This is a genomic window from Pseudomonas sp. TE3895 (assembly GCF_056278855.1).
The window spans coordinates 2,961,176-3,017,849 of the sequence record NZ_JBWBQE010000001.1; the positions used below are offsets into that span (position 1 = coordinate 2,961,176).

The 56,674-nt window shown below is 60.3% G+C and carries 50 protein-coding genes and 5 pseudogenes (2 of these 55 cut by a window edge); 32 read left to right on the forward strand and 23 right to left on the reverse strand.

Annotation, left to right across the window (positions count from 1 at the left end; all coding sequences use genetic code 11):
• The 8 genes from ACZ889_RS13205 to ACZ889_RS13240 all read left to right on the forward strand — a co-directional run.
• A protein-coding gene (locus tag ACZ889_RS13205) for an amidase (protein ID WP_476257440.1) crosses the window boundary here: on the forward strand, nt 1-837 show its 3' portion. Its footprint begins 522 nt before the window's first position; 837 of the gene's 1,359 nt are visible here — the last part of the coding sequence; its start codon lies beyond the left edge, outside the window; it ends in the stop codon at nt 835-837.
• Nucleotides 838-901: 64 nt separating this feature from the next.
• Entirely contained in the window at nt 902-1,783 is an 882-nt protein-coding gene (locus ACZ889_RS13210; RefSeq protein WP_003251175.1) for a polysaccharide deacetylase family protein, read from the forward strand.
• Nucleotides 1,784-1,839: 56 nt separating this feature from the next.
• A complete protein-coding gene (locus tag ACZ889_RS13215; protein ID WP_004576120.1) occupies nt 1,840-3,198 on the forward strand; it encodes an MFS transporter in 1,359 nt (452 codons plus the stop codon).
• A 15-nt stretch (nt 3,199-3,213) separates the two neighbouring features.
• Nucleotides 3,214-3,975 carry an SDR family NAD(P)-dependent oxidoreductase gene (locus ACZ889_RS13220; RefSeq protein ID WP_180688392.1) on the forward strand — a complete coding sequence of 254 codons (762 nt, stop codon included), beginning with the start codon at nt 3,214-3,216 and terminating at the stop codon, nt 3,973-3,975.
• 49 nt (nt 3,976-4,024) lie between these two features.
• Complete coding sequence (locus ACZ889_RS13225) at nt 4,025-4,774, forward strand: SDR family NAD(P)-dependent oxidoreductase (protein WP_003251169.1); 750 nt, start codon at nt 4,025-4,027, stop codon at nt 4,772-4,774.
• A gap of 8 nt (nt 4,775-4,782) precedes the next feature.
• Nucleotides 4,783-5,082 (forward strand): hypothetical protein, encoded by a 300-nt coding sequence (locus ACZ889_RS13230; protein ID WP_003251167.1) that lies wholly within the window; start codon nt 4,783-4,785, stop codon nt 5,080-5,082.
• Nucleotides 5,079-6,068, forward strand: a complete 990-nt coding sequence (locus ACZ889_RS13235) for a CobW family GTP-binding protein (RefSeq protein WP_003251165.1) — start codon at nt 5,079-5,081, stop codon at nt 6,066-6,068. Before ACZ889_RS13230 ends, ACZ889_RS13235 begins: the two co-directional genes overlap by 4 nt.
• Nucleotides 6,065-7,288, forward strand: a complete 1,224-nt coding sequence (locus tag ACZ889_RS13240; protein WP_003251164.1) for an ABC transporter substrate-binding protein — start codon at nt 6,065-6,067, stop codon at nt 7,286-7,288. Before ACZ889_RS13235 ends, ACZ889_RS13240 begins: the two co-directional genes overlap by 4 nt.
• Nucleotides 7,289-7,406: 118 nt before the next feature.
• Here the strand turns inward: ACZ889_RS13240 and ACZ889_RS13245 are convergent, their stop codons facing one another.
• From ACZ889_RS13245 to ACZ889_RS13280, 8 genes are all read right to left on the reverse strand, one after another.
• Nucleotides 7,407-8,186 (reverse strand): IclR family transcriptional regulator, encoded by a 780-nt coding sequence (locus tag ACZ889_RS13245; protein ID WP_053867980.1) that lies wholly within the window; start codon nt 8,184-8,186, stop codon nt 7,407-7,409.
• A gap of 109 nt (nt 8,187-8,295) precedes the next feature.
• On the reverse strand, nt 8,296-8,877 hold the full coding sequence (locus ACZ889_RS13250) for a sarcosine oxidase subunit gamma (RefSeq protein ID WP_003251160.1): 582 nt from the start codon (nt 8,875-8,877) through the stop codon (nt 8,296-8,298).
• Between the two features lies 1 nt (nt 8,878).
• A complete protein-coding gene (locus tag ACZ889_RS13255) occupies nt 8,879-11,776 on the reverse strand; it encodes a 2Fe-2S iron-sulfur cluster-binding protein (protein ID WP_180688390.1) in 2,898 nt (965 codons plus the stop codon).
• Entirely contained in the window at nt 11,773-12,072 is a 300-nt protein-coding gene (locus tag ACZ889_RS13260; protein WP_003251157.1) for a sarcosine oxidase subunit delta, read from the reverse strand. Before ACZ889_RS13260 ends, ACZ889_RS13255 begins: the two co-directional genes overlap by 4 nt.
• A gap of 10 nt (nt 12,073-12,082) precedes the next feature.
• Nucleotides 12,083-13,324 carry an FAD-dependent oxidoreductase gene (locus tag ACZ889_RS13265; protein WP_003251155.1) on the reverse strand — a complete coding sequence of 414 codons (1,242 nt, stop codon included), beginning with the start codon at nt 13,322-13,324 and terminating at the stop codon, nt 12,083-12,085.
• The gene (gene folD, locus ACZ889_RS13270; protein WP_476257441.1) at nt 13,306-14,211 is read right to left on the reverse strand and encodes a bifunctional methylenetetrahydrofolate dehydrogenase/methenyltetrahydrofolate cyclohydrolase FolD; all 906 of its coding nucleotides are present in this window, start codon (nt 14,209-14,211) and stop codon (nt 13,306-13,308) included. Before folD ends, ACZ889_RS13265 begins: the two co-directional genes overlap by 19 nt.
• On the reverse strand, nt 14,208-15,074 hold the full coding sequence (gene purU, locus ACZ889_RS13275; RefSeq protein ID WP_003251152.1) for a formyltetrahydrofolate deformylase: 867 nt from the start codon (nt 15,072-15,074) through the stop codon (nt 14,208-14,210). Before purU ends, folD begins: the two co-directional genes overlap by 4 nt.
• 247 nt (nt 15,075-15,321) lie before the next feature.
• Nucleotides 15,322-15,924 carry a helix-turn-helix domain-containing protein gene (locus ACZ889_RS13280; protein ID WP_003251150.1) on the reverse strand — a complete coding sequence of 201 codons (603 nt, stop codon included), beginning with the start codon at nt 15,922-15,924 and terminating at the stop codon, nt 15,322-15,324.
• Between the two features lie 279 nt (nt 15,925-16,203).
• On the opposite strand from ACZ889_RS13280, the gene glnT reads away from it, so the two are divergent.
• The 6 genes from glnT to ACZ889_RS13310 all read left to right on the forward strand — a co-directional run bounded on the left by glnT (nt 16,204) and on the right by ACZ889_RS13310 (nt 22,510).
• Nucleotides 16,204-17,538, forward strand: a complete 1,335-nt coding sequence (gene glnT, locus ACZ889_RS13285) for a type III glutamate--ammonia ligase (RefSeq protein WP_003251148.1) — start codon at nt 16,204-16,206, stop codon at nt 17,536-17,538.
• A gap of 73 nt (nt 17,539-17,611) precedes the next feature.
• Nucleotides 17,612-18,517, forward strand: a complete 906-nt coding sequence (locus tag ACZ889_RS13290; RefSeq protein ID WP_180688389.1) for a class II glutamine amidotransferase — start codon at nt 17,612-17,614, stop codon at nt 18,515-18,517.
• An 11-nt stretch (nt 18,518-18,528) separates the two neighbouring features.
• Nucleotides 18,529-19,212: a GltB/FmdC/FwdC-like GXGXG domain-containing protein gene (locus ACZ889_RS13295; RefSeq protein WP_003251145.1), complete on the forward strand. Its 684-nt coding sequence runs from the start codon at nt 18,529-18,531 to the stop codon at nt 19,210-19,212.
• A 15-nt stretch (nt 19,213-19,227) separates the two neighbouring features.
• Nucleotides 19,228-20,550 carry an FMN-binding glutamate synthase family protein gene (locus ACZ889_RS13300; protein ID WP_003251143.1) on the forward strand — a complete coding sequence of 441 codons (1,323 nt, stop codon included), beginning with the start codon at nt 19,228-19,230 and terminating at the stop codon, nt 20,548-20,550.
• 206 nt (nt 20,551-20,756) lie between these two features.
• The gene (locus tag ACZ889_RS13305; protein WP_274094431.1) at nt 20,757-22,082 is read left to right on the forward strand and encodes an ammonium transporter; all 1,326 of its coding nucleotides are present in this window, start codon (nt 20,757-20,759) and stop codon (nt 22,080-22,082) included.
• A 71-nt stretch (nt 22,083-22,153) separates the two neighbouring features.
• Complete coding sequence (locus ACZ889_RS13310; RefSeq protein ID WP_476257442.1) at nt 22,154-22,510, forward strand: hypothetical protein; 357 nt, start codon at nt 22,154-22,156, stop codon at nt 22,508-22,510.
• Nucleotides 22,511-22,736: 226 nt separating this feature from the next.
• Here ACZ889_RS13310 and nhaA read toward each other — a convergent pair whose 3' ends face one another.
• A complete protein-coding gene (gene nhaA / locus ACZ889_RS13315; RefSeq protein ID WP_003251136.1) occupies nt 22,737-24,098 on the reverse strand; it encodes a Na+/H+ antiporter NhaA in 1,362 nt (453 codons plus the stop codon).
• A 109-nt stretch (nt 24,099-24,207) separates the two neighbouring features.
• Between nhaA and ACZ889_RS13320 the strand changes: the two genes are divergently transcribed.
• Together ACZ889_RS13320 and ACZ889_RS13325 are read left to right on the forward strand one after the other, a co-directional pair.
• Nucleotides 24,208-24,357 (forward strand): hypothetical protein, encoded by a 150-nt coding sequence (locus tag ACZ889_RS13320; protein WP_014756020.1) that lies wholly within the window; start codon nt 24,208-24,210, stop codon nt 24,355-24,357.
• A pseudogene (locus ACZ889_RS13325) lies at nt 24,356-24,449 on the forward strand (hypothetical protein); the annotation flags it as partial. The gene ACZ889_RS13320 and the pseudogene ACZ889_RS13325, both read left to right, overlap by 2 nt.
• A gap of 55 nt (nt 24,450-24,504) precedes the next feature.
• Here the strand turns inward: ACZ889_RS13325 and ACZ889_RS13330 are convergent.
• The 4 genes and pseudogenes from ACZ889_RS13330 to ACZ889_RS13345 all read right to left on the reverse strand — a co-directional run.
• A pseudogene (locus ACZ889_RS13330) lies at nt 24,505-24,597 on the reverse strand (DUF1850 domain-containing protein); the annotation flags it as partial.
• A 48-nt stretch (nt 24,598-24,645) separates the two neighbouring features.
• The gene (locus tag ACZ889_RS13335; RefSeq protein WP_476257443.1) at nt 24,646-26,100 is read right to left on the reverse strand and encodes a TrkH family potassium uptake protein; all 1,455 of its coding nucleotides are present in this window, start codon (nt 26,098-26,100) and stop codon (nt 24,646-24,648) included.
• Nucleotides 26,101-26,367: 267 nt separating this feature from the next.
• A complete protein-coding gene (locus ACZ889_RS13340; protein WP_003251131.1) occupies nt 26,368-27,009 on the reverse strand; it encodes a 3-oxoacid CoA-transferase subunit B in 642 nt (213 codons plus the stop codon).
• 8 nt (nt 27,010-27,017) lie between these two features.
• Entirely contained in the window at nt 27,018-27,713 is a 696-nt protein-coding gene (locus ACZ889_RS13345) for a 3-oxoacid CoA-transferase subunit A (protein WP_003251128.1), read from the reverse strand.
• A gap of 1,905 nt (nt 27,714-29,618) precedes the next feature.
• Between ACZ889_RS13345 and ACZ889_RS13350 the strand changes: the two genes are divergently transcribed.
• Nucleotides 29,619-30,269: a methyl-accepting chemotaxis protein gene (locus ACZ889_RS13350; protein ID WP_370626975.1), complete on the forward strand. Its 651-nt coding sequence runs from the start codon at nt 29,619-29,621 to the stop codon at nt 30,267-30,269.
• Between the two features lie 214 nt (nt 30,270-30,483).
• Here ACZ889_RS13350 and ACZ889_RS13355 read toward each other — a convergent pair whose 3' ends face one another.
• From ACZ889_RS13355 to ACZ889_RS13365, 3 genes are all read right to left on the reverse strand, one after another.
• Complete coding sequence (locus tag ACZ889_RS13355) at nt 30,484-31,377, reverse strand: SMP-30/gluconolactonase/LRE family protein (RefSeq protein WP_180688384.1); 894 nt, start codon at nt 31,375-31,377, stop codon at nt 30,484-30,486.
• A 26-nt stretch (nt 31,378-31,403) separates the two neighbouring features.
• A complete protein-coding gene (locus ACZ889_RS13360; protein WP_180688383.1) occupies nt 31,404-32,222 on the reverse strand; it encodes an NAD-dependent epimerase/dehydratase family protein in 819 nt (272 codons plus the stop codon).
• Between the two features lie 75 nt (nt 32,223-32,297).
• Entirely contained in the window at nt 32,298-33,023 is a 726-nt protein-coding gene (locus ACZ889_RS13365; protein WP_012051859.1) for an oligogalacturonate-specific porin KdgM family protein, read from the reverse strand.
• A gap of 341 nt (nt 33,024-33,364) precedes the next feature.
• Between ACZ889_RS13365 and ACZ889_RS13370 the strand changes: the two genes are divergently transcribed.
• From ACZ889_RS13370 to ACZ889_RS13405, 8 genes are all read left to right on the forward strand, one after another.
• Nucleotides 33,365-34,519, forward strand: a complete 1,155-nt coding sequence (locus ACZ889_RS13370; RefSeq protein ID WP_014590404.1) for a mandelate racemase family protein — start codon at nt 33,365-33,367, stop codon at nt 34,517-34,519.
• A 69-nt stretch (nt 34,520-34,588) separates the two neighbouring features.
• Complete coding sequence (locus ACZ889_RS13375) at nt 34,589-36,199, forward strand: ABC transporter substrate-binding protein (protein ID WP_014590405.1); 1,611 nt, start codon at nt 34,589-34,591, stop codon at nt 36,197-36,199.
• Nucleotides 36,200-36,267: 68 nt separating this feature from the next.
• A complete protein-coding gene (locus tag ACZ889_RS13380; RefSeq protein WP_017148229.1) occupies nt 36,268-37,281 on the forward strand; it encodes an ABC transporter permease in 1,014 nt (337 codons plus the stop codon).
• Between the two features lie 48 nt (nt 37,282-37,329).
• Nucleotides 37,330-38,940 carry an ABC transporter substrate-binding protein gene (locus ACZ889_RS13385; RefSeq protein ID WP_180688382.1) on the forward strand — a complete coding sequence of 537 codons (1,611 nt, stop codon included), beginning with the start codon at nt 37,330-37,332 and terminating at the stop codon, nt 38,938-38,940.
• A gap of 61 nt (nt 38,941-39,001) precedes the next feature.
• Complete coding sequence (locus ACZ889_RS13390) at nt 39,002-39,916, forward strand: ABC transporter permease (RefSeq protein WP_180688381.1); 915 nt, start codon at nt 39,002-39,004, stop codon at nt 39,914-39,916.
• 11 nt (nt 39,917-39,927) lie between these two features.
• Nucleotides 39,928-40,767, forward strand: coding sequence for an ABC transporter ATP-binding protein (locus tag ACZ889_RS13395; protein ID WP_012051865.1), 840 nt, complete (start codon nt 39,928-39,930; stop codon nt 40,765-40,767).
• 11 nt (nt 40,768-40,778) lie between these two features.
• Nucleotides 40,779-41,555, forward strand: a complete 777-nt coding sequence (locus ACZ889_RS13400; protein WP_180688380.1) for an ABC transporter ATP-binding protein — start codon at nt 40,779-40,781, stop codon at nt 41,553-41,555.
• A 28-nt stretch (nt 41,556-41,583) separates the two neighbouring features.
• Entirely contained in the window at nt 41,584-43,404 is a 1,821-nt protein-coding gene (locus ACZ889_RS13405) for a glycosyl hydrolase family 28 protein (protein WP_476257444.1), read from the forward strand.
• On the opposite strand, the gene ACZ889_RS13410 is transcribed toward ACZ889_RS13405, so the two are convergent.
• Nucleotides 43,389-44,135, reverse strand: a complete 747-nt coding sequence (locus tag ACZ889_RS13410) for a FadR/GntR family transcriptional regulator (protein ID WP_012051868.1) — start codon at nt 44,133-44,135, stop codon at nt 43,389-43,391. The genes ACZ889_RS13405 and ACZ889_RS13410 overlap by 16 nt on opposite strands.
• Before the next feature lie 96 nt (nt 44,136-44,231).
• Here ACZ889_RS13410 and ACZ889_RS13415 point away from each other — a divergent pair, with 96 nt between their 5' ends.
• Nucleotides 44,232-44,960 (forward strand): FadR/GntR family transcriptional regulator, encoded by a 729-nt coding sequence (locus ACZ889_RS13415; RefSeq protein WP_144000304.1) that lies wholly within the window; start codon nt 44,232-44,234, stop codon nt 44,958-44,960.
• Here the strand turns inward: ACZ889_RS13415 and ACZ889_RS13420 are convergent.
• Nucleotides 44,920-45,045, reverse strand: a pseudogene (locus ACZ889_RS13420) (LysR family transcriptional regulator); the annotation flags it as partial. The gene ACZ889_RS13415 and the pseudogene ACZ889_RS13420 sit on opposite strands and share 41 nt — an antisense overlap.
• A 90-nt stretch (nt 45,046-45,135) precedes the next feature.
• Nucleotides 45,136-45,543 (reverse strand): annotated as a pseudogene (locus ACZ889_RS13425) (XdhC family protein); the annotation flags it as partial.
• A gap of 71 nt (nt 45,544-45,614) precedes the next feature.
• Between ACZ889_RS13425 and ACZ889_RS13430 the strand changes: the two are divergent.
• Complete coding sequence (locus ACZ889_RS13430; protein WP_180688378.1) at nt 45,615-46,253, forward strand: TetR/AcrR family transcriptional regulator; 639 nt, start codon at nt 45,615-45,617, stop codon at nt 46,251-46,253.
• A gap of 3 nt (nt 46,254-46,256) precedes the next feature.
• Here the strand turns inward: ACZ889_RS13430 and ACZ889_RS13435 are convergent, their stop codons facing one another.
• The 4 genes from ACZ889_RS13435 to ACZ889_RS13450 all read right to left on the reverse strand — a co-directional run bounded on the left by ACZ889_RS13435 (nt 46,257) and on the right by ACZ889_RS13450 (nt 52,609).
• Entirely contained in the window at nt 46,257-49,820 is a 3,564-nt protein-coding gene (locus ACZ889_RS13435) for a molybdopterin cofactor-binding domain-containing protein (protein ID WP_180688377.1), read from the reverse strand.
• Complete coding sequence (locus tag ACZ889_RS13440; protein ID WP_004577303.1) at nt 49,817-50,290, reverse strand: (2Fe-2S)-binding protein; 474 nt, start codon at nt 50,288-50,290, stop codon at nt 49,817-49,819. Before ACZ889_RS13440 ends, ACZ889_RS13435 begins: the two co-directional genes overlap by 4 nt.
• Before the next feature lie 719 nt (nt 50,291-51,009).
• On the reverse strand, nt 51,010-51,486 hold the full coding sequence (locus ACZ889_RS13445; protein ID WP_180688376.1) for a MarR family winged helix-turn-helix transcriptional regulator: 477 nt from the start codon (nt 51,484-51,486) through the stop codon (nt 51,010-51,012).
• Nucleotides 51,487-51,556: 70 nt separating this feature from the next.
• On the reverse strand, nt 51,557-52,609 hold the full coding sequence (locus tag ACZ889_RS13450; protein ID WP_028699472.1) for a 2,5-dihydroxypyridine 5,6-dioxygenase: 1,053 nt from the start codon (nt 52,607-52,609) through the stop codon (nt 51,557-51,559).
• Between the two features lie 321 nt (nt 52,610-52,930).
• Between ACZ889_RS13450 and nicC the strand changes: the two genes are divergently transcribed.
• The 5 genes and pseudogenes from nicC to ACZ889_RS13475 form a co-directional block, all read left to right on the forward strand.
• Nucleotides 52,931-54,079 (forward strand): 6-hydroxynicotinate 3-monooxygenase, encoded by a 1,149-nt coding sequence (gene nicC / locus ACZ889_RS13455; protein ID WP_476257445.1) that lies wholly within the window; start codon nt 52,931-52,933, stop codon nt 54,077-54,079.
• The gene (gene nicD / locus ACZ889_RS13460) at nt 54,076-54,882 is read left to right on the forward strand and encodes an N-formylmaleamate deformylase (RefSeq protein WP_180688374.1); all 807 of its coding nucleotides are present in this window, start codon (nt 54,076-54,078) and stop codon (nt 54,880-54,882) included. Before nicC ends, nicD begins: the two co-directional genes overlap by 4 nt.
• Nucleotides 54,883-54,895: 13 nt before the next feature.
• Nucleotides 54,896-55,648 carry a maleate isomerase gene (locus ACZ889_RS13465; protein ID WP_003251112.1) on the forward strand — a complete coding sequence of 251 codons (753 nt, stop codon included), beginning with the start codon at nt 54,896-54,898 and terminating at the stop codon, nt 55,646-55,648.
• 15 nt (nt 55,649-55,663) lie between these two features.
• Nucleotides 55,664-56,307 (forward strand): annotated as a pseudogene (locus tag ACZ889_RS13470) (N-carbamoylsarcosine amidohydrolase).
• 208 nt (nt 56,308-56,515) lie between these two features.
• Nucleotides 56,516-56,674 carry the start of an MFS transporter gene (locus ACZ889_RS13475; RefSeq protein ID WP_003251108.1) on the forward strand. The gene runs 1,155 nt beyond the window's last position, so 159 of the gene's 1,314 nt are visible here — the first part of the coding sequence; it begins with the start codon at nt 56,516-56,518; the stop codon falls past the right edge of the window.

Sequence of the window (56,674 nt, forward strand, 5' to 3'; positions counted from 1 at the left end):
TCCATTCGAGTGCCAGCAGCTTTCAATGGACTTGTGGGTTACCGCAGCAGTGCAAAGCGTTACTCGTTCGAAGGTGTCACGCCCCTTGCAAGTTCTCTTGATTCGCTTGGGCCGATCACCCATAGCGTTCGTGATGCCATCGTTGTCGATAACCTCCTGTTAGGTGATCAGAATGGCATGCCGCTGGACACCTCAGGCCTTCCCGCTGCAGGGCTAAAGCTGTGCGTAGATATTGATCTGCTTGATGACTCGCGCATTCAGCCTGAAGTACGCGCAAACCTTCTCGCGGCGCTTGATCGATTGGCTGCGGCGGGAGCAGTGGTCGAGCGAAAAAAAGTTAAAGCATTTGAACAAGCGCTGGACGTCATCGAGCAGATCGGATGGCTCGGGAGTGCGGAGGCTTTTGCCTACTACCAAGCGCTTCTCGATAGCACGGATGCTGAGCAGCTAGACCCGCGTGTTCGCAAGCGGCTTGAGGCCGCGCGAGCGTTTCCAGCCAGTAAGCAGGTTCGCTTGTACCAAGCTGCCGACGCACTGAAAGCACAGATTGCGCGTGAGTTAGATGGCGCATTCCTGGTGACCCCGACAGTAGGTCACGTAGCTCCGCTTCTGGCACCGCTTGAAGAAGACGCCAACCTTTTCGTTGCTACTAACCTGGCAACACTGAGGCTGACAATGCCCGGCAGCATGCTGGACATGCCTGGCATTGCGTTGCCAAGTGGAACTGGGGAGGCAGGGCTTCCCACGAGTCTCCTTCTTTCAAGTGTGAGTGGAAATGATAAGGAACTGCTCCGAGCAGGCCTGGCAATCGAGCCTTATGTTCGAGGCGTGAATTAACAGGTCAACCGGAGTGCGGGCAATGTTTGCCTGTGAATAGTTGAATAACAAAGAGGTATTGACCATGAAGAAAGAAATTTTTGTATCAATTGGCGTTGATGTCGATGCGGTAGCCGGTTGGCTCGGTTCCTATGGGGGGGAGGATTCGCCTGACGATATCTCTCGCGGTCTTTTTGCTGGCGAAGTTGGCGCCCCCCGCCTTCTGAAACTCTTTGAAAAATATGACCTGCGCACAACGTGGTTCATCCCTGGCCACTCGGTAGAGACCTTTCCCGAGCAAATGAAAGCTGTGGTTCAGGCAGGCCATGAAATTGGCATTCATGGTTACAGCCATGAGAACCCGATCGCGATGACGCCTGAGCAAGAAGAAATCGTCCTGGACAAATCGATTGAAGTCATCACCCAGCTTTCAGGCAAACGGCCGACCGGCTACGTGGCACCTTGGTGGGAATTCAGCAATGTCACCAATGAGCTGCTTCTGAAGAAGGGTATCAAGTACGACCACAGCTTGATGCACAACGACTTCCACCCTTACTACGTTCGGGTGAAGGACAGCTGGAGCAAGATTGACTACAGCCAACATCCCGATACATGGATGAAACCGTTAGTTCGTGGCGAAGAAACCGATTTGGTTGAGATTCCAGCCAACTGGTACCTTGATGATCTTCCGCCGATGATGTTTATCAAGAAGTCGCCTAATAGCCACGGCTTTGTCAATCCTCGCCACTTGGAAGAAATGTGGCGCGATCAATTTGACTGGGTTTACCGCGAACATGACTACGCAGTGTTCCCAATCACGATTCACCCTGATGTGTCCGGTCGACCTCAAGTACTACTTATGCTTGAGCGCTTTATCGAGCATATGAAGAGTCATGAAGGTGTGAACTTCGTCACGATGGACGAAATCGCTGACGACTTTATCCGGCGTCAACCGCGTAAGGGTTGATTAAATACTTCGGTTCGCACGTTTATAAGCGGATCAACAACAAGAGAAATGCCGATATGACCACTACGCCAGCCACCACCACGACGCCAGTTACCGAGTCTGGTACATGGAAGCCGGTACAACTGGAATCCAAAGATGTCAAATATGCGACTTGGATTGCCTTCTTTGCTTGGGTTTTTGCAGTTTACGACTTCATCTTGTTTGGCACCCTGCTGCCGGTCATGGGCGGGCATTTCACTTGGAGCGAAACTGAACAGGCGGAAATCGCCACGTGGGTAGCGGTTGGCGGTGCTGTCGTTGCGTTCGTCGTCGGCCCTCTCGTAGATAAGATCGGTCGACGTGGCGGGATCATCTTCACAATCGGCGGTACAGCGCTCTGCTCGGCGCTCACCGCTGTGTGTGCCGGTATGGGGAAGGGGCCGTTGATAGCTGTTCGCTCGGTCGCAGGCCTCGGTTATGCCGAGGAAGGGGTCAACGCGACGTACCTTACCGAGGTGTATGCAGCCTCGACCGATCCAAAGCTGATCAAGCGCCGGGGGTTTGTCTACAGCTTGGTGCAAAGTGGTTGGCCGGTAGGGGCTTTGATTGCTGCAGGCCTTACTGCACTGCTGCTGCCCCACATTGGTTGGCAGGGTTGTTTCATTTTTGCTGCGGTGCCTGCGCTGGTTGTGGCGATTCTGGCTCGAAAACTCAAAGAAAGCCCTCAGTTCCAGGTGCATCAGCGGATCAACCAATTGCGCAAGGCGGGAGATGATTCCGCCGCACGCAGCCTGGCTCGTGAATACCACGTTGACTATGACGAGCATGCCAAGGCAGGCGTTGCAGCAGCATTTCGTGGTGCAGCACTGCGGCCTACATTGGTTCTGAGCTTGGCGATTCTCCTCAACTGGTCGGCCATTCAAGTCTTCAGCGTTCTGGGCACGTCAGTCATCGTGAGCGTTCACAAGTTGTCGTTCGAGAACTCGTTGTGGATCCTTGTTCTCTCCAACCTGGTTGGGTTCATCGGTTACCTGGTTCACGGTTGGCTGGGCGATCGGATTGGACGCCGCAACACAGTGGCTCTCGGTTGGATGTGTGGTGGATTGGCATTCTTCGCCATGATTCAAGCGCCAAGTGATCTGATCACGGTTGTTGCCTTGTACAGTTTGGGCCTGTTCTTCCTGACCGGCCCGTATTCCGCGATGTTGTTCTTCATGGGCGAAAGCTTCCCCACCAGTATCCGTGCAACAGGGGGCGCAATTGTCCATGCCATGGGCCCTATCGGCGCCATTGTTGCTGGGCTGGGAATCACCAGCGTGCTGTCCACCGGTGGTGAATGGCACAGTGCTGCCCTTTGGTTTGGAGCGCTGCCTTGCTTCCTTTCGGGCTTGATTATGTTCGCCGCCCGGCACGTCGAACCCCATTCAGTCAAATAATAGGGATTTGTAACTATGTCTCAACCCGTAGCGTTGGTTACCGGGGCTGCCAGTGGCATTGGTCAGGCGGTTGCAATTGCGTACGCGAAGAAAGGTGTGCGCGTGATTGGTGGCTATTTGGCAGGTGACCCACATGACCCCTCTCAGACTCAGCGACTCGTAGAGGAGGCAGGTGGCGAGTGTTTAATGGTGGCGATGGACGTGACCAGCAGCGCCTCGATGGACGCCATCGCCGCAGTGGCAGTCGAACACTTCGGTCGGCTCGACTATGCCGTCGCGAACGCTGGGCTTTTGCGCAAAGCTCCGCTACTTGAGATGTCGGATGAGCAGTGGAATGAAATGCTCAACGTCGACCTTACGGGCGTGATGCGCACTTTCCGAAGCGCGAGCCGTTACATCAATGAAGGCGGAGCCATGGTTGCCATTTCGTCGATTGCTGGTGGTGTATACGGATGGCAAGACCATTCTCATTACGCAGCTGCCAAGGCCGGCCTTCCAGGGCTCTGCCGTTCTCTTGCGGTGGAATTTGCGCCTAAAGGAATTCGCTGCAACACCATCATTCCCGGTTTGATTGAGACGCCTCAATCGCTGGACAGCAAGAATTCGCTAGGGGCTGACGGTCTGGCCAAGGCGGGCAAAGCGATTCCTCTGGGACGGGTAGGGCGAGCAAGTGAAGTGGCTGACCTGGTTTGCTACTTGACCGGTCGTGAGTCGAGCTACATCACGGGACAGAGCATCATCATCGATGGCGGTCTGACCGTACGCTGGCCTGAGTAAAAAATCACAACACCGCAAGGTTTCCTTGCGGCTGCGAGGAGAAATGACAATGAAGCCATTGCAAAACCGACGTGCCGTCATTACCGGTGCAGCTAGCGGTATCGGTGCGGCGATCGCCTATGCGTATGCCGATGCAGGCGCCAAGCTTGTGTTGTGTGATCGAGACGCCGAGCGCTTGGCTGTCGTTGCCAACCACTGTCGTGACCGTGGCGTCTTGGTGATTGAGTGTGTTGCTGATGTCGGTAGCAGGGAAGGGGCTCAAGCTGGCGTAGATGCCTGCGTAGATGCGCTCGGTGGCATCGATGTTCTGGTGAATAATGCCGGTATGCTGACTCAGGCTTCCTGTGTGGATCTCACTCAGGAAATGTGGGATGAGATGCTGCGGGTCGATCTGACCAGCGTATTCGTCGCAAGCCAGCGTGCTCTACCTCATATGCTGGAACAGAAATGGGGCCGCATCATAAACATCGCCTCTCAGCTCGGCATCAAAGGTGGCGCTCAACTGACTCACTATGCTGCCGCGAAAGCAGGCGTAATCGGATTCACCAAGTCCCTGGCTTTGGAGGTGAGCAAGGACAACGTCTTGGTCAATTCTGTTGCTCCTGGGCCGATTGAAACCCCGCTCGTTGAAGGGATCAGTCAGGAGTGGAAGGCTGCGAAGGCCAGAGAGTTGCCATTGGGTCGGTTCGGTAAGGTTGAAGAGGTGGCACCGATCGCGGTGCTGCTTGCCTCTGAGCCTGGCGGAAACTTGTTCGTCGGCCAAACCCTTAACCCGAATGCCGGCGACGTAATGCCTTGAGGTGAGCTATGTGTGGACTTTGTGGCCTGATCGGTGAGGATGTTCACTGGAGCGATCCTATAGACACAAGCCTTCCCGGTCGCCGCGAGCGCTTACGTCGAATTGCCTCAATTAACCAGGTGATAGCCCCCTTCAGGCTCAAAGTCAGTGACGTCCAGGGCGCTTCTTATCTGGTCCAGGGCCCCACGGGAAAGCAAGGTATTGCCTCCGGTTTGGAGCAGCTCTGGCAGACAGCCGAGGAGATTCTGGGGCGCAAGCTTGACCCCCTAGATCCAAGAATTCTCGATCACTTGGAGATGCAGGCATGAGCCTTCAGATCAATGTCCTGACCGGTTTTCTGGGCAGTGGGAAAACTACTTTGTTGCAGCGGGTGCTGACCAATGAAGAGATGGGCGAGACGGCTCTGCTCATCAATGAATTCGGCGAGGTTGGCATCGATAATCTTCTCGTGCAGGAAATCGCGCCCAACACGGTGCTGCTGCCAAGTGGGTGCGTCTGTTGTTCGGTGCGTGGGGATCTGAAACAAGCGCTCATCGATCTGCATGACAAGCGAAATCGTGGGGAGATCCCTGCTTTCCGTCGAGTGCTTTTGGAAACGACTGGCCTTGCGGATCCTGCACCGATTCTTGCGACTTTGCAGCGGGATCCACAACTTCGAGGTCGATACCATGTTGGGCTTATGGTGACCGTTGTCGACGCCCTGCACGCCGCTCTTCAGGAACGAATCCACCCCGAGTGGCTGGGCCAGGTAACAGCTGCTGATCGCCTTTTAGTGAGCAAGGGAGATCTGGTTAGCTCAGAGATTCTTGATCTGCTAGTGGATCACCTGAAAACCCTTAACCCGTCTGCCTCGGTCGCGCTGGCAAGTGCCATTGGGGAAGGCGATGAGCAGATGCTTGGCGAAGGGCTCAGAAGCTTGGAGCCTGATGATGAGGTCGCGGTGTGGCAGCTCTTTGCACCCACGAAGCAACCTCGGCACGGGGGCGCACAAGTTTGCGTGCTTGAGTATGAAACGCCGCTGGATTGGCTTGCCTTCGGGGTTTGGCTATCGATGCTGTTAAGATGCCACGGAGAACGTATTCTTCGGGTCAAAGGTATCTTGAGCGTGATCGACTCTGAGCAACCTATCGTGATTCACGGTGTGCAGCACTGCCTTCATTCACCAGTGCATCTTGCCAGTTGGCCTGATGGGCAGCGGCGATCACGTCTGGTGATTATCGTGCGCGATTTGGACACCAAGCTTCTAAGTAGATCGTTCGAAGCCTTCTTGAACCGTCTGGGGCGTGCTGTATGAGCGGCCCTGTCACGTTGAGAGTACTGGGTACCTCTGTGACCTTGCTCGAGTCTATTCGCTTGCGCGCGGAGCGAGAGCTGGGCATTCGAATTGAGTACCAAGTCCATGACGTTCAAACGGTTCAGCGCATTGCGTTGATGCACCCCGAGAGCTATGACCTTTACGATCAATGGTTCCATAGCATGGATTTTGTCTGGCCCGCAGGCGCAATCCAGCCCATTGATATCAGGCGAGTTGCTTTGTGGGATGAGATCAATGACCTGGCCAAGCGGGGCCGACTTCACGCTGGCGATAAGCTAGCGGGCGGTAGCCTGCCTTGCGACCGTTTGTATGTTCAGCATGATCGTAGCTTGGCCAATCACCCAACTGACTCAATCAGTATGTTGCCGCTCACGCACAATGCGGACAGCTTTGCCTACAGGCCAGACCTGCTTCCCCCTGGGTTTGGTATCGAAAACGAAAGTTGGTCCTGGCTTGTTGATCCTGGCTGGTGCGGTCATGTGGCTTTGCAGAGCGATGCAGCTATCGGGGCGCTGGACGCGGCGCTGGCAGTGCAGGCTAAGGGCCTGGCCAAGTTCGACGTAATTGGCAACCTTCGGCTGGATGAGATCGATGAGCTCGCGGATGTGCTCATCAAGCTCCAACGCCAAGGGCATTTTGCGGCTTTCTGGTCGGATGATCGTGATGCCAGTAAGCTAATGCTTGGCCCAAACGTTCACATTGAGAGTGTCTGGTCTCCAGCGCTGATGCAGCTGCATCGCGAAGGCATTCAGTATCGCCAGGCAGTTCCTAAAGAAGGCTACCGGGGCTGGTTCGGCGGCTTATCGTTGTCTCGGGCTGTTGATGGTGCAGTGAAAGATGTGGCTTACGCCTATCTGAACTGGTGGCTGGCAGGTTGGCCAGGCGCGATGATGGCGCGACAGGGCTTCTACATTTCCAATCCACTGCGAGCTCGAGATCACCTGTCGGCTGCGGAATGGGATTATTGGTACGAAGGCAAGCCAGCCAGCGAGCAGTTGCTTGGGAGTGATGGTGAACCACTCATTGGGCCTGGAGAAATAAGGGAAGGGGGCTCCTACGCCGAGCGAGTGAGCCGAATCAGCGTCTGGAACTCGGTGATGGATGAGCATAACTACCTTGTCCGCAAATGGGCTGCATTTCTTAGAGCGGGCCGCTCGAAGGAGCTGTCATCCACAGCTGGAAGCTTGGGCATTCCTTAGCTCCTGTTTCGTGTAAGACAATTAAAGTGTCGACCTGAGGGATTTCTACGCAGACTGTTCTGATGCAAACACGCTATAAGGGTGACCGACTGGTGATCTGCAGGAGGTGTCATTCCAGTCATCGATCTTCAACGTATCCAAGGTCGGCGCTAATCTTTGTGCTGCACTCCCGCAGCAGCGCCTCAAACTTCTCCGTAGCACCCTCGGGATCCATCACGGCATCCGGGCCTGACAGATTGATTGCAGCCGTCACTTCTCCCCTGTGGTCTTTGATAGCCATCGCAATCGCAGTGGAGTAATCCGAACGATGCAGCACCCATCCTCGCGCTCTGTCACCCTCGATCATATCTTGCAGCTCGAGCTGAGTCCGTGGGGCAGGGGCTGGGTAATCGTCTAAACGGATGTGTTGATAAAGTGCGGCAAGTTCTACCTGGTCAAGGCCGGTGAGTAGCATGCGGCCAATCGCCGTGCAGTGGCACGCGATGCGGGTGCCAACCGGAATGTTTACGGACAGCCGCTGAGCCGCAAACGCTCGGTAGACATACAGGCTTTCCGTATTCTCCCGCACGGCCAAATGGCAGGAGAGAGAAGTGCGATCTCGCAATTGATTCAGGTGAGGCATGGCGACATCGACAATGTCGCGGCTGGCGAGGTAACTGAAGCCATCGCTGATGACTCGGGCTCCGAGCTCGTACTGACTGTTGTGTTTGTTCAAGTAACCCATATCGGTCAACGTGAACACTATCCGGTACAGCGCCGAGGTGCTGACGTTCAATCGCTCGGCGATCTCCTGCATGCTCAGACTACGCGTTCGAGCGTTGAACAGGCCAAGCACCGCGAGCCCTCGGGCCAGGGCAGGTACGCTGTAGTCGGCATCCTTAACGGGGGCGTCGATCATCGTTCGTTGCTCATCCGGGATCTGGGAAGCGATATCATGTGTGCCGGCCACGACCTCAGTGGACATGGTCTGCTTCAGCTCGTAGTCAGCACAGCATGATCTGTATCACTTAATACAGCGCGTCGATCTGTAGGGCTCGTCCATCAAACTCGGCCATCGCATCCATTAGTGCGCCCTTGAAATACTCGAGCGAAGCGCGATCACACAGGATGTGAAAGATCGGGTGCGATTCAGCACTGATGTTGATGACGATCACGTTGATCCTTGCAGCCGATGTTTGTGCAACGGCGCCTTGCGCAAATGCAGCGCTGCGTAGATCAACCCCACACAGTTTGGCCATGACTTCAGCCGCGTGAACGCCGCTCAGCTGCATCCACGCATGGCTGTCTTCGCGAGGCAAAAGGTAGTTGGCCAAATGATCCATCTCCCAGCGAGCTTCTTCATCGGCGATGCGCTCACCTCTGTCTCGCAGGCTGCCCAGGAGCAAATACTCTGTCTGCGACAGACGCGCCACGTGGCTACCGTCCGGTTGGGTAACGGCCTGGTTTGGCTTATCAGGAAGGCTGAAGCCACGGGACTGAAGATATTCGCCACTCTGAGCGCCGCGAAAACCAACCCTTGGAAGCCCCGTCAGATCGACCACCGCACATTGCTGAAGTGGGCCCGGCCCGATTTCATTGAGATTGGACATGTCAGAGCTCCTGGCGCTGGTTATCTGGATCGAAGAAGGGGAGCTTTACGACGGTTGCCTGGACGACCACACCATCTTCAACTCGGATCGGAATCTGCTGCCCCGGAGTGCTCTGATCAAAGGCGGCGTAGGCCAGGCCGATGATCTGATCAAGGCTTTGCGAATACTCACAGGACGTCACATTACCGCTGATGTCCGGCCCCTTGAGAACCAAATGGCCCTCGAGCGGTTGCGGGCTGGTCTTGGGCAGCGTGAAGCCCACCAGCTTGCGTTTCTGTGGCTGCGCTTCAAGGATGTCCACGGAGCGACGACCGACAAAGAACGGCTTGTTACGGCTGACCGCCCACCCCATGTCGATTTCGCCAGGATGGGTCATGCCGTCGGTGTCCTGGCTGATGATCACATGGCCTTTTTCCAGGCGCAGCAGGCGCTGGGTCTCGACACCAAACGGGCGAATGTCGAATTCCTTGCCGGCCTCTATCAGTGCATCCCAAAGCTTCAACGCATAACGTGCAGGTACGTGGATTTCGTAACCCAATTCCCCTACGAAGCCTACGCGCAGGAGACGTGCCTTGATCCCGGCCACGGTGCCCAGGCGAACGCCCAGGTATGGGAATCCTTCAGCGGACAGATCAAGATCCGAGCACACTTTCTCCAGCACCTTGCGTGAGTCGGGCCCGGCTACGTTGACTGCCGAGATCGCGGCAGTGACGTTAGCGATGTCGACGTTCAGGCGCCATTGCGCGTTCCACTTGAGCATCTGCTGATAGATTCGATCCACGCCGCTGGTGGTGGCAGTGACGTAGAAGTGGTTTTCGGCAAAGCGCGCGCAGACGCCATCGTCGATCACCACGCCATGTTCGTTGGTCATCAGCGCGTAGCGTGAGCGACCCACGGGCTGCTTGAGAAATGCGAAGGTGTACATGCGGTTGAGAAGTTCGGCAGCGTCCGGGCCGCGCACGTCCAGACCGCCCAGCGTCGAAACGTCGATGATGCCGACCTTCCGGCGCACGTGCAGCGCCTCGGCCTGCATGCATTTATCCCGCTCGCTCGGTTTGCCGTAGTAGGCAGGGCGCTGCCAGATACCGGCAGGCATCATTTTTGCGCCGGCTTCCAGATGACGGCGGTGCATGGGTGTCTGGCGGTACGGGTCAAACGCTCGACCCGCGACATGGGCCAGCTTCTCCGCCTCAAAGGGAGGGCGCGCTGTGGTTACGCCTGTTTCGCTGACGCTGCGCTGAGTGGACGCGGCCACCAGTCGAGCTGTTGGCAGGGCTGAGTGGCGCCCTTGAGAAGGCCCCATACCCACGGTGGAGTAGCGCTTGACCAGTTGCACATCTCGATAGCCGATCTTCGTGGCGTTAATGATATCGCGCACCTGCAAATCTTCGTCGAAGTCGACAAAGTCCTTGCCTTTGGGGTGCGGGAAAATCGGCCATGGGAAATTGACCTGCGCTTCTGGGCGCAGCGGCAAGGGCTTGACGTTGATGACCAGGCCCAGCGCTGTAATGATTTCGGTGGCTGTGCGAGTGGCATCAGCGAGCACGTTGTCCAGTGCGTGGAAGCCATGGGCGGAACCCGCAACGCTGAGATTCTTCGGCAGGCCGCTAAGGGTGAACTCAGCCAGTTGATCGTCATAAGACAGCTTGCCGCCGGCTTGGCACAGCAACTGATAGACCGGCATGTAGCCGCCGGACATGCAGAGCAAATCGCAATCCAGGTGCAAGCTGCTATTCGCGACCTGGCCGAGGCCGGTGATTTTTCGGATGTCGACGCCGCTGACATGGCGCATGCCTTTTTCATGCAGCGCTTCAAACACCGTGCTGTTCAGATGACAGGGGATTCCGCGCTTTTCCAGCGCGATCAGCAACGCGCGGTCAGCGGGATTGGTACGCATGTCCACCAGCGCTGCAACCTGAACACCTTGCTCGTGCAGATCGAGCGCTGCGTAGTAACCGTCGTCGTTCCCCGTGAGTACCACTGCGCGTTTGCCAGGCTTTACGGCGTAGAGTTTCATCAGGCGTTGGGCTGCGCTGCTAAGCATCACCCCGGGCAAATCGTTGTTGCGGAAAATCACTGGCTGATCAAACGAGCCGCTGGCGATCAGGCATTGGGTGGCGCGCACCTTGTACATGCGTTTACCCTGAATCACCGGCAGATAGTTATCGGTGAACCATGCATTGCACGTAGCTTTCTTCAGCACTTGAATGTTGGCGTGGCCTTCAACAGCGTTGATCAGCTCGCGGCGTAGGCTATCGGCACGATTGTTTTCGACATCGAAACGGGCATAGGTCAGTGAGCCGCCCAGAATGGGTTGTTGCTCAATCAACAACACCTTTGCGCCTGCATTGGCCGCAGTCAGTGCCGCCTGCAGTCCAGCAGGGCCAGCGCCGACAACCGCGAGGTCAGCGAACAGGTAGGCCTTGTCGTAGTACTCGGGCTGGAATTTGAGATCCAAGACGCCGAGTCCGGCCTTTTTGCGAATGATGGGCTCCCATAGTTTCCATGCACCCTTAGGCTTGTAGAAAGAGCGGTAGTAGAAACCGACCGGCATGAATTTGGAGAACTTGCCAAGATAGGCGTCTTTGTCGTTGTCCAGAGAGCCGTTGAAGTTTTGCCCGGTCACCTGCGCACCACTTTCCAGCAGGTGAGTGTCCGCCAGGACGTTGGGCTCGCTCGGCAGCTGTACCAGGGTATTGGCGTCTTGACCTGCCATGGTTAGCGGGCCGCGCGGGCGGTGATACTTGAACGAGCGGGAGAGCAGGAAGCGACCATTGGCGAGCAGGGCACTTGCGATGCTGTCACCTGCAAACCCTTGATACGCTTTGCCATCAAAGCTGAAATGAAGAGGCTGATTGCGGTCGATCAACAAGCCCATGGGAGCGGGTAGGCGGCTCATTGCGCGGTCTCCTTGGCGGTCGTGAATTCAACACGGGTGGTGAACAGCTCTTTGGGATCGAAGGTGCGCAGAATCTCATCGCTGCCAGTGTGGCGTTCGGCCAGGAACCAATAGCTGGAGGGGTTGTGCATCCACCACTCGCAAACCACGCCCAACGTGTCATCGCTGTTGAACACGTAGTCGGCCCATTCGGCATCGGTACACGTCTGCGGATCGGGCATCTGCTTGAACTCACCGCCATAGGTGAACTCACTGATGTTGCGCGGCCCATTGAGTGGGCAATTCATCACTTTCATGTCTTGCTCCTCAGTGGCTGGCCGCTGTCGCGCCCATCTCGTTGACTTGCTGGAAGGTTGAGAAACGCTCGAGGCCGAACGGCTTGATCAATTCAGGTACCTTGCCCCCGCTGGCGACGAGTTCGGCCATGGTCTTGCCGCAAATGGGCGTAGCCTTGAAGCCCCACGTGCCCCAGCCGGCATCCAGGTAATAGTTCTTCACCGGGGACAACCCCATGATCGGGCTGTAATCCGGAGTCATGTCGGTGATCCCGGCCCACTGACGCATCAGCTTGGCATTGGCCAAGAACGGGAACATCTCGATCGCGTGTGCCAGCAGGCTTTCTTTCAGATCCAAAGTTGAGCGGGTGTTGAACAGCGGGTACGGATCCGAGCCACCGCCAAACACCACTTCGCCACGGCTGGTCTGTTGCACGTAGCAGTGCAGGGCAGAGGAGCTCACCAACGGGTCGAGGAACGGCTTGAACGGCTGGGTCACCATGGCTTGCAGAGGGAAGGTCTGGATCGGCGAGCGGATACCTGCTTTCTTCATCAACTGCGAACTCATGCCCGCCACTGCCTGCACCGCGCAGCCGCACTGGATGGTGCCGCGATTGGTTTTCACCGCCTTGATGGTGCCGTTCTCGATCACCAGCTCTTGGACTTCAGTGAGCTGATGGATTTCCACGCCACGCTTAGCCGCCTGTTTGGCGTAACCCCAAGCCACTGCGTCATGCCGGGCAGTTGCGCCGTCTATGTGCCAGAGACCTGCGATCACCGGGAGATGCCCGGGGTCGAGGTTGAGTGTCGGCACGAGCTCACGAATCTGCTGACGGTCAAGCATTTCGGTGCGCCCGCCGAAGTGTTTGTTGACCTCTGCACGCTGACGGAACGAGCGCACGGTGGCGTCGGTGTGGGCGAGCGTCAGTTGGCCACGATGGGAATACATGATGTTGAAGTCGAATTCATTGGACAGCCCTTCAAACATCCGTACTGACTCGGCGTAAAAGCGCACCCCCTCGCTGGTGAGGTAATTGGAGCGGATGACCGCTGTGTTGCGCGCCGTGTTGCCGCCGCCCAGATACCCCTTCTCCAGCACCGCGATATTGGTGATGCCGTGGTACTTGGACAGGTAGTAGGCGGTTGCCAGGCCATGGCCACCGCCGCCGATGATTACCACATCGTAGGAAGGTTTGAGCGCCTTGGGAGCAGGCAAATCCACTTCGACCGGGTATTCAGAGCTGAGCCCGTATTTCAGGAGATTGAAAGGCATGCGGCCTCCGAGGAAACGCGTTGTGCATGGGCCTGCTGAACCGCAGCGGTAACGGTGTTCTTCATCAGAAAGGCAATGGTCATCGGCCCAACACCACCAGGAACTGGTGTGATAGCTGAAACTTGGGGCAGGGCGCTGTTGAAGTCGACATCCCCAACAAGCTTGCTGCGGCCATCCTCTTCAATGCGATTAATGCCGACGTCGATGACCACCGCTCCTGGCTTGAGCCAACTTGCATCGATCATCCGTGGTCGTCCGACGGCGGCAACGACAATGTCTGCCTGCCGGCACAGGGCCTTGGCATCGACGCTGCGCGAATGCACCACAGTGACCGAGCAATGCGCCCGCAGCAGCAGAGCGGCCATGGGTTTGCCGACGATGTTGGATCGCCCGATGACAACGGCGTGCTTGCCGCTCAGGTTGCCGCAAGCCTCTTCAAGCAGTTGCATGCAGCCGCTGGGGGTGCACGGCGTCAGCACATCGCGACCCTGGCTTAAGCCGCCGACATTTTCACTGTGAAACCCATCGACGTCTTTGCCCGGGGCAATGGCCTGTAACGCACGCGCTTCCTCGATGTGCTCAGGCAATGGGAGCTGCAGCAGAATGCCGTTCACGGCGTTGTCTGCATTCAAGTCTGCGATCAGCTGGAGCAGTTCACCCTGCGAGGTTTCCGCACTCAGGCGGTACTCGAGCGATTTGATTCCCGCTTCTTCTGCACGGAGGATCTTGTTGCGCACATAGACCTGGCTGGCAGGATCTTGCCCGACGAGTATTACAGCGAGCGCAGGGAAGACGCCGTCGGCGCTCAGTCGGGCGACCTCGTCTTGAACCTGCTTCAGCACACGGGCTGATGCCGCTTTGCCGTCAATCAGTTTGGAAGTACTCATCGGAAGATCACCGTTCTGTCTTCGTTGAGGAATACCCGATGCTCCAGGTGATATTTGACCGCTTTGGAAAGCGCCACGGTTTCAGTGTCGCGTCCGATGGCGACCAGGTCGTCTGGCAGATAGGCATGATCGACGCGCTGGACTTCCTGCTCGATGATCGGGCCCTCGTCCAGATCGCTGGTGACGTAGTGAGCCGTCGCCCCAATCAGTTTCACGCCGCGCGCATAGGCCTGGTGATAAGGCTTGGCGCCCTTGAACCCGGGCAGGAATGAGTGATGAATATTGATCGCACGGCCCGATATCTGCTTGCAGAGATCATCAGAAAGGATCTGCATGTAGCGGGCGAGGACGACGAGGTCAGTCCCGGTCTCATCCACAACCTTCATCAGCGCTGCTTCCTGCTGAGCTTTGGTCTCCCTGGTCACCGGCAAGTAGATAAAACGAATGCCTTCGCGCTCGGCCATAGGACGTAGATCAAGGTGGTTGGACACGATGGCCGTGATGGTCATGTCCATTTCGCCCTTGTGGTAGCGATAGAGCAGGTCGGTGAGGCAGTGGTCGAATTTGCTGACCATCAGCAGTACGCGCATCGGCTGGCGAGTATCGTAAAGCTCCCACTGCATGCCGAAAGCTTGAGCGACGTCTTCGAAGCCGGCTTTCAGCTGAGCGATGTCGCCTTCGTGGCCATCGTTGAAACGAAACACCGCCCGCATGAAAAATTTGCCGCTCAACTCATCGTCGAACTGCGCCATCTCACCGATGTAGCAAGCGTTGCCTGCGAGGTAGGAGGTCACTGCTGCAACGATGCCGGAAGTCGCAGGACAGCTGATTTTGAGAATGAAATGGTTTTTTTCATGTTGCATGGTCAGTCCTCAGAGGTGCGCGGCGTGATTTCCGGCAGGTGATTCATCGGTGAAATGCAGATTCGCCCGTGAATAAATATTCTCTTAGGGAATTAAATATTCCGGATGGCGAATTTATAGGCGAATTCAGCCGACACGTCTACACGTATGGGAAAGATTTTTTACTGACAGGAAATGTGGGGCGTGGGCGTGGGGAGGAGGAGAAGGCGAGTCCAGGTTCAGCCTGGACTCGTGGCAACCTGAGTGGTCAGGCCTCTGCGGGGGCGTAGTTCATGATCGACAGGAGGCGGATCGGGACGCTTATCAGTTTTTCCGGGCCGTGGGGAATGTCAGCATCGAATGTCAGGCTGTCACCTGCTTCCAGGTGATAGAGCTGGTTCCCGTGGCGGTAGACCATCTCGCCCTCCAGCAAGTGAAGGAACTCAGTGCCTGGGTGGGAGAAGGTCGGAAATTCCTCGCTAGCGTCATCCATGCTCACCATGTACGCCTCGAAGCTTTTCTTGGGCCCACGGGTGTGGTTCAGCAGGTGGTAGGTATGGCCTTTTTCCGTGCCACGGCGAACGACTTCCAGCCCTTCATCGCGTTTGACCAGAATCGCGCTGCTGCCTTGCTGGTCATACTGGCTGAACAGTTTTGACATCGGCATGCCGAGCACATCGCAAAGACGGCTCAGGTTTTCAAGGCTGGTCGACACCTGAGCGTTTTCAATCTTGCTAAGCATGCCCTGACTGATTCCAGCTATGCGCGCCACGTCCGCAAGCTTCAGATCCTGCGCTTGGCGCTGACGTTTTATCTGGATGCCCAGGTACTGCTCAAGCTTGAGCTTGGGTTGGCTTTCGTGTGTGTTCATGGCTTGCACTAATTCCGCACAGTAAATTTATTTTCGCACTGAGAATGTGCAAATGTGGCCGCGCCGGATAGAGTCGCTTGGCGTTATTCATCACGGGAAAAATATTTTCCCATAAACAAAGCAGAAAGGCTCTCCTCGAATCGAGTTTTTCCGCGACAGCAGCGAGTTGGCAAGCTCATTGCATTCCTGATGGGAAATTAAGTTTCCTGTTCGTAATAATCAGATCGGGCGACTAATCGACCTCCCCACCACGAATTGCTACAGCCAGGAGTCATGTCCATGTTGCCACAAGAAACACAGCGCCTGATCGAGACACACGGGATCAAGTATGTCCTGGCCCAGTTCGTAGATATCCATGGTTCGGCCAAGACCAAGTCGGTACCCGTATCGGGTCTGGAGATGGTCGCCGAAGCCGGGGCGGGGTTTGCGGGTTTCGCGATCTGCGGTATGGGCATGGAACCGCATGGCCCCGATTTCATGGCCAAGGGTGACCTGGCTTCACTCACGCCAGTGCCATGGCAGCCAGGTTACGGCCGCGTGGTATGCATTGGTCATGTTGAGAACAAGCCTTGGCCATACGACAGCCGCTACGTCCTGCAGAAGCAGGTGGAGCGATTGAGCGATCGTGGCTGGACGCTGAATACCGGACTGGAGCCAGAATTTAGCCTGTTCAAGCGCGACGGGCAGGGCAAGCTGCAGATGGTCGACGCCAGTGATGATCTCGATAAGCCGTGCTACGACTACAAAGGCCTGTCCCGCTCGCGTGAGTTTCTTGAGCGGCTGACCGAAGCCTTGCAGCCAGTGGGTTTCGACATTTACCAGATCGATCACGAAGACGCCAACGGCCAGTTCGAGATCAATTACACCTACAGCAATGCCATGGAATCAGCTGATCGGTTCACCTTTTTCCGCATGGCTGCCGGTGAGATTGCCAACGACATGGGCATCATTTGCTCATTCATGCCAAAGCCTGATCCCAAGCGGGCGGGCAACGGCATGCACTTTCACCTGTCGATCAGCAGCGCGACCAACAAAAACTTGTTCCACGATGCGAGCGATCCGAGCGGCATGGGCCTGTCGAAAATGGCCTACCACTTCGCCGCAGGCCTTCTGGCACATGGCCCAGCCTTGTGCGCCTTCGCAGCGCCGACGGTCAACTCCTACAAGCGCCTTGTTGTGGGCAATTCCTTGTCCGGGGCGACCTGGGCACCAGCCTTTATCGCTTTTGGCGCCAATAACCGCTCGGCCATGGTTCGTGTTCCGTATGGCCGCCTGGAGTTCCGCCTGCCGGATGCTGGCTGCAACCCCTACCTGGTCAGCGCAGCAATCATCGCGGCGGGACTGGACGGCATCGACCGCAAGCTGGAAATCGACCAGGTGTGCAACGAGAACCTCTACAAGTTGAGTCTTGAAGAAATCGCCGCGCGCGGCATCAAGACCTTACCTCAGTCGCTCAAGGAAGCCTGTGATGCCCTTGAGGCTGACCCACTGTTCGCCGAGGTACTTGGCAGCGAAATCGTGGGTGAGTTCATCAAGCTCAAGCGCATGGAGTGGGTGGAGTACAGCCGTCACGTCTCGGACTGGGAAGTGAAGCGCTACACCGAGTTCTTCTGATCTAGCCAGTTTAAACAACCCTTTCTGACACCCTGCCAATGGGTAGGGGGTCTTCTGCCCAGGAGTTAACGATATGTGTGGAATTGTGGGGCTATACCTGAAAAATCCGGCGCTGGAGCCCCAGCTCGGCAAACTCTTTGAACCCATGCTGGAAGCCATGACTGATCGCGGCCCCGACAGCGCAGGCTTCGCCATTTACGGCGATGAAGTTGCTGATGGCTGGGTGAAGTTGACCTTGCAAGCAGCAACCGATGACTACGACTTCAAAGCGCTGGTAGGCGCACTGGAAGGCAAGCTCGCGGCGTCTTTGGACTGGTTCCAAAATGCGAGCGCCATCGTGTTGAAGATCAAGGCTGAGGAAGCTGCCGTACGTTCCGCTTTGGCCGAGCTGGCCCCGGACGTGCGCATCATGAGCGCCGGCAAAAGCATCGAGATCCTCAAGGGCATGGGCTTGCCTAAAGAGATCTCCGAGCGCTTCGGTTTGGGTTCGATGAAAGGCAGCCACATCATCGGCCATACCCGCATGGCGACTGAAAGCGCCGTAACCATGGAAGGCAGCCACCCATTCTCCACCGGTGCTGATCTGTGCCTGGTTCACAACGGCTCGCTGTCCAACCATTTCCGCCTGCGTCAGGAACTGCGCCGCGAAGGTATCAAGTTCGACACTGAGAATGACACCGAAGTCGCGGCCGGTTACCTGGCCTGGCGTCTGCAGCAAGGCGACAGTCTGAAGACCGCCTTGGACAGTTCGCTCGATGCACTGGACGGCTTTTTCACCTTCGCAATCGGCACCCGCAATGGATTCGCCGTGATCCGAGATCCGATTGCGTGTAAGCCGGCAATTCTTGCCGAAACCGACGACTACGTTGCAATGGCTTCGGAGTATCAGGCGCTGTCGAGCCTGCCGGGCATCGAGAAAGCCAAGGTCTGGGAACCTGTTCCGGCCACCATGTACATCTGGGAACGCGAGTCGGCTTAAGGAGCACGCACATGAAAACCATTGATCTTGGCAACACCACCGTGCGTGACCTTAACCAGGCGCTGCACGATCAAGCAAAGACGCTTGAGGAAAGAGAATGGGTCGTCACGCACCCTGACGGCGCGCACAACATCGCGGTCGGCGTAAACGAAGCGGTGTCCGTGGATATCCAGGGGCATGCCGGCTACTACTGCGCAGGTATGAACCAGAAGGCTTCCATCACTGTGCACGGGAACGTCGGCGTTGGTTGCGCCGAGAACATGATGTCTGGCTACGTCCGAGTAAAGGGCAGCGCTTCGCAAGCAGCGGGCGCTACGGCGCATGGCGGTCTGCTGGTGATCGAAGGCGACGCCGGCGCCCGTTGCGGGATCTCGATGAAAGGGATCGATATCGTGGTCGGCGGCAGCATCGGCCACATGAGCTGCTTCATGGGGCAGGCGGGACGCCTTGTGGTGTGCGGGGACGCCGGCGATGCGCTGGGTGACTCCCTGTACGAGACGAAGATCTTCGTCAAAGGAAAGGTCGAGTCGCTGGGTTCTGACTGCATCGAAAAAGAGATGCGCCCGGAGCACATTGAAGAGTTGCAAGCGCTTCTGAACAAAGCCGGCTTCAACGAGAAAGCCAGTGACTTCAAGCGCTACGGCTCGGCTCGCCAGCTGTACAACTTCAAAGTCGACAACGCCTCCGCGTACTGATTCAGGAGCAAGAAAATGAGCGAGAAAACCCCTCCAGTCCTGCGCGAGTCGGCCACCTTTGATCGTCTGACTATCCAGGAAATCCAGCGTGCCGCCGAGACCGGCATCTATGACATTCGCGGCGGTGGTACCAAGCGCAAGCTGCCGCACTTCGACGACCTGCTGCTGCTCGGTGCGAGCGTCTCGCGCTACCCGCTGGAAGGCTACCGTGAGAAATGCGGAACGGATGTAATCCTCGGTAACCGGTTCGCCAAGAAGCCGATCCACCTGAAAATTCCGGTGACAATCGCCGGCATGAGCTTCGGTGCATTGTCGGCCAATGCGAAAGAAGCCCTGGGTCGCGGTGCCACTATTGCAGGCACCAGTACCACCACGGGCGACGGTGGCATGACGCCGGAGGAACGCGGCCAATCCCAGCACCTGGTTTATCAGTATCTGCCTTCGCGTTATGGCATGAATCCTGATGACCTGCGCAAGGCCGATGCCATCGAAATCGTCTTGGGGCAGGGCGCCAAGCCCGGTGGCGGCGGTATGCTGTTGGGCATGAAGGTGACCGAGCGTGTTGCCGGTATGCGTACCTTGCCCATCGGCGTTGACCAGCGCTCGGCATGCCGTCATCCGGACTGGACTGGGCCTGACGACTTGGCGATCAAGATTGCCGAGATCCGTGAGATCACAGATTGGGAAAAACCGATTTACGTGAAAATCGGGGCCAGCCGTCCTTACTACGACGTCAAGCTGGCAGTGAAGGCCGGCGCCGATGTGATCGTGCTTGATGGCATGCAAGGCGGTACCGCTGCCACTCAGGAAGTGTTCATCGAGCACGTCGGTATCCCGATCTTGCCAGCCATTCCCCAGGCGGTTCAGGCGTTGCAGGAGATGGGCATGCACCGCAAGGTGCAGCTGATTGTTTCCGGCGGCATCCGTAACGGTGCAGACGTTGCCAAGGCGATGGCGCTGGGTGCCGATGCCGTGGCCATCGGTACGGCCGCATTGATTGCTCTGGGTGACAACCATCCACGCCTGGACGATGAGCTCAAGAAGATCGGCTCTGCGGCTGGCTTCTACGATGACTGGCAGAACGGTCGTGACCCGGCAGGTATCACCACGCAGGATCCGGAGCTGTCAAAACGTCTTGATCCGATCGAAGGCGGGCGCAGGTTGGCCAACTATTTGCGTGTTTTGGTGCTGGAGGCGCAAACCATGGCTCGAGCCTGCGGCAAATCCCACCTGCACAACCTCGACCCTGAGGATCTGGTGGCCTTGACCGTAGAATCCGCCGCTATGGCTCGCGTGCCATTGGCAGGGACTTCGTGGATTCCAGGCAGCCAGTACTGAGCATTACCTGATGCAGGAGCGCGTGTGCCCGTGGCGGCGATCTGTCTGCAACTGAATTGTTGTCTGACACGCCGCCGCCAAGGGCAAGTGCGCTCTTGCGTTCAGGCCATTCTTGATTTGACCCATCCAAGAGGCCTCAACGGCCCAGCGCTTCACCGCCTCGCTTTCTGCCAGACACTTTTCCATTCATCGCAGGAGCTTCCACAATGGTTAATCGTCTACCCGGCAAATCACTTCTTGCGTTGTTCGCGCTCAGTGCATGTATACCGCTGGCACAGGCGGCTGATGCCCCAACATTGAACACCGGCAGCACCGCCTGGATGGTAACGGCGGCGGTTCTGGTGCTGTTCATGTGTCTGCCAGGCCTTGCGCTGTTTTACGGCGGTCTCGTGCGAGCCAAGAACATGCTGTCACTGTTCACCCAATGTTTTGGTATCGCCGGACTGGTGGGGGTGCTGTGGGTGGTTTATGGCTACAGCATGGTGGTCGATACCACCAACATGGTTGAGGGCGAGGTTAGCTTCAATAGCTTTGTCGGCGGCCTGAACCGCGCATTTTTGGCAGGCATGACGTCTGAAAGCCTGGTTGGCGACATTCCGGAAGGGGTGTTTGTTACCTTCCAAATGACCTTTGCCATCATCACTCCGGCGCTCATTGCCGGGGCTTTTGCCGAACGTATGAAGTTCTCGTCGGCGCTGCTGTTCATGGCCATCTGGTTCACCCTTGTCTACGCGCCAGTGGCCCACATGGTATGGGGTGGAGCAGGGGCATTGATGCACAACTGGGGCGTGCTGGATTTCGCTGGTGGTACTGCAGTTCACATCAACGCCGGTGTAGCTGCGCTTGCCGCCTGTTTGCTGCTTGGCAAGCGTAAGGGTTACGAAAACGCTCCAATGCCTGCACATAACCTGAGCCTCACGATGGTCGGCGCGGCGATGCTCTGGGTCGGCTGGTTTGGATTCAACATCGGCTCTGGCGGCGGCCTCAGTGGCCTTTCAGGCATCGTGATGCTCAACACTCAGCTCGGTGCGTGTGCCGGTATTCTGGGCTGGATGTTCACCGAGTGGCTCAGGGTAGGTAAGCCGAGTGCGTTGGGGCTAGCCAGTGGCGCCTTGGCCGGCCTGGTCGGGATTACCCCAGCCTGTGCGTATGTAGGGGTTGGCGGCGCGCTGGCCATCGGCCTGCTTTGTGGCGTGTTCTGTTATCTCAGCGTGACGGTGCTCAAGACGCGCCTGGGCTATGACGACAGCCTGGATGTATTCGGCTTGCATGGTATCGGCGGAATGATTGGCGCCGTGTTGACGGGCGTTTTCTGCGTGCCGTCGTTGGGCGGGTTGGTCGAGAACGTCACCATGGCTGACCAGGTGATCGCGCAGGTCAAAGGGGTGGCATTCACAACGGCCTACTGCTTCATTGCGAGCTGGATCATTCTCAGAGTGTTAAAGGCCGTCGTCGGGTTGCGGGCACATGACGCTGTTGAGGAAATGGGGCTTGACCTCGGTGAGCATAACGAGCGGGCTTACAACCACTAAGTGAGGGGAGCGCCCCGGTAGTTTGCGTCCAGGAGAGTCGACAACTGGGGCCCTGGCATGGGGCGTAGGACGTGTACGATGCCTTGCACCTGATCAACAGCCTGCTGAGCGGCAAGCAGCATAAGGATCATGCCGGGAGGTGGCGGCAATTACTGGCCGCCACCCAGGTGATTCCATTCGCTGTACGCCGACGTCAGACCTTGGGGAAGCCGAGGCAGATCATGTCTGATCTCACTCAGCGCATTGGGGCTTCGAATCCATTCCGTCAGCCATGCGATCAGCATCGGTCGGGTAGCGTTGCAGGGTGCGACTTGCTGTTCAAGCTCGTCGGCTATTGGTTCCAAAAGCGCCAAATACGCGTCCAAATCGGCAATTTGATTGACCAAGGTATTCTTCCTCTCTCAGATCCGGATGAGGGCTGGCTCTGATGCCCTCAATGCTCAAATTTCAGCAAGTGTGTGCCTTTTTTCTCTGCCTCAGGGCATGGCCCTGGTAAGCCAACGTCACGCTCCAGTTTCTCAATTCCGAGCGAAGTTCGTCGATGAGCGCAGTTGAGTATTTCCAGGGCTAAAAGCCATTTGAAAATCGGAACAGCCGCGTCGGGAGTGGCGATCCGCTTGCCCAACTGCAAGGGATCGCCAGTCCGGAGTGTAGCTAGGTGGGCGAACCTGCTTTGGTAGCAGACGCTGCGCTACGCAGGCTCCACACCCCCCAGGTCAACCCCAGCACGGCCGCGATCAACGACGCGGATAGCACACCGAGTTTCGCTGCCCCGAGTGAGCCAGGGTCGACGAACGCGAGGTTGGCGATGAAGATCGACATGGTGAAACCGATGCCGGCCAGCAGCCCGACCAGGACAATGCTACGCCAGTTGACCTCGGCGGGAAGCACGCACCAGCCCAGGCGGACCATCAGCCAGCTGACGCTGACGATGCCCAACGGCTTTCCTGCTACCAGGGCGACAGCGACGGCGATCATGACCCACTGGGGGCCTTCAACGGACAGGTCGACACCCGAAAGGCTGACCCCGGCGTTGGCCAAGGCAAACACCGGCATGATGCCGAAGGCTACCCAGGGGTGCAGGGTGCCTTGCATGCGCACTACCGGCGGCAGCAGTTCGCGCTGGGCCAGGCGCAGTCGTTTCAACGGGTCCATGAGGTCGCTGGCATCTTGCTCAGGCGCCTTGGCGCGCCCCAGCAATTCGCCGGTGAAGCGGGTAATGGCATCCAGTGGGCGCTCACGCATCGGCATTGCGGTGACAGGTGTCATCAGGCCCAGCACGACGCCTGCGAGGGTCGGGTGGGCGCCGGTCAACAAGATGCCCAGCCAGACGATCGCACCGGGAAGGACGTAGGCGTAGGCTGAACCCACACCGATCTTTTGAAGCCCGATCACCATTAGCAGGCCGATCAGTGCAACGCCGAAACCGGTGTAATCAAGGCCGCCTGAGTAGAAGAACGCGATGATCAGGACTGCGATGATGTCATCGATGATTGCCAGGGCGAGGAGGAACACACGTACGTTGGACGGGATCGACTTGCCGAGCAGGGCCAATACGCCCACCGCAAAGGCGATATCCGTCGCCGTTGGCACGGCCCAGCCTTGCTGGTCTGCCGACGCGTGACCAAAACTCAGGTAGAGGAGTGCGGGTACCGCTACGCCGCCGACAGCGGCTGCCATGGGGAGTGTGGCTTGGCGCAGGCTGGACAGTGCACCCTCGTGGATTTCGCGGCGGATCTCCATGCCCACGACCAGGAAAAAGATGGTCATCAAGCCATCATTGATCCAGAAATGCAGAGACTGCGAATAGACATGCGAGCCTACGCCGAACGTCAACGGCGTATGCCAAAGGGCTTCATAACTGTCGGCAGCCGGGGAATTCGCCCAAATCAATGCAGCGACTGCGGCAATCAACAGAACGATGCCGCTGACCGCTTCAATGTGCAAAAAGCGTTCAAGGTTGGCGAAGGCACGCTCAGCCAGTTTCTGGGCGCGAGGTAATTCTACTTTATGCATAGGCACAGGTACTCCCGCATGGCGGCCCGACCTGCGCTGTTCTTTAACCTGCCCCACTGCACCGTGCAGCTGGCACCCGTCCGGTAGTCTACCGAATAACCACTCTCAGATGAACAACAAGCGCCAAACCATTCACTCCCATGGGGCGTCGGTCTGGGATTTTTCCCTGCGGACGTTACGGTTTATGGTGATTTCCGAGCACGCGGGGCTTGGCGAACGGCAATTTATCCAACTGATCACCGCCACCTGCACATTGTGAAGACAGTGCGCTCGCCTTGTTTGCTTTCCTGGAGCATTTTCCGTTCTTCAGCATCATTGTCGTTGGGCGCGGTACTTAGGGTGGTCGTGTTCTGTCTCAAGGTGCTGTGCACGCTGCGACTTTGGGGTTCGGTAATGCCTTCGCCCAGCGTTCGACACCGTGCTGCCACGCGAGGGTAAAATCGAGCAGTGGCAGGCTGGCCCAGGCTACACCGCCTAGCCCACCGCAAAGGCGGGGCATGCGGGGAGTCCAGAGGTCTTCTGGCTGATTGGTTGTATGACCTCAGGCCTAGAATCGCCAGAAGGCCGGCGAGACAAGTACCAGTACGGTGAGGATCTCGAGCCGTCCAAGCAGCATGCCAACCGTCAGCAACCATTTCGCTGCGTCCGGTAACGAGGCGAAATTACCTACAGGCCCGATAATCGTCCCCAGGCCTGGGCCGACGTTGCACACCGCGGTGGCCGCCCCGCTCAATGCCGTCATCCAGTCGAGCCCTATCAGAGAGAGGCCAAGGGCGATGACTGCGATGGTGACGGAGAAGAAGAAGGAGAACGTCAGCAGTGACCGTACGATCTCTTCATCGATGGGGTGCCCATTGTATTTCTTCGAGATCGTTGCCCGTGGATGGATCAACTGCTTCAGGCTGCTGACAAGCAAGGCAGCGGCCACCTGGAAACGGAATATTTTCAAACCGCCGGCGGTGGAGCCCGAGCACCCGCCGACGAACGTCAGGTAAAAGAACAGCATGATGGCGAAGCTGCCCCAGAGCGTGTAATCACCCAAGGCAACGCCTGTGGTGGTCACCACCGAGGTCACATTGACCGCAACGATACGAAACGCATCCCACCAAGCCAGGTCGCTGTGCAGGCAGAGCCAGGTTCCGACGGTGAGCCAGACGAAGACGAGAAAACCAATGAAACCGCGAACTTGATGGTCCGTGAGCAGGATGCGTCGATGGCCACGCAGCGTGGCGACATAGAGTGTGAAGGGCAGGCTGCCGAGTATCATGATGACCACAGCTACCCAATGCACCGCAGGCTGTGGCCAATGAGCCAGCGAGGCATCCGAGGTCGAGTAACCACCGGTTGAAATCAGCGACATCGAATGATTGATGGCTTCGAACGGGGTCATGCCGGCAGCCCACAACGCCCCTGTTCCCAATGCTGTCAGGGCCAGGTAGACCAGCAGTATCATCTTGGCAGCCACATGCGAGCGTGGCGTCACTTTGTCAGACCAATCCGAAGACTCGGTCTGGAACAGGCGCATGCCGCCCACGCGCAGCAGTGGCAGGATCGCCACGGCCATGCCGATAAATCCAATGCCTCCCAGCCAGTGCAGCAGGGAACGCCATATCAGTAGCCCCGGTGATGCACTGTCCAGGCCTGTCAGCACGGTCGAGCCGGTGGTGGTAATTCCCGACATGGTTTCGAAGAACGCGTCCGTGTAACTGATGTCGCGAATTAACACCATCGGCAGCGCCGCAAATGCACACACGATGACCCAGCTTGCCGTCGTGAGGAAATACATGTCCCTGGTCCGCAGTTGCGGTATGTCGGGGACGCCCCGGGCTACCATGACCAGGCCGACGCACAGAACGATCAGGCTCGACCAGACGAATGCGCCGAGGTCGTCGCTGCGGTCGTACCACAGCAACGTCAGCATCGGAATCACCATGCTGACGGCCAATGTGATCAGGAATACGCCAATAATGAAGGCAATGAAACGCAATGCAGGCAGCGGCATTGAGGGAGCTCGTTGGGACAGTGCCGGCAGTATTGCTTGCTTTACGGTAATGTCGAGTAAAAAAGGCGTAAAGTCCTGGCCGGCAATTTTTTACGCCGCTATCTGGCTCCCGCTCGATAGCTCATTGGGTTGACCTCTCCGAGAGTTCTATCGGCTCCGAAGCGGCTGTAAAGGCGGTCTCGAGCACCGCGTGCTCCCTGCTCGCGGCGCTTGTGCGGCACTATCGATAGTGCCGCAGAGGCATGGAAAGCCCTAAGTCTTCCTGGATCACTTGATCAGCGGCACGCCACTGAGTTTCTGCAGTTCGTCAAAGTCGATGTCCGCGCAGATTTCGACCACTTTCAGCCCTTCCGGTGTCACTTCCAGCACGGCCAGGTCGGTGTAGATGCGGCTGACGCAAGCGATACCGGTCAGCGGGTAGGTGCACTCGGGCACCAGCTTGCTTTCGCCGGTCTTGGTCAGGTGGTCCATCATCACGAACACCTGGCGGGCGCCGGTGGCCAGGTCCATTGCGCCGCCTACGGCCGGGATCGAACCTTCGGCACCCGTGTGCCAGTTGGCCAGGTCGCCCTTGACCGACACCTGGAAGGCACCCAGTACGGCGATGTCCAGGTGGCCGCCACGCATCATCGAGAACGAATCGGCATGGTGGAAGAAGGCACCACCGGTCAGCAGGGTGACGTGCTGCTTGCCGGCGTTGATCAGGTCATCGTCTTCCTCGCCCGGCGCTGGGCTTGGGCCCATGCCCAGCAGGCCGTTCTCGCTGTGCAGGAACACTTCCTTGTCGCCCAGGTAGTTGGCCACCAGGGTCGGTGCGCCGATGCCCAGGTTTACATACGCGCCTTCCTGGATGTCTGCGGCCACGCGTTGGGCCATCTCGGTGCGGGAGAGCTTTTTGGTGATGGTCATGGCAGGCCTCAGACAGCTTTGGCAATCGAAGAAGCGGCAGCACCGGTGACGGCGACCACGCGCTGGACGAAGATACCCGGGGTGATGATGTGTTCCGGGTCCAGTTCACCGAGTTCGACGACTTGGTCGACCTGGGCGATGGCGGTCTTGGCAGCCATTGCCATGATCGGGCCGAAGTTGCGGGCGGCCTTGCGGTAGGTCAGGTTGCCCCAACGGTCACCCTTGTGTGCCTTGATCAGTGCGAAGTCGGCGTGCAGCGGCATTTCCAGCACGTACATGCGGCCGTCGATCTCACGGGTTTCCTTGCCCTCGGCCAGCAGGGTGCCGTAGCCGGTTGGTGAGAAGAACGCACCAATGCCGGAGCCTGCGGCGCGGATACGCTCGGCCAGGTTGCCCTGCGGGACCACTTCCAGTTCGATCTTGCCGGCGCGGTACAGTTCGTCGAACACGTAGGAGTCGGACTGGCGCGGGAACGAGCAGATGACCTTGCGCACGCTGCCTGCCATGAGCAGGGCGGCCAGGCCGATCTCGCCGTTGCCGGCGTTGTTGCTGATGATGGTCAGGTCGCGGGCACCGGTGGCAATGAGGCCATCGATCAGCTCGGACGGCATACCAGCCGTGCCGAAGCCACCGACCATGATGGTCGAACCGTCGGTGATCCCTTCCACCGCGCTGGCGATGGACTCGTACGTTTTATTGATCAAGGCGAGCTCCTGGTTGTTCCTGGAGTTGTGGTTGTCGGGCTGGCCGGAGCGCGTGAAGCGATGGGGCCTGTCAGCACTTGAAATGGCTTGCTGACTTTCGCTATAGCGTGCCGCAAGATAGGGCAACAGTAGAGAGGGTTTGGCTGAATTTGTGCGATTATCGAACTGTTGTGCGATCTGCGAGCAGTTCTGGCGGCTATTTGCCTCATTTCAGTTGAATGCTTAAACCGCTCATTTTTGCCCGTGGCTGGTGCGTTCCGGGGTTGCCTGCCGGCATCTTGCACTGATGAAGTGCATCCACTCCGCTGGATCGCCGATTAATCACGCCTCCCGCCGTTGGCGTGCGACTTGCTATCAGATTGCCATTCGATGTCGCGTATGGTGAAGATAATGTCGCTTTCCAGTGGTTCGATGCAGTTATCGTCGAGTGAAAAGGGTTGGCTGCCGTGGTTTGGCAAAACCGGCAAATTCAGCATGGGTTGGGCGTGCCGCCTTAACCGGGCCAGTTACCCGCAGGTCGAGCAAACGTTCGAAGCCATCGCCCAGACCCGCGTGCAGTTGCTGCATGAGTGGGTGCGCGAGCAGTGGGAACACTTGGCCGACCTGGCCGAGCAGGTGACGCCCGGGCTCGCTCAAGTCGATAGCGCGATGTTGCGCAACACCCTGGCCCAGGCTGAGGACTTTTCCGAACTGTTTGTCGTCGATGCCCACGGCATCGTCATCGCTTCGACCTGGCCACAGCGTGGCACGCCACGCATCGAGCACTTGGCAGCCCTGGCGCAAGGGCTGAAAGCACCGTTTCTGCACGGGCCCTACAGCGACCCGCTGACCTTGCAGGTCGGCCCGTCTTCCTCGCGCTTCCACGATGAAGTCACGTTGATGTTCTACCAGCCCCTCATGCACGAGGGCAAAGTGCTAGGTTGTTTGTGTGGGCGGGTGCCCAACGATGTGCTGGGTGACCTGATCCAGCGCGAGGCAGGGCACATTTACCCCGAGTCGGGCGACAACTACCTGTTCATGGCGCAATCGCGCTTCGACCCTGGCATACAGCCCGGTACCGCGTTGTCCCGCTCGCGCTTCGAGGACGCCACCTTCACCCATGGCGAAAACCTCAAGAACGGTGTGCACACCCCCTGGACCACCGTGCAGGTCCAGCGTCATACCGAGCTGGAGCTTCGTTTCACCGACCCTTCCACGCGGGAACTGCACCCTGGCGTGAGGGAGACGATCAGGCGGGGTGCCAACCTGTTCGTGACCTACCCCGGCTATTCCGACTACCGTCATGTGCCAGTGGTGGGCAAGGGCGTGACCTTCCAGTTGCCGGGCTCACCCGACCGCTGGGGCATGATGTGCGAGGCGGACCTGGAGGAGGTCTACCGCCGGCGTTCGCTGAGCTACGGGTTGATGAAACCCTATGTGGCGATCATGGCGGGGCTGTTCGGCTGTAATTACCTGGTGCAGCACTATGCAGGCCTGCCGCAAGGACTGACTGACGCGATCGAGGCCCTGAGCATGCTGGGCGCCACCTTGTTGTTCGGCGTGCTCGGGCCCAAGCGCCTGGCCGCCAGGTTGAATGGCATGAGCAGTGTGCTGTGCACCATCGCCGAGGGTGAAGGCAACCTGCGCCAGCGCCTGGATACCAGTACCTTGGCCAATGATGAGAGCGGCGACATGGCGCGCTGGATCAACAGCTTCATCGACCGCCTGGACGCGGTGGTCGGGCAGGTGGTCAAGGCCAGTCGCACGGTTGGCAGCACCAACCAGATGATGCTCGGGCGCAGCCAGGAGGCCAGCGTAAGCTCCGCCGACGTGGCCGACGCCGTGCACCAGATGATGATCATCATGGAAGAGCAACTCGGCGAACTGCAGCAGGCCTCGGTCAGCGCCGAGCAGATGAAACAGGCCATGGACGAAGTGGTCAGCCGCGCACGCGCGCAGTACCAGGCGGTGCAGGCGGGCACCCAGTCGATACGCGATGTGGTGGCGCGCTCATCATCCAGCGTGCAACGGCTCGACAGCCGCATGGTCGAGATCGACAACATCACCGGGTTGATCAGCGAAATCACCAACCAGACCAACCTGCTGGCGCTCAATGCCGCTATCGAGGCGGCGCGGGCCGGGGAGCATGGTCGTGGCTTCGCGGTGGTGGCCGACGAGGTGCGCAGCCTGGCCGCACGCACCTCGCGTGCCGCCGACGACATTCGCCATATGGTCGAGAGCCTGCAGGGCGAAACCCGGCAGGCGGTAAGCTTCATGGAGCAGGGCGTGCAGGACGTCGACAACAGCCTGCGCCTGGCGGAGGACGCTTCTTCCGAAAATGTGCAACTGCACCAGGCGGTGGAGGGCATGTTCGCCATTATCCAGCAGCTCAACCGTCGCAGCGTGGAATACGGCAAGACTATCGAGCAGGTCAACCAGTCCTCCAGCGAGATGCGCCAGACCGCCCTGGTGCTGCAAAGCAGTGCGCAGAAGGTGAAGGTGGATGCTGGCAAGTTGCAGAAGCTGGTGGGGCAGTTCGAAGTCAGCGATGATGGCGAACGAGGCGTCGCTGCTTGAGTAACGCACCTGTCCGGTCATCGCCAGTTGATGATCGCCGTGGGGCTGGTGGCGGTGTTCATCCATCGCCATGCTCACCGGGCATACCCGCACGCCGATGCAGTTGTGCGTGGCGTTGCTGCTGATCAACGTTGGCTGGGTGCAAGCTCACGCCGCTGATCAGCATCTCGTCGATGGGCGCATTGTCCCTGAAACAGCCGCAGCCTGGCTTCATTCAGCCCTTGGCGATGGGCTCCGGCAAGCCTTTGACGCCAGGGGTCAATGCGAACACGCCACCGGCCAGGGGCTGGTCGCTCAGGTCGATGCCTTGCGGGCGAATCGACGTCACGAACAACGTTTCCAGTTGCGGGCCACCGAATGCGCACATGGTAGGTTTCTTCACCGGTAGCGGCAGGGCGCGGTCCAGCTTGCCGTCGGGAGTAAAGCGCAGTACCTGGCCGGCATCGATCGCACAGATCCAGTAGCAACCTTCGGCATCTACCGCAGCCCCATCCGGCCGGCCGGGGTGCTGGTTCATGTCGACGAAGACCCGGCGGTTGTGCGGGCTGCCGCTGTCGATGTCGTAGTCGAAAGCCCAGATCATCTGCACGCTCGGGTGTGAGTCGGAGACGTACATGGTTTTGCCGTCCGGGCTGAACGCCATGCCGTTGGGAACGGACAATGTGCCCAGCCGTGCCTGCAATGGCCCTGCCGTGCCATCTGCCATCGCGTCATACCGGTACAAGGCACCCACCGGCTCGGCGGCCATGCTGGTTTGCATCGTACCGGCCCAGAAGCGCCCCTGGCGGTCACAGCGCCCGTCATTGAAGCGCATGCCGGGCCTGGCGTGTTCGACACTGGCACGCTTGCCGGCCAGCAGACGGCCGTCTGCCTGGGGGATGAGGTGGAAGATCCCGCTCTCCTGGGCCCCCAGCCAATGGCCTCGGTGGCTGCGGGCAATGCAGCCTAGCATTTCGTCTGCGGTCCAGTGGTGGGTCTGGCCGTCCGGTTGCCAGCGGTGCAGGCGGCCTACCGGAATGTCCACCCAGTACAAGGCATTTTCCTGCGGGTGCCAGACCGGGCTCTCGCCCGTGACATTGCGTGCATCGATAATCAGTTCGGCTGTCATGGAAGCATTCTGCACTCTATCGGGGGTCAGTCGCCAAAAGGTCCGGCAGCGGTGAAGGCGCCACCTTGCAGATGAGCAGTCGGGTCATTCGCGGCGGGTTTCGGCTGCTGCTCCAGTGCCGGGCGGAAGCGTTCGGCACTGTCCTTCGGGTTGAAACCCAGGTGCGCGGCGAAGCGGTTGCTCCACCACAGGTCGCGGTTGGCGGAGACGCCATACACAACGGTGTGGCCAACGTTCTCGGCCAGCAATGCGCGCTCCACCAGGTGTGCCAGGTCGCCATAGCTCAGCCAGGTGGACAACATGCGCACATTGCGGGGTTCGGGGAAGGAGGAGCCGATACGCAGGCTGACGGTTTCGATGCCGTAGCGGTGGAAGTAGAACGTTGCCAGGTCTTCGCCGTAGGCCTTCGACAGCCCGTAATAGCAGTCCGGCCGGCGCGGCGAATGCGCATCCACTTGTTCGCCCTGGTGGTAAAAGCCGGTGACGTGGTTGGAACTGGCAAAGACCACACGTTTGATCCCGTGCTTGCGGGCAGCCTCGTAGATGTGGAAGGTGCCGATGATGTTCGCTTGCAGGATTTCTTCGAAAGCGCGTTCGGTAGAGATCCCACCCAGGTGCACGATAGCGTCTACACCGTTGGCCAGGGCCAGTACGCCGGCCTTGTCCGCCAGGTCGCAATGGATAACTTCTTCATGCTCGTCCTCGGCCGGTGTCATTGGGCTGATGTCCGATACGCGCACGATGTCGGCGTGTGCTTGCAGTGCTTCGCGAAGCACGTGTCCGAGCCCGCCGGCAGCACCGGTGAGCAGCAGGCGGTTGAAGGGTTTGCGGGTGGTCGTGGTCATTGTACTGGGGCCTTTTACTGAAATTGCATGAAGGTGCCGTGCAGGAACGACACCGGCATGGGCGGGCGATAGCCCTTACAGGAAGTTGTACTGGATACCCAGGCGCCAACGGGCCTGGCGATCGTCCGTGTAACTGTTGACCTTGATGTCGCCCACCTCCATGAACGGTGCCCACTGTTTGTTGAGCTTGTACTTGATGATCAGGTTCTGCTCGTAGTCGCGCTTCTTATTGTCGTAGCGGATGTAGTCGGTGGTGAAGTGGATGTACTGGTATTCGAATGCCCACGGGCCGCTGGGGGTATAGCCGAGCCAGCCTTCAAGGCGGGTGGTGTTCTGGTTGTCCTTGGCGCGGTCCGGCTTGCTGTGGTCAATCTGGTCGCGGTCGAGGTTGCGTGCGTCGTGGCGCACGCGGGTGGCGACGTACCAGGTGTCGCTGAGCTTGTAGTTGTACTTCAAGCCGAACTTGTAGGTGGTCGCATCCTTGGTGCTGTCCATCTGGAAGGCGGGGGTCCAGGTCGACCGGGGGCTCATCTTGTAGTTGTAGTCCACGGTGAACTCATGGCCGTTGTTGACCATGTTGTCGTAGGCGACGTCTTCGCGGTCGCCGGCAGTCTTGTATTTGATTTCTGCGGCAAACCCCAGGCCGCTGTCCTTGCGGTAACTCAGCTTTATCCGGTCGGAATGAATGCTGTCATCTTCGGTGAACGTGTGCCGGTAGTTGATGCTGGCGGAGTCTGCGCAGGCGTAGAACGACAGGCCGAGCGTACTGGCGGCGATGAGGCGGCGAAGTGTGATGTTCATGCGATCTCTTTTTTTGTTTTTGTTGAGGACGTGATGAGGCGGGTGAGCAAGGTGGTCGAGGTGGTCAGCGCTCCGTGATTTTTAAAATAAGTTATCGTACGACCGTGGAGCTGTCTATGAATTATTGAAATGTTGTCTGATCACTTTTCTTGATGGCTCTATTTCGCTTGTTTCAATGGTGTATTTACTTTTCAGCTGGGGTCTCATGATTGCTCCAGGCATCATGAATCGGAGGTTTTATCGGATTTTAACTGGCGCTTTTCAAATGTTGTATGATGACGTAGGATGGCCCCAGAGCGTGACTCACTCGCCACAAATCCAATAAGAAGGCTCAGACGTCCATGATCATTACTGCTGTAACCGTCCAGGTATTTTCCTACCCCACCCGCCGCGCCGTAGACAGCGCCGGCCATGCCCACCCAGGTGATGTGACCCAGGCCAGGATGGCCCTGCTGCGCATCAGGACCGAGTGCGGCAGCGAAGGCTATGCGCTGGGCGCACCCGAGCTCATTCGCCCTTATGTGCTGGATAATTTCGTGCGCAAGGTGCTGGTTGGCGCCAATGCCTTTGACCGCGAAAAAATCTGGCACGACCTGGCGCACTGGCAGCGCGGTAGCGCCAGCCAGCTGACCGACCGTGCCCTGGCGCTGGTCGAGCAGGCGCTATGGGATTGGGCCGGTCGCAAGCTGAACCTGCCGGTGCATAAGCTGATCGGCGGCTACCGCGACAAGGTGCCGGCCTATGGCTCGACCATGTGCGGCGATGAGCTGCCCGGCGGTCTGTCCACTCCGGAAGAGTACGGTCGCTTCGCCGAAACCCTGGTCAAGCGTGGCTACAAGGCGATCAAGCTGCACACCTGGATGCCGCCGGTGTCGTTCGCGCCCAGCGTGAGCATGGACATCAAGGCATGCGCCGCCGTGCGCGAAGCCGTGGGGCCGGACATTGCGCTGATGATCGATGGCTATCACTGGTACAGCCGCACCGAGGCCCTCACTATCGGCCGTGCCCTGGAGAAGCTCGACTTTGCCTGGTTCGAAGAGCCAATGATGGAAGACTCCGCCGAGTCCTACGCCTGGCTTTCCGGGCAGCTGGATATCCCGGTGCTAGGCCCGGAAAGCCTCGGCGGCAAGCACCTGAGCCGGGCGAGCTGGGTCAAGAACGATGTGTGCGACATCCTGCGTGCGGGGGTTGCCGGTGTGGGTGGCATTGCACCGTGTCTGAAGGTTGCGCACATGGCCGAATCGTTCGGCATGGATTGCGAGATCCATGGCAACGGCGCCGCCAACCTGGCGGTCGTGGGGGCAATCAAGAACTGCACCTGGTACGAGCGCGGTCTGCTGCACCCATTCCTTGACTACGACGAGGTACCTGCCTATCTCAAGCGCCTGGTCGACCCGATGGACGAAGACGGCTATGTGCACCTGTCGAACTTGCCTGGCCTTGGGGAAGACATCGACTTCGACTACGTCGAAACCAATACGCTGCAAAGCTTCTGATTCGTGCATGGCGGCACGCGTCGCTGCGTGCCGCCCGAGCGTCCAATAACTATAAGAAGGCGATCTCACATGAGCGTTATCCCCACACTCTGGGCGGGGGTCTTTGCTGCGTCTCTGGCGCTGACCTCGGTACCTGCTGCTTTAGCGAAAACCCCGGCGGATCAGTTGATCGTCGGTATGAGCATGATCAACCTGCTGTCCCTCGACCCGGCGGCGGCCACCGGGCTGGATGTGTCCGAGGTCAATGCCAACCTCTACGACATGCTGCTGGTGCAGGACGTGCGTCAGCCGGACCGGCTGCTGCCAGCGCTGGCAGAAAGCTGGCAGGTCAGCGATGACCGCAAGACCCTCACGTTCAACCTGCGCAAGGGCGTAACGTTCCAGTCCGGTAACCCGCTAAGTGCCGAGGATGTCGCCTGGTCGCTTCAGCGCGTACTCAAACTTAACCTGGCCTTGGCGTCGACCTGGAAGGCCTACGGGTTTTCTGCGGGCAATGTCGACCAGCACATGCGCGCTGTTGATGACTCAACCTTCGTCATCGAGCTACCGCGGCCGACTGACCCGTTGCTGGTGCTGAATACCCTGGCAACTTCGCCCAGCGCATTCATCCTCGACCGCAAGGTGGTGCAGCAGCACCAGAAGGGCGATGACATGGGCAGTGCCTGGCTGGCCACCCACGCGGCTGGTAGCGGGCCGTTCGTGCTCAAGGAGTGGCGCGCCAACGATGTCATCCTGATGAACCGTTTTGACGGGTACTGGGGTGGCCCAGCCAAGCTCAAACGCATCGTCATGCGCAACATGACCGAGTCGCAGTCACTGCGGTTGATGGTGGAGCGGGGCGACCTGGACCTGGCCAAGGGCATGTCCGCGCCAGACATCGAGGCGCTGGAGAAGTCTGACAACGTTCGTACCCAGACCGTGCAGCGCGGAACGTTGTACTACGTTGCCCTGAGCGTGAAGAGCAAACCCTACGACGATGTGCGCGTACGCCGGGCGGTTCGTTCGCTGATCGACTATCAAGGCATCAACCAGACCGTGATGCCGCACTATGGCCAGCTCAATCAGCGCCCGCTACCGCTTGGCCTGCCAGCAAGGCTGGATGATCCGGGCTATGCCCTGAACGTGGCCGAAGCGAAAAAACTGCTGGCCGAAGCGGGCTACCCCGAGGGCTTCAAGACCACCATCCGCGTGCTCACCGAGCCACCTTTCATCAACATTGCGTCCAGCCTGCAGTCGACCTTGGCCCAGGCCGGTATCAAGGCCACCATCGTCACCGGTACCGGCAACCAGATCTACGGTGCCATGCGTGAGCGCAGCTTCGACATCCTGGTCGGGCGCGGCGGCGGTGGTGCTGAACGGCATCCGCATTCAAGCCTGCGCACCCTGGTGTACAACCCGGACAACCGCGACGAAGCCAAGCTGAGCAACTTCCAGGGCTGGCGTACCTCGTTCTACAGCCCCGAGCTGAACAACCTGATCGAGCAGGCGGAAGTCGAACCCGACAAGGCGCAGCAACTGGCCCAGTACCAGCAAATCCAGAAAACCCTGGACGAGCAGGTGGGGGCCATCCTGCCTGTGTCGCAGATGACCGACACCGTGGTGCTCTACCACGATGTGCAGGACTACCAAGGCCATACCGCGGCCACCACCCGTTACAAAGACGTCTACAAGTCGCGCTGAGGTCAAGCCTGCGTGATTGGTGATTGCTTTTTCAGGAGCCTGTTATGTTTGCTTCGACTGCCTCTGTAATGGGTGCCCGTGTATCGGGTACTGCCCGCCGGGCCAGCACGGTGCTGGTGACCTTGCTTGGCCTGCTGGCGCTGACGTTCTTCATCGGCCGGGTCATGCCGCTGGACCCCGTGCTGGCGGTAGTTGGCCCGGATGCCGACAGCTCCACCTACGACCAGGTATACCGGGCGATGGGCCTGGACAAACCGATCTGGGCCCAGTTCGGGCTGTACTTGAACGACTTGCTGCACGGTGATTTCGGCAATGCACTGCTCACCGGCCACCCGGTACTCGATGACATCAAGCGGGTGTTCCCGGCCACCATCGAGCTGGCAACGCTGGCCATTCTGTTTGGCGTGCTGATCGGTCTGCCACTGGGCGTGGTGGCTGCCAGCAATCAGGGGCGGGTCGGCGACCATGTCGCACGGGTCATTACCTTGTTCGGCTATTCCACGCCTATTTTCTGGGTCGGCATGATGGGCCTGCTGGTGTTCTACGCCTGGCTGGGTTGGGCGGGTGGCGCAGGGCGCATCGACCTGGCCTATGACGGCATGGTCGATGAGGTTACCGGCCTGCTGCTGATCGACACGGCGCTGGCGCGTGACTGGGAGGCCTTCACCAGCGCGTTGCGCCATATCGTTCTGCCGGCGTTGATCCTGGGCCTGAACTCGGTGGCCTACATCAGCCGCATGACCCGTAGCTTCATGCTCGAGCAACTGTCGCAGGAATACATCATCACCGCCAGGGTCAAGGGGCTGTCGCGGCGCCAGGTGGTCTGGAACCACGCGTTCCGCAATATCCTCGTGCAGTTGCTCACGGTGGTCGCCCTGGCCTATGGCTCGTTGCTGGAGGGGGCGGTGCTGATCGAAACCGTGTTTGCCTGGCCTGGCTTCGGCCAATACCTCACCAGCAGCCTGATGCTCGGTGACATGAATGCGGTGATGGGCTGCGTGTTGATCATCGGCCTGATTTTCGTTGCGCTCAACCTGATAAGCGACGCCCTGTACAAGGTGTTCGACCCAAGGACCCGCTAATTCCCGCTCAGCGTGAACACATTGAATAACTATAAAAAAGGATGCGCCATGAAGACTGTATTCCCGCCGCTGCGTATGGCTTTGCTGGGCGCAGCGCTGCTGCTCGGCCCGCTCGCTGTGGTGCAGGCGAAAACCCCTGGCGACCAGTTGATCGTCGGCATGAGCATGGTCAACCTGTTCTCCATCGACCCGGCCAACGCGCCCGGCCTGGATGCCTCTGGCATCAATGCCAACCTTTACGACACGCTCATCAAGCGCGACCAGGGCAACCCGGACAAGCACCTGCCACAACTGGCTGAACGCTGGGACGTCAGCGAAGACGGCAAGCAGATCACCTTCCACCTGCGCGGTGATGTCCTGTTCCATTCCGGCAACCCGCTCACTGCCGAGGATGTGGCCTGGTCACTGTACCGGGTGATGAAGCTCAACTATGGCCTGGCTACCACCTGGAAGGCCTACGGCTACAGTGTCGAAAACATTCAAAAGCTGATCCGTGCGACCGATAGCCATACCTTGGTGATCGACCTGCCGCAGCCGACCGACCCGTTGCTGGTGATCGACTCGCTGGCTGTGTCCCCCAGCGCTGTCGTGGTCGACCGCCAGCAAGTGCTCAAGCATGAGAAGAACGGTGACCTGGGCGCGGCCTGGCTGGTCACCCATGAGGCAGGCAGCGGGCCGTTCACCCTGACCAAGTGGAGCGCCAACGATGCGCTGGTGATGACCCGTTTCGACGGGTACTGGGCAGGCCCGGCGAAGATGAAGCGAGTGCTGGTCCGCCACATGACCGAGTCGCAGTCACTGCGCCTGATGCTCGAACGCGGTGACCTGGACCTGGCCTACGGTATGGCTGCGCCGGATATCAAGGCCATCGAGAGTTCCGACACACTCCAGGTGCAAGCGTTGCAGCGCGGCACCCTGTACTACGTGGCGATGAGCATGAAGCAGCCGGAGTTTGCCAACCGCAAAGTCCGCGAAGCGGTGCGTAACCTGATCGACTACCAGGGCCTGGACCAGCAGGTGATGCCGCATTACGGCAAGCTCAACCAGCAGCCGATGCAGCTTGGGCTCGAGGCCCGGTTGCCCGACCCGGGCTACAAGCTGGATGTCGCCAAAGCCAAGGCACTGCTGGCAGAGGCGGGCTACCCACAAGGTTTCAATACAACCATTCGCACGCTGTCCGAACCTCCCTTCATTGATATCGCTGCACGTATGCAGTCGACCCTGGCTGAAGGTGGTATCAAGGCCACTATCGTCACCGGTACCGGCAACCAGGTGTATGGCGCCATGCGCGCGCGCAACTTTGAGATGATCGTGGCGCGGGGCGCCGAGCGTTATCCGCACCCGTATTTCAGCCTGCGCACCTTCGTCTACAACCCCGACAACAGTGACAGTGCTGGCCTGCCCAACTTCCAGGGCTGGCGAGCGTCGTTCTTCAGCCCCCCGCTGAATGACCTGATCGACCGGGTGGGGGTCGAGCGCGATGCGGCCAAACGCCTGGCCATGTACCAGCAGGCGCAGAAACTGTACGACGACGAGGTGGGGCCGATCATGATGATTTCGCAGATGACCGACACCGCCGTAAGCGCAGCCGACGTCAAGGGTTTCACTGGCGACGACGCCGAAGCCACCCGCTACCTGGGCGTCTACAAGCAACGTTGAGTACCGTCCGGGGGCTCACGGGTACCCCGAGCGGCCATGACTCCACATCGAGAACTTGCCGATGATTGCCAACATATCTTCTACCGAATCTACCGCCAAGCGGCAGGCCGATGCCCCGGCGTCCAGCCTTGAGGCCCTTGGCAAAAGCAGCCTGCGGGTGTTGCGCCTGCTGGTCCGCAACCCTATGACCCTGGCGGGCTTGCTGGTGGCCTTGCTGCTGGTCGTGGTAGCGGCGTTCGCGCCGTGGATCGCCACCCACGACCCGGTCATCCAGAACCTCGCCAACGCCTTGCAGGCACCCAGTGCCGCGCACTGGTTCGGTACCGACGAATACGGCCGGGATATCTTTAGCCGGCTGGTCTATGGCGCGCGTATCACCCTCTACATCATCGCCCTGGTGACGGTCATCGTCGGCCCGATCGGCCTGTTCATCGGCACGGTATCGGGCTACTTCGGCGGCGTTGTCGATACCGTGTTCATGCGCGTCACCGACATTTTCATTTCGTTCCCCAGCCTGGTGCTGGCGCTGGCCTTCATCGCCGCATTGGGCCCTGGCCTTGAGCATGCGGTGGTGGCTATTGCGTTAACCTCCTGGCCACCGATCGCACGGCTGGCCCGGGCCGAAACCCTGTCGCTGCGCAAGGCCGACTTCGTGGTGGCGGTCGAACTGCAGGGCGCGTCTTCGACACGCATCATCCTGCGCCATATCGTGCCGATGTGCCTGTCGTCGGTGATCATCCGCCTGACCATGAACATGGCCGGCATCATCCTTACCGCGGCGGCGCTGGGCTTCCTCGGGCTAGGGGCGCAGGCGCCTTTGCCGGAGTGGGGGGCGATGATCTCCACGGGGAGGCGCTACATGCTCGAATGCTGGTGGCTGGTAGCCGTACCCGGTGCGGCAATCATGCTGGTGAGCCTGGCGTTCAACCTGCTGGGCGATGGCCTGCGGGACATTCTCGACCCGCGTAGCGAGTAACCGGAGGCTTTATGTCAGCAGTCAAACTCAATGTCGAATCGCTCAATGTGCGCTTCGTCAACGGCAAGAAAGTGATGCACGCGGTGCGTGATGTGTCCTTCACCCTGGGCCGGGAAAAGCTCGCCATCGTGGGTGAGTCCGGTTCGGGCAAGTCCACCGTGGGCCGCAGCTTGCTCAAGCTGCACCCCGGCAGCGCGCAGATCACCGCAAAGGCCCTGCAGTTCGGCGATGTCGACCTGCTCAGTGCCAGCGAAAAGACCATGCAGAAAATTCGCGGCCAGCGCATCTCGATGATCATGCAAGACCCCAAGTATTCGCTCAACCCGGTGGTGCGGGTGGGTGACCAGATTGCCGAGGCATACCTGGCGCACCACAAGGCCAGCCGCAACGACGCCCGTGAGCGGGTGCTGCAGATGCTCGACAAGGTGCATATCCGCGACCCGAAGCGCGTCTACGATCTTTATCCGCATGAGGTGAGCGGCGGCATGGGCCAGCGCATCATGATCGCGATGATGGTCATCACCAGCCCGGAAGTGATCATCGCTGACGAGCCGACCTCGGCGCTGGATGTTTCGGTGCGCCAGCAGGTGCTCAACGTGCTCGAAGAGCTGGTGGTGGAGCAGCAGATGGGGCTGATCTTCGTTAGCCACGACCTGAACCTGGTGCGCAATTACTGTGACCGGGTGCTGGTGATGTATGCCGGGCGCGTGGTGGAGTCGCTGGCTGCCAGTGACCTGCACCGTGCCGAACATCCCTACACCCGAGGCCTGCTGGCCGCTTTGCCAAGCATGGACAACCGTCGCCCGCGTTTGCCCGTGTTGCAACGCGACCCACTGTGGCTCTCCTGCTGAGGTAACTGACCATGTCCATGATCCAAGCACACGCATTGAACCTGAGCTTTGGCGTTGGCGCCACGCTCAACCAGGTGCTGCACAATGTCGACCTGAGTGTCGAAGATGGCGAGTCATTTGGCCTGGTGGGGGAGTCCGGCTCTGGCAAGACCACGGTATTGCGCTGCCTGGCCGGCCAGTACCGGCACTGGAGCGGAGCCCTGAGCATTGACGGCGTGCCGTTGCAACACAAGCTCCCCAAGGAGCACTTTCGCAAGGTGCAGATGGTGTTCCAGGACCCCTATGGTTCGCTGCACCCGCGCCATACCATCGACACTGCACTGCGCGAGCCGCTGGTGATCCACGGCATGGATGAGCGCAACGATCGCATCAACGACATCCTCGTCAAGGTAGGTCTCAACGACAGCTACCGTTACCGCTACCCGCACCAGCTGTCCGGTGGCCAGCGTCAGCGCGTGGCTATCGCCCGGGCGTTGATTCTTGAGCCTAGGGTGCTGTTGCTCGATGAGCCCACGTCGGCGTTGGATGTGTCGGTGCAGGCAGAAATTCTCAACCTGTTGTCCGACCTGCGTCAGTGCGAGAAGCTCACCTACCTGATGGTGACGCACGACCTGGGTGTGGTCAGCCATCTGTGTGACAAGGTCGCGGTGATGCAGCAGGGGCGTATCGTCGAGCAACTGGACTGCCGGGCACTGAGCCAGGACCAGGCCACCCACGATTACACACGAATGCTGGTGCAAGCCAGCCGCGACTTCAGCGCAGATCGTGCCCCGGCCATGTCGGCCTGAACCCGGCAATTACAAGGAAGACAAGCACATGCCGAATGCCAACCTTGCGCCCGCTTCGCGGGTGCGTGCTGCCGTGGTTGCCCTGGCCATGGGCAGCAGCTTGCCGCTGTGGGCCGTAGAGGCCCCGGCAAAGGTCCAGGTGCCGACGCTGGCCTACGACGACCGGCAGATCATCCTGGTGTGGGAAAAGCCCGCCAGCCATGCCGAGATCGTCGACTACCACGTGTACGCCAATGGCCAGTTGCTGGGTGCAAGCAACGCCAACAACGAGCAGGTGTCACCGGCCAAACCGTACATCGACCGGTTTTACGAGCAGGACCTGCACAACTTCCACCACCGCATCGCCATTCACAGCTTCACCGCCCAAGGGCTTGCCCCCGATACCGAGTACCACTTCACCGTGCGCTCGGTCGATCGCAATGGCAAGGAGTCTGCTGACAGCCCCGTGGTTGTGCAGCGAACCACGGCCATACCGGCGCTGTTCAACGTGCAGCGCTACGGTGCCAAGGGCGATGGCAAGGCGCTCGACACGGCTGCCATTCAGCGTGCCATCGATGCTTGCAGCAAGGGCTGCAAGGTGTTGCTGCCTGCCGGCACGTACAAGAGCGGGGCGATTTACCTCAAGAGCGACATGACCCTGGAAATCGCCGAGGGCGCTACCCTGTTAGGTTCCGAGCGTGCCGAGGACTACCCGCGCCAGGGCTATATCCAGTACCCGTATTCCACCACCGTGCGTCCGGCCTCGCTGATCAATGCCTTGCCGCGCGACCCGCGTGCGCATCAGGCCTTCGAGAATATCCGCATCGTCGGCAAGGGCACCATCGACGGCAATGGCTGGAAGCGTAACCCGGATGTGCTCGACGAGCGCGGGCAAGCCTTGCCCTTCTACCTGCCCAGCGACAACAGCCGCTACATGCACGATGGCGTGCTGGCCAAGGCTCAGGTGGAGCGGGCGGTGGCCGAGGGCATGAACGTCAAGGACGCCTACGGTCAGATGCGTTCCTCGCTGATTACCCTGCGCAATGTGAAAAACGTGTTCTATGGTGGCTTCACGGTGGTCAACCCGGCCTACCACGGCATCATGAACCTGGAGACGCAGAATGTGGTGCTGGCTAACACCACGCACCGTACCTACGACGCCAACAACGGCGACGGTATCGAGTTTGCCAACAGCCGCGGCGCCCTGGTGTTCAACAACTTCTTCGACACCGGAGACGACTGCGTCAACTTCGCCGCCGGCACTGGGGCGGATGCGGTCCACCAGAAGGCGCAGGAGGAGGCCTGGATCTTCAACAACTATTTCCGCAAAGGCCATGGCATGGTCGTGGCGGGCAGCCATACCGGCGCGTGGATTCAGAACATCCTGGCCGAGGACAACGTCTCCGATGGCACCGATGCCGGGCTGCGCATGAAAAGCACCAACTTCATGGGCGGCGGCGCACGCCACGTCACTTTCCGTGATTCGGCCATCCGCAACACGGCAAAACAGGCCTTCATCTTCACCCTGGATTACAACGACCCGAATGCCAAGCTCGATTACAAGCGCTCGGCGGTGGCGGGGCAGTTCCGGGATATCACGGTCAGCGACGTAAGCGTTGAAAACGCCCGCACCGCTGCCATCGAGGTGAAGGGCGATAGCAGCCATGGCGCCTGGCATCAGGGCTTGGTGTTTGAACGAGTGCGCTTTCGCGGGCCAGCCCCGGTGAAGATCGATGGCCTCAAGGATTCGCGTTTCGACGGGCTTCGCTTCATCGACACCGGGGGTGCCAACCCTTGGCAGGTGCAGGGCAGCCAAGGGCTTGTCTATACGGACGTAGAGCCCGCGCCGGGGCCTCAGGCCTCGCTGTAGAATGCCTGTAGCCGTTGCGCCTCACGCAGGCGCATACGGCTGTTGCTCAGGTGCAGGTACATGGCGGCGCGCGCCGCATCCACCTGGCGGCTGGCGATGGCGTCGTAGATCTGCTGATGTTCGGCATTGATACCGGCCAGGTAGGTACTGCGGTTGCTCTGCCCGGTATAGGCAGAGTTCATGCGCGTGCGGGGGATCATCTTGGTGCCCAGGTGCTTCATGATATCGATCAGGTACTGGTTACCCGCGGCCTTGGCAATTTTCAGGTGGAACTGGAAGTCGGCGTTGGTCGTGCTGCCGGATTTTTCCGGGCCTTGCATCAGGGCTTCCAAGGCTTGCTGCAGTTCTTCGAGTGCCTGTGGCGTGGCCCGTTCGGCGGCCATGCCGGCGGCTTGCACTTCCAGGCTTAGGCGGTATTCCAGCAGGTCGAGCACATCGGACAGCAGGCTGATGGTTGCCGGCCCCACGTTGAAGCTCTCCGGTGCCGGCATGTCCAGCACGAAGGTGCCCACGCCGTGGCGGGTCTCGACCAGGCCCGCTGCCTGCATGCGCGACAACGCTTCGCGTACTACCGAGCGGCTGACGCCTTCGGTTTCGATCAGTGTGGCTTCGGTCGGCAGCTTGTCACCACGCTTGAGCGTGCCCTCACGCATGCGTTGGGCGAAGCGCTCGACCAGTGCTTCGGCCAGGCGGCGAGGCTGTTGAGGGGGGCTGGCGGTCGGGTTCGGCATTACTGTGCTCTTGTGTTGGCAGCGGGCAGTATAGTGCGTTTTGGCCCCGGGCAGCGGGTATACTCCGGGATCTTCCGCTTAGCAAAGGTTCGCCCAATGGCTTCTGCCACCCCGGAAAAACGCCTGAATCTCGCCCAGCAACTGGTGCATGACCTGTCGCAGCAGATTCTCTCGGGCGAATTGCCAGCGGGAAGCAAATTGCCCACTGAAGAAGCCGTGACCAAAGCGCGTGGCGTAAGCCGTACCGTGGTGCGCGAAGCCATGTCACGGTTGCAGGCCGAAGGCCTGGTAGAAACCCGCCGTGGTATCGGCACCTTTGTTGTAGACGCCATCCCGGCAGGTGACTTCCAGAGTGCCAACCCTGGAATGGGGGGCGCATACAACGAGGTGGCGATCATCGAGCTGCGGCTTTGCCTTGAAGTCGAGGCGGCTGCCATTGCTGCCCAGCGTGCCACCCCAGAGCAACTGGCTGCCATGCGGGCGGCGCTGGATGGGAGTGTCGCTACGCAGTCTGCACCCTGCATGCGTACCGACTTCGAGTTTCACCTGCAGATAGCCCAATGCACGGGCAACAGCTTTTTCATCGACACCATGACCCATCTTGGGCATACCTTGTTGGCTGCGGCCCAGCAAGCAGTGCCAGGTGGCGATGCCGAGCAACGGGCACTGGAGGCGCGGGAGCGTGAGCAAGTGCATGCCGCGATTACCCGCAAGGATGCCGGTGCTGCCCGCGCTGCCATGCGGCTGCACTTGGTCAACTGCCTGACACGTGCCCAGCGCGCGGTCAGCGAGTGTCCGAAAACAGATCGAACATCAATTGCCTGAGCCATCGGTTGGCCGGGTCCTTGATGTACCGTCTGTGCCAGAACAGGTTGATCTCGATGTTCGGCAACTTCACGGGTGGCGGCAGTAAGCGATGATTTGCAGGGCGACCTGAACCGTGCCCGGCAGTTGGCGGGGCAGGCGCAGGCTGCTTGATGGCTTGGGGCGGTGGCTAACCTCACAGCGCATCCCGCGCCTTGCCCCGATACACCCGCAGCACATCCGCCATCACCGCCAGCGCGATCTCCGCTGGCGCCTTGCTGCCCAGGTCCAGCCCAATAGGCATGTGCAGCCGTTCTATCTGCTTGTCGGTCAGCCCGCCAATCCGCTGCAGCCGCTCGGCGCGACGGGCTGACGTGGCCGCCGAACCCATGGCGCCTATATAGAACGCTGGGGTATTCACCGCCTCCATCAATGCCAGGTCATCGATTTTCGGATCATGCGTCAGCGCCACAATGGCGGTAGCCGCATGGCAACCACCCGCAGCAATGAACAGAGAAGGCAGCACCCGATGCATCTGTGCGCCCTCGATTACGACGTGCGCCATCTCCTCGCGCGGGTCGCAGGCGATGACCTCGCAGCCCAGTCGAAAAAGCCGCGCAATGGCTCAATGTCTGTGGCAGTGTTGGGTATCTGGCCAGCCCCACAGGGACCGACATGCAAACTCGCAAAACCGGTGTTCGCGCCCAGCAGGCCGACCGCACCCGGGACAATATTCTCAAGGCCGCAGTGAAGGTCTTCAGCAAGGAAGGCTTCACTGGTGGGCGCATCGAGCAGATCTCCACACTGGCCAAGTCCAACGACCGGATGATCTATTACTACTTCGGCAACAAGGAAAAGCTGTTCATCAGTGTGCTGGAGCACATCTATGCCAGCTTCAACCAGGCCGAAGCGAAGCTGCGCCTCGACCTCGCCGACCCTGAGCAGGCCCTGCGCGAGCTGGTGGCGTTTATCTGGGACTATTATGTGCGCCACCCCGAATTCGTCACCATCCTCGCCACCGAAAACCTTCACCAGGGCTTGCACGCGCGCAAGTCGCAAAACCTCAGGGCGCTGTCCGGCGAAGCGGTCGGCGTGCTGCGGCCGATCATCGAGGCCGGACAGGCAAAGGGCCTGTTCCGCGACGATATCTGCATTACCCACGCCTACCTGATGATTGCCTCGCTCTGCTACTTCTATAACTCCAACCGCCATACGCTCAGCTCGTTCCTGGCCGTCGACCTGGCCGACAAGCAGGCCAAGGCCGATTGGCTGGCCTTCATCAGTGACCTTGCGCTGCGCGGCTTGCGCCGCTGAGCCTCAGTGGCTGCCAGGGTTGGCGCGTACCTGCGCAGCCTTGGACGCCAGCCCTTGCCAGGCCGGTTTGTCGGCGGCAAAACGATGGCGCAGGTAGGCCGCGAGGTCGGCTACCTGGCGGTCCGACAGGCTGTCCTTGAAACCGGGCATGTAGCCCAGGTCGCGGGTTGCCGGGGTCGGAATGCCGTGCAGCACCACGCGCAGCAGGTTGTCCGGCAGGTCACTATGGACGTTGCTGTTGACCGCCATCGACGGGCTGACGCCAAACAGCTTCGGCCCCAGCCCATCACTGTGGCAGGCCAGGCATGCACCTTTGAATACCCGCTCGCCGTTGCTCAGCGACACTGGCGAGTCCACCTGAGGCGCGGCATTGGCCGCCAGTGCCTGCGGCTCGCCATCCAGGGAGCTGAGGTAGTGGGCGATGGCGCGCACGTCGCTTTTTGGCAGGGTGGCAAGCTCACTGACCACCGGGCCCATGGGGCCGGCCGCCACGCCGTGTTTTTCGGAGAAGCCGGTGCTGAGGTAGTTGAACAACTCGTCTTCGCTCCACGGCGTCGATGACTTGCCCAGGGCATTCAAGGCCGGGGCCTCCCAGCCATCGACCATGCCGCCAGCAAGGTAGCTGCTACCGCCTTTTTCTGCGCCCATCAGGTTGCGCGGCGAATGGCAGGCTGTGCAGTGGCCCAGGCCGTCGACCAGGTAGGCACCGCGGTTCCACTGCGCGCTGCGCTGCGGGTCGGGCTGGTATTCGCCGCGTTGCAAAAACAGCGCATTCCAGCCGGCCATCAGCGGCCGCTGGTTGAACGGGAAGCGCATCTGGTTGGCGGGCGCTTCCTGGCCTACCGGGGTTTGCGACATCAGGTAGGCATACAGCGCTTGCAGGTCGGCGTCGTTGATGTTGCGAAACGAGGTGTAGGGAAACGCCGGGTACAGGTGCCGGCCATCGCGGCTGATACCTTCGCGCATGGCCCGCTCGAAGGCAGCGAAGGACCAGCGGCCGATGCCGGTTTCCGGGTCGGGGGTAATATTGGTGCTGTACAACGTGCCAAAAGGCGTATCCATTGCCAGCCCCCCGGCATTGACCTTGCCGCCGCCGACCGTATGGCACACGGCGCAGTCGCCGGCCGCCGCCACCTGGCGCCCGCGCTCGAGCATGGCGGCGCTCCAGCTGCCGACACCAGGTGGCGTTACCGGGGCGATTTCGGCGCGCCAGGGCAAGGCGGTGGCAAGCATGCCCAATGCGGCGCCGAACACCCCGGCCAGCGAGCCGAACCACCACTTCGAACGCTTGGTTGACGGCTGCGCTGGCGCGGGTGCATCTGGCCCTTGGCCTTCGCCACCGAGCGCAGCGCGCACGCGTTCGGCAGTGATCGGCAGCTCGCGAAAACGAATGCCGGTGGCGTCGAAAATGGCATTGGCGATGGCCGCTGCGCTGGGTACCGAGGCTGACTCGCCACTGCCCATTGGCGGTTCGTGCTGGCGCGGCAGCATCATTACGTCGATAGCTGGCACCTCGGGGAAGGTCAGGATCGGGTAGCCGCCCCATTCCTTGCTCGCCACCGTCGACTCTTCGAAGCTGACCTGCTCCTTGAGTACCCGGCTGGTGGACTGGATGACGTTGCCGTGGATCTGGTGACGCACACCCTCGGGGTTGACCATCATCCCGGCATCGTGGCCAATCACCACACGGGTGACGGCGACTTCGCCTGTGCGCCGGTCCACTGCGACATCAGCCACCCAGGCTGCCCAGGCCGCGCCGAAGCCGGGGAATTTACTGTGGATATAGCGCGCATAGGCAAAACCCCGGCCGCGCAGCACGTCACCTTCGGCCTGTGTCTGCATGGGCCGGGTATGTGGCTGCCATTGCGCGCGTTCAGCGGTGGCTTTGACCAGGTCGATGGCGCGCGGGTCGGACAGGTGCTTGAGGCGATATTCGACCGGGTCGACGCCAGCGGCGAAGGCCAGCTCATCAATGTACGACTCGTGGGCGAAGCTGTTGGGCATGGCCGACACCCCCCGCATCCATGAGGCACGCACCAGTGGCGTCATGTCATTGATGGTGACGCGCATGTGTTCGTAATCGTAGGGCGGGATCGACGTGCGATCGCCCATCTCGAACAGCGCCGGCACCGGTTCCACGGCACCGGTCAGCAGCAGGGCCAGGGTGGGCGCGCCATTGGACGGGTAGCTGGTCTGGAAGTCATAGGCGGCCACGCTGCCATCGGCGTTCAGGCCGCCATCGATTTCCATCAGCTGCGCGGTGCCCTTGGGCTCCCATACGTGTTCCTGTTCGCGGGTCAGCTGCACCCGCACCGGGCGCTGCACCGCACGCGACAGCAGCACCGCGTCGGCGCACACGTCATCGGCGCAGTTGCGGCCATAACAGCCGGCTGCCTCCATGCGAATGATCTCGATCCGTGCTTCGTCGCACGCCAGCAGCCAGGCCAGGTCTGCGCGCAGCAGGTGCGGGTTCTGCGTACCTGACCACACGCGGATCTGCCCTGCGGTGAAGTCGGCCAGCGCACATGATGGGCCGATCGATGCGTGCAGCTGGTAAGGCCACAGATAGCTGCGGCTCAGGCGCTGGCTGGCATTGGCGATGCCGCCGTCGACATCGCCCTGGTCCAGCACGGTGCGCTGCACGCGCGGGTTGTCGCGGATGGCCTGGGCGACATCGCTAAGGTCGGGCAGTTTGCCTGTGAATGGCTTCCAGCTGATTTTCAGCTCATGGGCTGCACGGATGGCTTGCTCTTCGCGCTCTGCCACCACGCCGACGAAGTCGCGGATGACCACCACGGCGACCACGCCGGGTAGATGGGCGATGGAGGATTCATCCACCGCCAGCAGGCTGTTGCCGACAAAGTCGCCGCTGTCATGGCCGGCATAGGGTGGGCGGATGACCCGACCGTGAAGCATGTTGGGCAGGCGCATGTCGTGCACATAGGTCAGCTCGCCGGTGGCCTTGCCAGGGATGTCTACCCGTGCGGCGCTACGCCCGACCAGGCGGTAGTCCTCGATGGCCTTGAGCGGGGCGTCGTCGGCAATGTGCAGCCGGAGGTTCTCACCTTGCACCAGTTCGGCAAAGCTCAGCGTGCTGCCGTTACTGGCGATAACCGTGCCGTCTTCAATGCGCAGCATTTCGGGCGGGCAGCCAAGGCGTAGGGCGGCCTGTTGCAACAGATAGCGTCGCGCTGTGGCTGCGGCCTTGCGCAGCGGTACCGCGGAAATCTGCAGGGTGGCGCTGGCAATGGTCGCGCCCTGGTTGGGTGCCCGCTCGGTGTCGCCCAGCACCATGTGCACCTGGTCCATGCGCACGTCCAGCTCTTCGGCGACGATCTGCGCCAGCGAGGTGCGGATGCCAGTGCCCAGGTCGACATGGCCATTGAAGGCGTAGACCATGCCGTCGTCGCTGACCGCGATGAACAGCGCCAGCTCACGTTCCTTGACTGCAGGTGTCACGCCCTTGGCCACAGGGCCTGAGGGTGGGGTGATCTGGTCGACGATCAGCAACACGCCGGTCTTGGCCAGCATTTGGTCGCGGCTGGGCACCTGTTGTGAGTGGTTCATGGCTTTCTCCGGGTCTCGGCAGCGCGGCGCACGGCGCGCAGGATTTCGACGTGGGTGCCGCAGCGGCACAGGTTGCCGGACAGCTCATTGCGAATCTGTTCGTCGCTGGGCTCGGGAATGCGATCGAGCAGGGCCTTGGCGGTCATGATCATGCCGTTCATGCAGTAACCACACTGGGCCGCTTGCTCGTCGATGAACGCCTGTTGCACCGGGTGCGGCGCGGCCTTGCAGCCCAGCCCTTCGAGGGTGGTGATATCGCGGCCGGCGGCGCCGGCCAAGGGGATGACGCAGGAGCGGGCGGCCACTCCGTCGATGATCACCGTACACGCCCCACACTCGCCCAGGCCGCAGCCGTACTTGGGGCCGTTCAGGCACAGGTCGTTGCGCAGGATCAGCAGCAGCGGGGTGTCAGGCATGGCGCTGACTTCGACGGGCTGGCCGTTGACCTGCAGGGAGATGGTTGTTTGCATTATTGGCTCATCTCTGGAGGTTGCTTGCGCTACCAAAGGACTCAAATGACGCGAGAGTTTCGGTAAGTACTCACTACATGAAATGAGTGAGCAAGAAGCAGGCCAGAGATGAATCTGCAGAGAACTGTGATGGGGGGCAGGGAGGAAGATTGTCGGCGCCCGGGAAATCGAGCGCCGCCCGCGCGGCGCATCGCGCTGTGCCGAACCCCCGATGCGTGTGTAGGAGCGGGTTTACCTGCGAATACGGTGGCTGCTGCAACGGTGATCGGCAGGTGGAGATTGGCCAGCAGGACCGGCCCATTCGCGGGTGAACCCGCTCCTACGGCGGCCTGTGCCGAACCCCCGATGCGTGTGTAGGAGCGGGTTTACCCGCGAATACGGTGGTGGCGGCAACGGTGAACGGCCGGTGGAAATTGGCTGGCAGGCCCGGCCCTTTCGCGGGTAAACCCGCTCCTACGACGGCCTGTGCCGAACCCCCGATGCGTGTGTAGGAGCGGGTTTACCCGCGAATACGGTGGCGGCGGCAACGGCGAAGGGCGGGTGGAAATTGGCCAGCAGGCCCGGCCCTTTCGCGGGTAAACCCGCGCCTACGACGGCCTGCGCCCAACCCCCGATGCGTGTCCAATGTGAGCGAGCTTGCTCGCGAAGCGCCGCGCGGGCGGCGCTCGATCTCTCAGGCCGCGTATCTGTGACGGCCACCGCGGCAGTCACAACAAATTTCAGCCCGCGTTTTCGTCGCTGTCGATCATCTTGCGCAGCAGGTACAAAATGGCTACGCGTTCACCGGCATTCAGGCTGCCCATGCTCAGTTCGCTGATCTGCCGGGCGCAGGGGATCATTGCATCGAGCAATGCTGCGCCGCTTTCGGTGAGTTCGACGATGACCTTGCGCCGGTCGCCCGGGTCTGGCGAAAGCTGCACCAGCTCGCGCGCCTTCAGGCGCTCGACGATGCCGCGGATGGTTGCCTGGTCCACTGCGGTGGCCTTGATCAGTTCGGCCTGGGAGCTGGGGCCGTGATCGCGCAGGGCGCACAGGGTGACGAACTGGATCGAGGTAAGCTGCGGGTCGCAGGCCTGTTGCTGGAAGATCGCCGTGTGCCGTTGGTAGGCCTTGCGCAGCAAGTGCCCGACCTGTTCGGTAACGTCGTAGGGGGTGTTGTCGAGCGGGGCGCTGCTGGGGGTGATTTTTTTCGACATAGGATGGCTTGGGCTGGGTGGAAAGAGGCTGGCCGGCCGCCAATAGCGGAGCGCCCGGCCAGTATAACCCCTATCGCGCTCGCGACTCCTCTGGTGCAACCACGTCGCCGGCCAGCACTACCGCCTTGTCATCCAGGTAGATATCGCAGTTGCGCAGCGGGATGTCCAGGTGGCACGGGGTCTTGCGCTTGCCGCCGACCTCGGTGTTGGGGCCAGTGGAGAACAGGAAGTTGCCGTAGAACGCACGGGCATCCATGCACATGCCGTCGTTGCGGTCGTGCAGGCCCATGGCCGTCCATTGCGCGCGCGGCTGCAGGCCCCAGCCTATGTGCGAGATGCCGTATACCTCGGGGTCGTTGAAGTACTTCATGTAGTCACGCAGGTACTCGGCCTCGAAGCCGCCATGTATGCCGGTGATGAAGCCTTTTTCGATTTCCAGGGTGATGCGCTCGCGGCAATAGTTCTTGAACGGCAGGATGATGTCGCCCACGTCCAGCACCAGCGTGCCCTCGGCGCTGTCCTCGTTCGGCCAGGTGAACAAAAAGCCGCTGGGCCAGTGGTCCCAGCGCCCCGGTTCGTCGGCATAGCCGTACTCAGTCACGGCCGGGTACTGGCCGAGCGGGGCGTGGAAGTCGCTACCGGCCTTGGACCGCACATGCAGGCTGCGCGCCTGTTTCAACAGGGTTTCGGCAGCCAGCACCCGGCGTTTGTCGTCTTCGGTCGGCAGCATGCGCGCCAGCACCTCGGGTGGCTCCACGGCCAGCAGGATGCGCGTGCCGGTCTTGAGAATCTGCTCCTGCTCGGGTGAGTGCAGCAGCATCATGGTGTCGACGATCAGGTCGGCGGCTTCCAGCGCCCGCTGCGCCGCCAGGTTGCCGGTCAGCGCGGTGTCGCCGCAGTAGGCCGTCATGTCGTTGCCCATGGCGGTCGGGTGGTTGAACGCCGGCAGCTCTACTGCATACACCTTGGCCTTCAAACGCTGGGCGGCCTCCATGGCGGCGTTGACCGTGCGCGGGTCGGAGTAGTGGCTCTTGAGCACGGCCACGCTCTGCGTTTCGTCCACGCGAGACAGCTTCAGTACATGCTCGAACATCTGGGTCAGTTGTGCATTGCTCACCGGCATCGGGGTTCTCCTGGGTGGCGTTGACAGGGGCGCACCATGGCAGTGCCTGGTGCTTCATCTCGGTGCAAAATAATAGCGTGTACACCCTACTTGTGCAGATGAAAACGCATCCTGCCAGCGAGCGCAAGTTATCTGTTCAAACGTTACATATCCACACATTGTCCAGTATTTACGGTAACAATAAGCCGGGTGTCGTTTCGATCAGCTGTTTGAAAAATATTTTCAGCAGGCTCTTTTCAAAGGTCATTTGTAGCGTATACGCTCTAAATCGTCAGGCGGTTGAGCCGCTGGCCACCTATCAGAACAAGAGGAGACATACCCATGCGGGGTAGGCAGAAAATCGCAATCGTCGGTGCAGGTCTGGGTGGGGCAGCCGCCGCCACGTTGCTGCAACAGGCCGGGTTCGATGTCGAGGTATTCGAACAGGCTCCGGCGTTCACCCGCCTGGGCGCGGGCATTCATATCGGCCCTAACGTGATGAAAATCTTCCGCCGCATGGGGCTGGAGCAGAAGCTGGAGCTGATGGGCTCGCACCCGGACTTCTGGTTCAGCCGCGACGGCAATACCGGTGATTACCTGTCGCGCATTCCGCTGGGCGAGTTTGCCCGCCGCGAATACGGCGCCGCTTACATCACCATCCACCGTGGCGACCTGCACGCCCTGCAGATCGAGGCCATCAAGCCGGGCACCGTGCACTTCGGCAAGCGCCTGGAAAAGATCGTCGACGAAGGTGACCAAGTGCGCCTGGACTTTGCCGACGGCACCCACACCGTGGCCGACATCGTCATCGGGGCCGACGGCATCCACTCGAAGATCCGTGAAGCGTTGCTGGGGGCTGAAGCGCCGATCTACAGCGGCTGGGTCGCGCACCGTGCACTGATTCGCGGGGTGAACCTGGCACCGCATGCCGATGTGTTCGAGCCCTGCGTCAAATGGTGGTCCGAAGACCGCCACATGATGGTCTACTACACCACCGGCAAGCGCGACGAGTATTACTTCGTCACCGGCGTGCCACATGAAGCCTGGGACTTCCAGGGTGCGTTCGTCGACAGCAGCCAGGAAGAAATGCGCGCAGCCTTCGAAGGCTACCACCCCACCGTACAGAAGCTGATCGACGCTACCGAATCGATTACCAAGTGGCCGCTGCGCAACCGCAACCCGTTGCCGTTGTGGAGCCGTGGCCGCCTGGTGCTGCTGGGCGACGCCTGCCACCCGATGAAGCCACACATGGCCCAGGGCGCGTGCATGGCCATCGAGGACGCGGCCATGCTGACCCGCTGCCTGCAGGAGACCGGGTTGTCGGACCACCGCACGGCGTTCGCCCTCTACGAGGCCAACCGTAAAGAGCGGGCATCGCAGGTGCAATCGGTATCCAACGCCAACACCTGGCTCTACACCCAGGAAGACCCAGCCTGGGTTTACGGCTACGACCTCTATGGGCAGCAGCTTGAAAGCGGGGAGGCGGCATGAGCACCTTCGTCGCTGGTGGTAACGTCAGCGCCAATGGCATCCGCCAGCATTACCTGCGCTATGGCGGCAAGGGCCATGCGCTGATCCTGGTGCCGGGCATCACCAGCCCAGCGATCACCTGGGGCTTTGTTGCCGAGCGCCTTGGGCAGTATTTCGACACCTATGTGCTGGATGTGCGCGGGCGCGGCTTGTCTTCAAGCGGCCCCGGACTGGACTACGGTACCGACGCTTGTGCTGCGGATATTCCCGCCTTTGCCGCAGCGCTGGGCCTGGATGGCTACCATCTGGTCGGGCACTCGATGGGTGCGCGTTTTGCCATCCGCGCTGCCGCCCAAGGGGCGCCGGGGCTGCAGCGGCTGGTGCTGGTCGACCCACCGGTGTCCGGTCCGGGCCGCCGCGCCTACCCGAGCAAGTTGCCGTGGTACGTCGATTCGATCCGCCAAGCCACGGTTGGCATGAGCGGCGATGACATGCGCGCCTTCTGTGCCACCTGGAGCGACGAGCAGCTGGCCCTGCGTGCCGAGTGGCTGCACACCTGCTACGAGCCGGCGATCGTGCGGGCCTTCGATGATTTCCACGAGGTCGATATCCACCAGTACCTGCCCGCGGTGCGCCAGCCGGCATTGCTGATGGTGGCCGGGCGGGGTGGAGTGATCGAGCCCCGTGACATTGCTGAAATGCGCGAGCTCAAGCCGGATATCCAGGTCGCGTACGTGGACAACGCCGGCCACATGATCCCCTGGGATGACCTGGACGGTTTCTTCGCCGCCTTTGGCGACTTCCTCGACCACCCCCTCGTCTGACGGAGCACGAGACATGACCCAGCTATACCGCATCGGCCAGATCGTGCCGAGTTCGAACACCACCATGGAAACCGAAATTCCGGCGATGCTCAACGCGCGCCAGGCGATCCGCCCCGAGCGGTTCACCTTCCATTCCAGCCGCATGCGCATGAAGCAGGTGAAGAAGGAAGAACTGGCCGCGATGGACGCCGAGTCCGACCGCTGCGCAGTCGAGCTGTCCGACGCCAAGGTCGATGTGCTGGGCTATGCCTGCCTTGTGGCGATCATGGCCATGGGGCTGGGCTATCACCGCCAATCTGAAAAGCGCCTGCAGCAGGCCACCGCCGACAATGATGCGCTGGCACCGGTGATCACCAGCGCCGGGGCGCTGGTCGAGGCCTTGCATGTGATGAAGGCCAAGCGCATTGCCATCGTCGCACCGTACATGAAGCCGCTGACCGAGCTGGTGGTGAACTACATCCGCGAGGAAGGCTTCGAGGTGCAGGACTGGCGCGCGCTGGAAATCCCCGACAACCTCGCCGTGGCCCGTCACGACCCGGCCAACCTGCCGGGCATCGTCGCCGGCATGGACCTTGAAGGCGTCGATGTGGTGGTGCTGTCGGCGTGCGTGCAGATGCAATCGCTGCCGGCAGTGGCCAAGGTCGAGGCGCAAACCGGCAAGCCGGTGGTCACCGCAGCAATCGCTACCACCTACGCCATGCTCAAGGCGCTGGACCTGGAGCCGATCGTGCCTGGGGCCGGTGCCTTGCTGTCGGGCGCCTACTGAAATCGGGAGACGGACATGAGCGACGCACAAAGTGCCCGTGACAACTACCAGGGTGTGTGGGGCCAGCGCATCGGCTTTGGCCGCAAGCCGGCCCTGCTGATGATCGACTTCATGCAGGGCTACACCACCCCGGGCGCACCGCTGTACGCCCCGGGCGTGGTCGCAGCGGTCGAGCAGGCCGCCGCGGCCTGCTGGCGCTGGCCCGCGACTGCGGTACCTTGGTGGTGCATACCAACATCCGTTACCAGCCGCCGCATTTTGCTGACGGCGGCGTGTGGGTGCGCAAGGCGCCGGTGATGAAGGACATGGTCGAAGGCAACCCGCTGGCAGCCTTTTGCGAGGCCGTTGCGCCACAGGCAGGGGAGGTGGTGCTGAGCAAGCAGTACGCCAGCGCTTTCTTCGCCACCAGCCTGGCCCCGCTACTGCATGCACAGGGGGTGGATACCGTGGTGCTGGCTGGCTGCTCGACCAGCGGCTGCATCCGCGCCAGTGCGGTGGATGCCATGCAGCACGGGTTTCGAACCATCGTGGTGCGCGAGTGTGTCGGTGACCGCCACAGCGACCCGCACGAAGCCAACCTGTTCGACATCGACAGCAAGTACGGCGATGTCGTCACCCGGCAGGATGCCATGCAGCAACTCAGGCACCTGGCCGGCTGAACGCCGGGCAGCGCCTACCCAATAACAATCAAGGACCGGTGCGGGAAGCCCGTCCATGACCGCCTGCTGTCCGGGTGGTCGCCCCGCAGGAGCACTCGGGGTCTTCAGGCGCTGTCCAGGCTCGCCGCGTAGAATGCGCGGCGTGCCCGGCGCGTCGAAAACTGCTGGCCTTAAAACAACCACAAAGTCGCCCGCCAGGAGACAGGAAATGCCAATTGCGAATGCAACCACGGTCCACAGTGACATCGACCATGGCACGAAAGCGCTGTACAGCAAGATCACCTGGAGGCTCATCCCCTTCTTGTGTTTCTGCTACCTCGCAGCTTATCTGGACCGCATCAATGTCGGCTTCGCCAAGCTGCAGATG

Bases quoted from the DNA above. Each gene is read 5' to 3' on its own strand.
- ACZ889_RS13340 (WP_003251131.1), bottom strand. From the start codon at position 27,009: ATGACCATCACCAAAAAGCTCTCCCGCACCGAGATGGCCCAACGCGTG.
- ACZ889_RS13220 (WP_180688392.1), top strand. From the start codon at position 3,214: ATGTCTCAACCCGTAGCGTTGGTTACCGGGGCTGCCAGTGGCATTGGT.
- ACZ889_RS13215 (WP_004576120.1), top strand. From the start codon at position 1,840: ATGACCACTACGCCAGCCACCACCACGACGCCAGTTACCGAGTCTGGT.
- ACZ889_RS13435 (WP_180688377.1), bottom strand. From the start codon at position 49,820: ATGAACCACTCACAACAGGTGCCCAGCCGCGACCAAATGCTGGCCAAG.
- ACZ889_RS13415 (WP_144000304.1), top strand. From the start codon at position 44,232: ATGGCTTCTGCCACCCCGGAAAAACGCCTGAATCTCGCCCAGCAACTG.
- ACZ889_RS13380 (WP_017148229.1), top strand. From the start codon at position 36,268: ATGGGTGCCCGTGTATCGGGTACTGCCCGCCGGGCCAGCACGGTGCTG.
- ACZ889_RS13355 (WP_180688384.1), bottom strand. From the start codon at position 31,377: ATGACAGCCGAACTGATTATCGATGCACGCAATGTCACGGGCGAGAGC.
- ACZ889_RS13410 (WP_012051868.1), bottom strand. From the start codon at position 44,135: ATGCCGAACCCGACCGCCAGCCCCCCTCAACAGCCTCGCCGCCTGGCC.
- ACZ889_RS13260 (WP_003251157.1), bottom strand. From the start codon at position 12,072: ATGAAAGTGATGAATTGCCCACTCAATGGGCCGCGCAACATCAGTGAG.
- ACZ889_RS13255 (WP_180688390.1), bottom strand. From the start codon at position 11,776: ATGAGCCGCCTACCCGCTCCCATGGGCTTGTTGATCGACCGCAATCAG.
- ACZ889_RS13300 (WP_003251143.1), top strand. From the start codon at position 19,228: ATGAGCGAGAAAACCCCTCCAGTCCTGCGCGAGTCGGCCACCTTTGAT.
- ACZ889_RS13305 (WP_274094431.1), top strand. From the start codon at position 20,757: ATGGTTAATCGTCTACCCGGCAAATCACTTCTTGCGTTGTTCGCGCTC.
- ACZ889_RS13400 (WP_180688380.1), top strand. From the start codon at position 40,779: ATGTCCATGATCCAAGCACACGCATTGAACCTGAGCTTTGGCGTTGGC.
- ACZ889_RS13390 (WP_180688381.1), top strand. From the start codon at position 39,002: ATGATTGCCAACATATCTTCTACCGAATCTACCGCCAAGCGGCAGGCC.
- ACZ889_RS13235 (WP_003251165.1), top strand. From the start codon at position 5,079: ATGAGCCTTCAGATCAATGTCCTGACCGGTTTTCTGGGCAGTGGGAAA.
- ACZ889_RS13375 (WP_014590405.1), top strand. From the start codon at position 34,589: ATGAGCGTTATCCCCACACTCTGGGCGGGGGTCTTTGCTGCGTCTCTG.
- ACZ889_RS13450 (WP_028699472.1), bottom strand. From the start codon at position 52,609: ATGCCGGTGAGCAATGCACAACTGACCCAGATGTTCGAGCATGTACTG.
- glnT (WP_003251148.1), top strand. From the start codon at position 16,204: ATGTTGCCACAAGAAACACAGCGCCTGATCGAGACACACGGGATCAAG.
- ACZ889_RS13225 (WP_003251169.1), top strand. From the start codon at position 4,025: ATGAAGCCATTGCAAAACCGACGTGCCGTCATTACCGGTGCAGCTAGC.
- ACZ889_RS13365 (WP_012051859.1), bottom strand. From the start codon at position 33,023: ATGAACATCACACTTCGCCGCCTCATCGCCGCCAGTACGCTCGGCCTG.
- ACZ889_RS13430 (WP_180688378.1), top strand. From the start codon at position 45,615: ATGCAAACTCGCAAAACCGGTGTTCGCGCCCAGCAGGCCGACCGCACC.
- purU (WP_003251152.1), bottom strand. From the start codon at position 15,074: ATGCAACATGAAAAAAACCATTTCATTCTCAAAATCAGCTGTCCTGCG.
- ACZ889_RS13440 (WP_004577303.1), bottom strand. From the start codon at position 50,290: ATGCAAACAACCATCTCCCTGCAGGTCAACGGCCAGCCCGTCGAAGTC.
- ACZ889_RS13230 (WP_003251167.1), top strand. From the start codon at position 4,783: ATGTGTGGACTTTGTGGCCTGATCGGTGAGGATGTTCACTGGAGCGAT.
- ACZ889_RS13370 (WP_014590404.1), top strand. From the start codon at position 33,365: ATGATCATTACTGCTGTAACCGTCCAGGTATTTTCCTACCCCACCCGC.
- ACZ889_RS13245 (WP_053867980.1), bottom strand. From the start codon at position 8,186: ATGATCGACGCCCCCGTTAAGGATGCCGACTACAGCGTACCTGCCCTG.
- ACZ889_RS13405 (WP_476257444.1), top strand. From the start codon at position 41,584: ATGCCGAATGCCAACCTTGCGCCCGCTTCGCGGGTGCGTGCTGCCGTG.
- ACZ889_RS13335 (WP_476257443.1), bottom strand. From the start codon at position 26,100: ATGCCGCTGCCTGCATTGCGTTTCATTGCCTTCATTATTGGCGTATTC.
- folD (WP_476257441.1), bottom strand. From the start codon at position 14,211: ATGAGTACTTCCAAACTGATTGACGGCAAAGCGGCATCAGCCCGTGTG.
- ACZ889_RS13385 (WP_180688382.1), top strand. From the start codon at position 37,330: ATGAAGACTGTATTCCCGCCGCTGCGTATGGCTTTGCTGGGCGCAGCG.
- ACZ889_RS13445 (WP_180688376.1), bottom strand. From the start codon at position 51,486: ATGTCGAAAAAAATCACCCCCAGCAGCGCCCCGCTCGACAACACCCCC.
- nicC (WP_476257445.1), top strand. From the start codon at position 52,931: ATGCGGGGTAGGCAGAAAATCGCAATCGTCGGTGCAGGTCTGGGTGGG.
- ACZ889_RS13265 (WP_003251155.1), bottom strand. From the start codon at position 13,324: ATGCCTTTCAATCTCCTGAAATACGGGCTCAGCTCTGAATACCCGGTC.
- nhaA (WP_003251136.1), bottom strand. From the start codon at position 24,098: ATGCATAAAGTAGAATTACCTCGCGCCCAGAAACTGGCTGAGCGTGCC.
- ACZ889_RS13240 (WP_003251164.1), top strand. From the start codon at position 6,065: ATGAGCGGCCCTGTCACGTTGAGAGTACTGGGTACCTCTGTGACCTTG.
- ACZ889_RS13280 (WP_003251150.1), bottom strand. From the start codon at position 15,924: ATGAACACACACGAAAGCCAACCCAAGCTCAAGCTTGAGCAGTACCTG.
- ACZ889_RS13350 (WP_370626975.1), top strand. From the start codon at position 29,619: ATGGACGAAGTGGTCAGCCGCGCACGCGCGCAGTACCAGGCGGTGCAG.
- ACZ889_RS13465 (WP_003251112.1), top strand. From the start codon at position 54,896: ATGACCCAGCTATACCGCATCGGCCAGATCGTGCCGAGTTCGAACACC.
- ACZ889_RS13210 (WP_003251175.1), top strand. From the start codon at position 902: ATGAAGAAAGAAATTTTTGTATCAATTGGCGTTGATGTCGATGCGGTA.
- ACZ889_RS13295 (WP_003251145.1), top strand. From the start codon at position 18,529: ATGAAAACCATTGATCTTGGCAACACCACCGTGCGTGACCTTAACCAG.
- ACZ889_RS13395 (WP_012051865.1), top strand. From the start codon at position 39,928: ATGTCAGCAGTCAAACTCAATGTCGAATCGCTCAATGTGCGCTTCGTC.
- ACZ889_RS13320 (WP_014756020.1), top strand. From the start codon at position 24,208: ATGAACAACAAGCGCCAAACCATTCACTCCCATGGGGCGTCGGTCTGG.
- ACZ889_RS13250 (WP_003251160.1), bottom strand. From the start codon at position 8,877: ATGTCCAATCTCAATGAAATCGGGCCGGGCCCACTTCAGCAATGTGCG.
- nicD (WP_180688374.1), top strand. From the start codon at position 54,076: ATGAGCACCTTCGTCGCTGGTGGTAACGTCAGCGCCAATGGCATCCGC.
- ACZ889_RS13360 (WP_180688383.1), bottom strand. From the start codon at position 32,222: ATGACCACGACCACCCGCAAACCCTTCAACCGCCTGCTGCTCACCGGT.
- ACZ889_RS13290 (WP_180688389.1), top strand. From the start codon at position 17,612: ATGTGTGGAATTGTGGGGCTATACCTGAAAAATCCGGCGCTGGAGCCC.